Source organism: Mesorhizobium newzealandense, from assembly GCF_042682145.1.
GTDB lineage: Bacteria > Pseudomonadota > Alphaproteobacteria > Rhizobiales > Rhizobiaceae > Mesorhizobium > Mesorhizobium newzealandense.
The window spans coordinates 53904-109319 of record NZ_JBHUGZ010000006.1 but is presented as its reverse complement, the minus strand read 5'-3'; the positions used below and the strand labels follow the sequence as shown (position 1 = coordinate 109319).

At 62.7% G+C, this 55416-nt stretch carries 53 protein-coding genes (2 of these 53 running past the window's edge); 30 read left to right on the top strand and 23 right to left on the bottom strand.

Annotated features, from left to right (window positions below):
* A protein-coding gene (locus tag ACFSOZ_RS08530) for a lysylphosphatidylglycerol synthase domain-containing protein (RefSeq protein WP_379095947.1) crosses the window boundary here: on the bottom strand, positions 1-636 show its 5' portion. It extends 297 nt beyond the left edge of the window; 636 of the gene's 933 nt are visible here — the first part of the coding sequence; it begins with the start codon at positions 634-636; its stop codon lies off the left edge, out of view.
* A gap of 378 nt (positions 637-1014) precedes the next feature.
* Here ACFSOZ_RS08530 and ACFSOZ_RS08525 point away from each other — a divergent pair, with 378 nt between their 5' ends.
* Both ACFSOZ_RS08525 and ACFSOZ_RS08520 read left to right on the top strand, forming a co-directional pair.
* Positions 1015-2361: a Ppx/GppA phosphatase family protein gene (locus tag ACFSOZ_RS08525; RefSeq protein WP_379095944.1), complete on the top strand. Its 1347-nt coding sequence runs from the start codon at positions 1015-1017 to the stop codon at positions 2359-2361.
* A gap of 22 nt (positions 2362-2383) precedes the next feature.
* On the top strand, positions 2384-3181 hold the full coding sequence (locus ACFSOZ_RS08520; protein WP_379095942.1) for an RlmE family RNA methyltransferase: 798 nt from the start codon (positions 2384-2386) through the stop codon (positions 3179-3181).
* Between the two features lie 16 nt (positions 3182-3197).
* Here the strand turns inward: ACFSOZ_RS08520 and ACFSOZ_RS08515 are convergent, their stop codons facing one another.
* Positions 3198-4619, bottom strand: a complete 1422-nt coding sequence (locus ACFSOZ_RS08515) for an MFS transporter (protein ID WP_379095940.1) — start codon at positions 4617-4619, stop codon at positions 3198-3200.
* A 292-nt stretch (positions 4620-4911) separates the two neighbouring features.
* Between ACFSOZ_RS08515 and guaB the strand changes: the two genes are divergently transcribed.
* From guaB to ACFSOZ_RS08500, 3 genes are read left to right on the top strand one after another with little or no spacing between them, the layout of a single operon-like run.
* Positions 4912-6414, top strand: coding sequence for an IMP dehydrogenase (guaB, locus tag ACFSOZ_RS08510; protein WP_379095938.1), 1503 nt, complete (start codon positions 4912-4914; stop codon positions 6412-6414).
* Positions 6365-6988: a hypothetical protein gene (locus tag ACFSOZ_RS08505; RefSeq protein ID WP_379095936.1), complete on the top strand. Its 624-nt coding sequence runs from the start codon at positions 6365-6367 to the stop codon at positions 6986-6988. Before guaB ends, ACFSOZ_RS08505 begins: the two co-directional genes overlap by 50 nt.
* 24 nt (positions 6989-7012) lie before the next feature.
* Complete coding sequence (locus ACFSOZ_RS08500) at positions 7013-7432, top strand: MAPEG family protein (RefSeq protein WP_379095934.1); 420 nt, start codon at positions 7013-7015, stop codon at positions 7430-7432.
* 65 nt (positions 7433-7497) lie between these two features.
* On the opposite strand, the gene rnd is transcribed toward ACFSOZ_RS08500, so the two are convergent.
* The 6 genes from rnd to ACFSOZ_RS08470 all read right to left on the bottom strand — a co-directional run bounded on the left by rnd (position 7498) and on the right by ACFSOZ_RS08470 (position 14670).
* On the bottom strand, positions 7498-8649 hold the full coding sequence (gene rnd / locus ACFSOZ_RS08495) for a ribonuclease D (protein WP_379095932.1): 1152 nt from the start codon (positions 8647-8649) through the stop codon (positions 7498-7500).
* A gap of 75 nt (positions 8650-8724) precedes the next feature.
* A complete protein-coding gene (locus tag ACFSOZ_RS08490; RefSeq protein WP_379095931.1) occupies positions 8725-9969 on the bottom strand; it encodes an MFS transporter in 1245 nt (414 codons plus the stop codon).
* Between the two features lie 157 nt (positions 9970-10126).
* The gene (locus ACFSOZ_RS08485) at positions 10127-11134 is read right to left on the bottom strand and encodes a LacI family DNA-binding transcriptional regulator (protein WP_379096081.1); all 1008 of its coding nucleotides are present in this window, start codon (positions 11132-11134) and stop codon (positions 10127-10129) included.
* Positions 11135-11288: 154 nt separating this feature from the next.
* Positions 11289-12302, bottom strand: coding sequence for a zinc-dependent alcohol dehydrogenase family protein (locus ACFSOZ_RS08480; protein ID WP_379095929.1), 1014 nt, complete (start codon positions 12300-12302; stop codon positions 11289-11291).
* A gap of 39 nt (positions 12303-12341) precedes the next feature.
* Positions 12342-13112, bottom strand: coding sequence for an L-iditol 2-dehydrogenase (locus ACFSOZ_RS08475; protein WP_379095927.1), 771 nt, complete (start codon positions 13110-13112; stop codon positions 12342-12344).
* A gap of 238 nt (positions 13113-13350) precedes the next feature.
* Complete coding sequence (locus ACFSOZ_RS08470) at positions 13351-14670, bottom strand: ABC transporter substrate-binding protein (protein ID WP_379095925.1); 1320 nt, start codon at positions 14668-14670, stop codon at positions 13351-13353.
* Between the two features lie 124 nt (positions 14671-14794).
* Between ACFSOZ_RS08470 and ACFSOZ_RS08465 the strand changes: the two genes are divergently transcribed.
* The 4 genes from ACFSOZ_RS08465 (at position 14795) to aspS (ending at position 19203) form a co-directional block, all read left to right on the top strand.
* On the top strand, positions 14795-14983 hold the full coding sequence (locus ACFSOZ_RS08465) for a hypothetical protein (RefSeq protein ID WP_111545777.1): 189 nt from the start codon (positions 14795-14797) through the stop codon (positions 14981-14983).
* Complete coding sequence (locus ACFSOZ_RS08460; RefSeq protein WP_379095922.1) at positions 14980-15966, top strand: tagatose kinase; 987 nt, start codon at positions 14980-14982, stop codon at positions 15964-15966. Before ACFSOZ_RS08465 ends, ACFSOZ_RS08460 begins: the two co-directional genes overlap by 4 nt.
* On the top strand, positions 15966-17246 hold the full coding sequence (locus ACFSOZ_RS08455; RefSeq protein WP_379096078.1) for a D-tagatose-bisphosphate aldolase, class II, non-catalytic subunit: 1281 nt from the start codon (positions 15966-15968) through the stop codon (positions 17244-17246). The genes ACFSOZ_RS08460 and ACFSOZ_RS08455 overlap by 1 nt, the downstream gene beginning before the upstream one ends.
* A 166-nt stretch (positions 17247-17412) precedes the next feature.
* Positions 17413-19203, top strand: a complete 1791-nt coding sequence (aspS, locus tag ACFSOZ_RS08450; RefSeq protein ID WP_379096075.1) for an aspartate--tRNA ligase — start codon at positions 17413-17415, stop codon at positions 19201-19203.
* A 116-nt stretch (positions 19204-19319) separates the two neighbouring features.
* On the opposite strand, the gene ACFSOZ_RS08445 is transcribed toward aspS, so the two are convergent.
* The gene (locus ACFSOZ_RS08445; protein WP_379095920.1) at positions 19320-20510 is read right to left on the bottom strand and encodes a hypothetical protein; all 1191 of its coding nucleotides are present in this window, start codon (positions 20508-20510) and stop codon (positions 19320-19322) included.
* Between the two features lie 327 nt (positions 20511-20837).
* Between ACFSOZ_RS08445 and parC the strand changes: the two genes are divergently transcribed.
* Complete coding sequence (gene parC / locus ACFSOZ_RS08440) at positions 20838-23090, top strand: DNA topoisomerase IV subunit A (protein ID WP_379095918.1); 2253 nt, start codon at positions 20838-20840, stop codon at positions 23088-23090.
* Between the two features lie 275 nt (positions 23091-23365).
* Positions 23366-24580 carry an AI-2E family transporter gene (locus ACFSOZ_RS08435; RefSeq protein WP_379095916.1) on the top strand — a complete coding sequence of 405 codons (1215 nt, stop codon included), beginning with the start codon at positions 23366-23368 and terminating at the stop codon, positions 24578-24580.
* Positions 24581-24598: 18 nt separating this feature from the next.
* Here the strand turns inward: ACFSOZ_RS08435 and ACFSOZ_RS08430 are convergent, their stop codons facing one another.
* From ACFSOZ_RS08430 to ACFSOZ_RS08420, 3 genes are all read right to left on the bottom strand, one after another.
* The gene (locus ACFSOZ_RS08430) at positions 24599-25495 is read right to left on the bottom strand and encodes a DMT family transporter (RefSeq protein WP_379095913.1); all 897 of its coding nucleotides are present in this window, start codon (positions 25493-25495) and stop codon (positions 24599-24601) included.
* A 121-nt stretch (positions 25496-25616) separates the two neighbouring features.
* Positions 25617-26381: an arginyltransferase gene (locus ACFSOZ_RS08425; RefSeq protein WP_379095910.1), complete on the bottom strand. Its 765-nt coding sequence runs from the start codon at positions 26379-26381 to the stop codon at positions 25617-25619.
* A 140-nt stretch (positions 26382-26521) separates the two neighbouring features.
* Positions 26522-26992: an RDD family protein gene (locus ACFSOZ_RS08420; protein WP_379095907.1), complete on the bottom strand. Its 471-nt coding sequence runs from the start codon at positions 26990-26992 to the stop codon at positions 26522-26524.
* Positions 26993-27203: 211 nt separating this feature from the next.
* Here ACFSOZ_RS08420 and sthA point away from each other — a divergent pair, with 211 nt between their 5' ends.
* Positions 27204-28592, top strand: a complete 1389-nt coding sequence (gene sthA / locus ACFSOZ_RS08415; RefSeq protein ID WP_379095904.1) for a Si-specific NAD(P)(+) transhydrogenase — start codon at positions 27204-27206, stop codon at positions 28590-28592.
* A gap of 300 nt (positions 28593-28892) precedes the next feature.
* Here sthA and ACFSOZ_RS08410 read toward each other — a convergent pair whose 3' ends face one another.
* A complete protein-coding gene (locus tag ACFSOZ_RS08410; protein WP_379095902.1) occupies positions 28893-29555 on the bottom strand; it encodes an alpha/beta hydrolase in 663 nt (220 codons plus the stop codon).
* Between the two features lie 202 nt (positions 29556-29757).
* Between ACFSOZ_RS08410 and ACFSOZ_RS08405 the strand changes: the two genes are divergently transcribed.
* Positions 29758-31023 (top strand): OpgC family protein, encoded by a 1266-nt coding sequence (locus ACFSOZ_RS08405; RefSeq protein WP_379095899.1) that lies wholly within the window; start codon positions 29758-29760, stop codon positions 31021-31023.
* 15 nt (positions 31024-31038) lie between these two features.
* Here ACFSOZ_RS08405 and ACFSOZ_RS08400 read toward each other — a convergent pair whose 3' ends face one another.
* The 3 genes from ACFSOZ_RS08400 to ACFSOZ_RS08390 all read right to left on the bottom strand — a co-directional run bounded on the left by ACFSOZ_RS08400 (position 31039) and on the right by ACFSOZ_RS08390 (position 34422).
* Positions 31039-32118: a LacI family DNA-binding transcriptional regulator gene (locus ACFSOZ_RS08400; RefSeq protein WP_379095896.1), complete on the bottom strand. Its 1080-nt coding sequence runs from the start codon at positions 32116-32118 to the stop codon at positions 31039-31041.
* 627 nt (positions 32119-32745) lie between these two features.
* Entirely contained in the window at positions 32746-33120 is a 375-nt protein-coding gene (locus ACFSOZ_RS08395) for a DUF423 domain-containing protein (protein WP_379095893.1), read from the bottom strand.
* 42 nt (positions 33121-33162) lie between these two features.
* Positions 33163-34422, bottom strand: a complete 1260-nt coding sequence (locus ACFSOZ_RS08390; protein WP_379095890.1) for a multidrug efflux MFS transporter — start codon at positions 34420-34422, stop codon at positions 33163-33165.
* A gap of 180 nt (positions 34423-34602) precedes the next feature.
* Here ACFSOZ_RS08390 and ACFSOZ_RS08385 point away from each other — a divergent pair, with 180 nt between their 5' ends.
* On the top strand, positions 34603-35268 hold the full coding sequence (locus tag ACFSOZ_RS08385; protein WP_379095887.1) for a GntR family transcriptional regulator: 666 nt from the start codon (positions 34603-34605) through the stop codon (positions 35266-35268).
* A 130-nt stretch (positions 35269-35398) separates the two neighbouring features.
* Positions 35399-35632 carry a DUF982 domain-containing protein gene (locus ACFSOZ_RS08380; RefSeq protein ID WP_245462826.1) on the top strand — a complete coding sequence of 78 codons (234 nt, stop codon included), beginning with the start codon at positions 35399-35401 and terminating at the stop codon, positions 35630-35632.
* Positions 35633-35681: 49 nt separating this feature from the next.
* Here the strand turns inward: ACFSOZ_RS08380 and ACFSOZ_RS08375 are convergent, their stop codons facing one another.
* A complete protein-coding gene (locus tag ACFSOZ_RS08375; RefSeq protein ID WP_111545757.1) occupies positions 35682-35834 on the bottom strand; it encodes a hypothetical protein in 153 nt (50 codons plus the stop codon).
* Positions 35835-36032: 198 nt separating this feature from the next.
* Between ACFSOZ_RS08375 and ACFSOZ_RS08370 the strand changes: the two genes are divergently transcribed.
* A complete protein-coding gene (locus ACFSOZ_RS08370) occupies positions 36033-37004 on the top strand; it encodes a glycosyl transferase family 90 (RefSeq protein ID WP_379095884.1) in 972 nt (323 codons plus the stop codon).
* A 45-nt stretch (positions 37005-37049) separates the two neighbouring features.
* On the opposite strand, the gene ACFSOZ_RS08365 is transcribed toward ACFSOZ_RS08370, so the two are convergent.
* Positions 37050-38093 (bottom strand): aldo/keto reductase, encoded by a 1044-nt coding sequence (locus ACFSOZ_RS08365; protein WP_379095881.1) that lies wholly within the window; start codon positions 38091-38093, stop codon positions 37050-37052.
* 270 nt (positions 38094-38363) lie between these two features.
* Between ACFSOZ_RS08365 and ppk2 the strand changes: the two genes are divergently transcribed.
* Positions 38364-39284, top strand: coding sequence for a polyphosphate kinase 2 (ppk2, locus tag ACFSOZ_RS08360; protein ID WP_379095878.1), 921 nt, complete (start codon positions 38364-38366; stop codon positions 39282-39284).
* 29 nt (positions 39285-39313) lie between these two features.
* On the opposite strand, the gene ACFSOZ_RS08355 is transcribed toward ppk2, so the two are convergent.
* From ACFSOZ_RS08355 to ACFSOZ_RS08340, 4 genes are all read right to left on the bottom strand, one after another.
* Positions 39314-39958 (bottom strand): dihydrofolate reductase family protein, encoded by a 645-nt coding sequence (locus tag ACFSOZ_RS08355; protein ID WP_379095875.1) that lies wholly within the window; start codon positions 39956-39958, stop codon positions 39314-39316.
* Between the two features lie 202 nt (positions 39959-40160).
* Positions 40161-41192, bottom strand: coding sequence for a porphobilinogen synthase (gene hemB / locus ACFSOZ_RS08350; protein ID WP_379095872.1), 1032 nt, complete (start codon positions 41190-41192; stop codon positions 40161-40163).
* Positions 41193-41270: 78 nt separating this feature from the next.
* Complete coding sequence (locus ACFSOZ_RS08345) at positions 41271-42098, bottom strand: DUF2066 domain-containing protein (protein WP_379095869.1); 828 nt, start codon at positions 42096-42098, stop codon at positions 41271-41273.
* 79 nt (positions 42099-42177) lie between these two features.
* The gene (locus tag ACFSOZ_RS08340; RefSeq protein ID WP_379095866.1) at positions 42178-43059 is read right to left on the bottom strand and encodes an NAD(P)H-binding protein; all 882 of its coding nucleotides are present in this window, start codon (positions 43057-43059) and stop codon (positions 42178-42180) included.
* Positions 43060-43239: 180 nt separating this feature from the next.
* On the opposite strand from ACFSOZ_RS08340, the gene ACFSOZ_RS08335 reads away from it, so the two are divergent.
* The 4 genes from ACFSOZ_RS08335 to ACFSOZ_RS08320 all read left to right on the top strand — a co-directional run bounded on the left by ACFSOZ_RS08335 (position 43240) and on the right by ACFSOZ_RS08320 (position 46042).
* Positions 43240-44283 carry an enoyl-CoA hydratase/isomerase family protein gene (locus ACFSOZ_RS08335; RefSeq protein ID WP_379095862.1) on the top strand — a complete coding sequence of 348 codons (1044 nt, stop codon included), beginning with the start codon at positions 43240-43242 and terminating at the stop codon, positions 44281-44283.
* The gene (locus ACFSOZ_RS08330) at positions 44280-44702 is read left to right on the top strand and encodes a DUF6163 family protein (RefSeq protein WP_379095859.1); all 423 of its coding nucleotides are present in this window, start codon (positions 44280-44282) and stop codon (positions 44700-44702) included. Before ACFSOZ_RS08335 ends, ACFSOZ_RS08330 begins: the two co-directional genes overlap by 4 nt.
* A gap of 238 nt (positions 44703-44940) precedes the next feature.
* Positions 44941-45456, top strand: coding sequence for a transcriptional regulator LdtR (gene ldtR, locus ACFSOZ_RS08325; RefSeq protein ID WP_379027411.1), 516 nt, complete (start codon positions 44941-44943; stop codon positions 45454-45456).
* A 184-nt stretch (positions 45457-45640) separates the two neighbouring features.
* Positions 45641-46042, top strand: coding sequence for a hypothetical protein (locus tag ACFSOZ_RS08320; protein ID WP_379095856.1), 402 nt, complete (start codon positions 45641-45643; stop codon positions 46040-46042).
* A gap of 23 nt (positions 46043-46065) precedes the next feature.
* Here ACFSOZ_RS08320 and ACFSOZ_RS08315 read toward each other — a convergent pair whose 3' ends face one another.
* Positions 46066-46599, bottom strand: coding sequence for a hypothetical protein (locus ACFSOZ_RS08315; RefSeq protein ID WP_379095853.1), 534 nt, complete (start codon positions 46597-46599; stop codon positions 46066-46068).
* A 370-nt stretch (positions 46600-46969) separates the two neighbouring features.
* Between ACFSOZ_RS08315 and ACFSOZ_RS08310 the strand changes: the two genes are divergently transcribed.
* The 9 genes from ACFSOZ_RS08310 to ribH all read left to right on the top strand — a co-directional run.
* On the top strand, positions 46970-48223 hold the full coding sequence (locus ACFSOZ_RS08310; protein WP_379095850.1) for a L,D-transpeptidase family protein: 1254 nt from the start codon (positions 46970-46972) through the stop codon (positions 48221-48223).
* Between the two features lie 144 nt (positions 48224-48367).
* Positions 48368-50014, top strand: coding sequence for a Na+/H+ antiporter (locus ACFSOZ_RS08305; RefSeq protein WP_379095847.1), 1647 nt, complete (start codon positions 48368-48370; stop codon positions 50012-50014).
* Positions 50015-50040: 26 nt separating this feature from the next.
* A complete protein-coding gene (locus tag ACFSOZ_RS08300; RefSeq protein ID WP_379095843.1) occupies positions 50041-50619 on the top strand; it encodes a GNAT family N-acetyltransferase in 579 nt (192 codons plus the stop codon).
* A 163-nt stretch (positions 50620-50782) separates the two neighbouring features.
* Positions 50783-52096, top strand: coding sequence for a serine hydroxymethyltransferase (gene glyA / locus ACFSOZ_RS08295; RefSeq protein ID WP_013532252.1), 1314 nt, complete (start codon positions 50783-50785; stop codon positions 52094-52096).
* 73 nt (positions 52097-52169) lie between these two features.
* Positions 52170-52793, top strand: coding sequence for a hypothetical protein (locus tag ACFSOZ_RS08290; RefSeq protein WP_379096072.1), 624 nt, complete (start codon positions 52170-52172; stop codon positions 52791-52793).
* 157 nt (positions 52794-52950) lie between these two features.
* Complete coding sequence (nrdR, locus tag ACFSOZ_RS08285; RefSeq protein WP_056594062.1) at positions 52951-53430, top strand: transcriptional regulator NrdR; 480 nt, start codon at positions 52951-52953, stop codon at positions 53428-53430.
* Between the two features lie 2 nt (positions 53431-53432).
* Positions 53433-54551 carry a bifunctional diaminohydroxyphosphoribosylaminopyrimidine deaminase/5-amino-6-(5-phosphoribosylamino)uracil reductase RibD gene (gene ribD, locus ACFSOZ_RS08280; protein WP_379095839.1) on the top strand — a complete coding sequence of 373 codons (1119 nt, stop codon included), beginning with the start codon at positions 53433-53435 and terminating at the stop codon, positions 54549-54551.
* 11 nt (positions 54552-54562) lie between these two features.
* The gene (locus ACFSOZ_RS08275; protein ID WP_379095836.1) at positions 54563-55180 is read left to right on the top strand and encodes a riboflavin synthase; all 618 of its coding nucleotides are present in this window, start codon (positions 54563-54565) and stop codon (positions 55178-55180) included.
* 100 nt (positions 55181-55280) lie between these two features.
* A protein-coding gene (gene ribH / locus ACFSOZ_RS08270) for a 6,7-dimethyl-8-ribityllumazine synthase (RefSeq protein WP_379095833.1) crosses the window boundary here: on the top strand, positions 55281-55416 show its 5' portion. 320 nt of this gene lie beyond the right edge of the window; only the first 136 of its 456 coding nucleotides appear in the window; it begins with the start codon at positions 55281-55283; its stop codon lies beyond the right edge, outside the window.

Genomic DNA, 55416 nt, shown 5'->3' with positions numbered 1-55416 from the left:
TTCGATCGGGCCGATCAACAGCTGCCGGGCGACGATCGGTAGCGCCGGATAGTGCAACTGGAAGCTGGCGATCTTCAGCGGGCGCAGATGCAGCCAGCTGCCGAAGATATAGGCGGTGACGAGCAGCAGCATCAAGATCCCCGCCGCCTCCGACAGGCCGTGATGGGCAATACCGGAAAACCGGTCGAGAATCTCAGGCTCGAAGACCAGCACAAGGCCGGAGGCGAGGATCGTCGACAGCACGAAGGTGATCCAGCAGATCGCCACCAGGATGCCGACATCCTGGCCGGTCAGGCCCCTGGTGCCGTAGGCACGGTAGCGGATGACGGCGCCCGAGAACACCGAGCCGCCAATGTTGTGCGACAGCGCATAGGTGGTGAAGGAGCACAAAGTGACGAACAGCCACGACACCTTCTTGCCGATATGCAAGAGCGCGATGTGGTCGTAGCCGGCGAGCGAGGCATAGGCGATGACCGAACTCAGCGCGGCAAGGATCCAGCCACGGGCTGGAATCGCGGTAATGCCGTCCCAGACATCGTCGAGCGAGATGCCGCGCAGTTCGTGCCAGAGCAGCAGCAGCGAGAAAATCACCGCCGCTATGCCGACGACCGGCCAGAAATAGCGCCTCCAGTTCATTGCCTGACTGCCATGCGTTACCGATCCGTTTCCTTTTCTGTCGAGAGGCCGGTTGCGCCGGATTCTTCCGCTCATTTCAGAAATGCCTCATTGAAGCCGGCTATTCAACCGCCAACGCTTTTCGCGCCGGCGGCTGGCGGATTTGTCCGCGTCGAGGGAGGCTGGAAGGGGCGCCAGCCGGGATTGCGCCTACCAATCCAGGCTTGCGGGTATATTGCGCGGCGCGGCCGCAATGGCGGTTCGCGCGCCCAGCCGGCAAAATTCGGCCAGCGGCTCTTGGTGATCGGGCGCGGCACTGTTAGTCTGGCGGCAACTTAAAACACGTCAAAGCGCCTGCTGCGTCCGTTGTCGGTTCGCGCGGCGCCGGAAGGAACGACAGTGGAAGACCGCGACACCGGCGCCGGGGCGCCGGAGGTGGGTGCGTCCAACGCTTCCCCAGGGCCAGCTGGCTCGTGGCGGCAAGGCCGCCCGACGGAGTCCCGCTCCGCCGGCGGGCAGGCGGGCGACGCTACCAATCCCCAGAAGGGCAAGCCGAAGAAGCGGCGCAAGCGAAGGCGCGGGCGCAAGGTTTTTGCGCGCGATGAAGCGCATCGCACAGAGAATCGATCGCCTGTGCCCGGCACCCCTGCGGCGGCGGAAACGGCCAAACTGCCCGATTTGGTGGTCCTGCCCGCCGCTGTGCCGGCACGGCACGAACAGGGCACCCGTCGGCCGCCGCTGCAGGAGCTTCCCGTATTTGCGGCGCTCGACCTCGGCACCAACAATTGCCGGCTGCTGGTTGCCGTGCCGACGCGGCAGGGCCAGTTCCGCGTCATCGATGCCTTTTCGCGCATCGTCCGGCTGGGCGAGGGGCTCACCGCCAATGGCCGGCTTGGCCAGCCGGCGATGGACCGCGCGGTCGAGGCGCTGAAGATCTGCGGCGACAAATTGCGCAACCGCAAGATCCGGAAGGCCCGGCTGATCGCCACCGAAGCCTGCCGCTCGGCCGAAAACGGCGTCGAATTCCTCGATCGCGTCGAGCGCGAGGCCGGCCTGAAGCTCGAGATCATCGACCGCCAGACCGAGGCACGGCTGGCGGTTTCCGGCTGTGGCTCGCTGGTCGAGCGCGACACGCAGGGCGTCGTGCTGTTCGATATTGGCGGCGGCTCGTCCGAAATCGCGCTGATCGACCTCGCCGGCCGCCGTTCGCCGCGTCTCGCCAACCATATCGTCTCGTGGACGTCGCTGCCGGTCGGCGTCGTCTCGCTGGCCGAGCGTTTCGGCGGCCGTACGGTGACACGCGAAATCTTTGCCGCCATGGTCGACGATGTCGCCGGCCGGTTGGCCAGCTTCGACGGCCGTGATCGGTTGAGCCATCTCAAGACTAGCCCGAATTTCCATCTGCTCGGCACGTCGGGCACGGTGACGACGCTGGCCGGCGTCCACCTTGACCTCGAACGCTATGATCGCCGGCGTGTCGACGGGCTGTGGATGGACCGCGACAGCGTCGACCGCATGGTCGAGAAACTGGTCGGCTGGGATTTCCAGCAGCGCTGCGCCAACCCTTGCATCGGTGCCGATCGCGCCGACCTGGTGCTGGCGGGTTGCGCCATACTGGAAGCGATCCGTGCGGTGTGGCCGTCGGAGCGACTGCGCGTCGCCGACCGTGGCCTGCGCGAGGGCATATTGAGCGAGCTGATGGCCGATGACGGCGTCTGGCGCAACGATGGGCGCAGCAGAGCATGAGCCCGAACCGAAGAAATAAGCGATGACCAAGAAACCGGAAAAACCAGGCTCTGCCAGCATTCGCGTGCTGAAGACGCGGATCAAGAAGAAGAGCGGCCTGAAGGAATCGTCGCGCCGCTGGCTGCAGCGCCACATCAACGATCCCTATGTCCAGCGTTCCAAGGCGGATGGCTATCGCTCGCGCGCGGCCTACAAGCTGATCGAGATCGACGACAAGCACCATCTCCTGAAGCCCGGCATGAAAGTGATCGACCTCGGCGCCGCTCCCGGCGGCTGGTGCCAGGTTGCCGCGGCGCGCACGAAATCGACGGCCGACAAGCCGCATGTCGTCGGCATCGATTATCTGGAAATGGATGCGGTGCCCGGCGCGCCGGTGCTGTTGATGGATTTCCTCGATCCGCTGGCGCCGCAAAAACTGGCCGAGGCGCTGGGTGGGGATCCGGATGTGGTGCTGTCCGACATGGCGGCACCCACCACCGGCCACAAGAGAACCGACCATATCCGCACCATGCATCTGTGCGAGGTGGCCGCCGATTTCGCGCTTTCGGTCCTGAAGCCGGGCGGGCATTTCCTCGCCAAGACCTTCCAGGGCGGCGCCGAAAACGAACTGCTCTCCATGCTCAAGCGCAACTTCCGCTCGGTCCATCACGTCAAGCCGCCGGCGTCGCGTGATGAATCGGTCGAGCTTTATCTGCTGGCGAAGGACTTCAAAGGGCGAGAGGCCGGTCCGCCGTCAGGCGGATCGGAACGTCCAGTGGACGTTCCGAAGGCCTCGAGCGCCCGCCGCGATAGCGAAGGGCAGGGGGACGCCGAAACTTGAGCCTGAGCCAGCCGCTTCAATTGCCGGGTGGGCTCGCCGTTTCCAGCGTCTTCGGTGTGGTCAGCCGGCCATGGCCTGAGACGGCGTTGCCGGCATCGGGCGCCAGCCGTATGAACGACAGCGACGCGGCGGCGGAAATCGCGGCGACGACGAAAAACGCGGTGTGAAAATCCGCCAGCGTCAGCGACCTGTCATTGAGGGTCGTCGACACTTCCAGGATGCCGCCCGCCACCGCCACGCCAAGCGCGATCGAAAGCTGCTGGGAGACAGCCGCAATCGGCGTCGCCTTGCTGGTGTCCTCAGCCGAAACCTCGGCGTAGGCAAGTGCATTGACGCCGGTGAAGAACATCGAGCGGATGAAGCCGCCGACGAGCAGCATGGCAAGCATCAGCAGATAGGGGGTCTCGGGGGTGAAAAAGCCGTTGATGGCGATCGACGCCGCGGCGACCAGCGAGCCGGCCACCAGCACGCGGCGGAAGCCTGCGACGCGGAAGATCAGCGCGGTGACGAATTTCATGCCGATGGCACCGATCGCCGAGACGAAGGTGATCATGCCCGACTGAAAGGGCGTCAGTCCGAAGCCGATCTGGAACATCAACGGCAACAGGAACGGTACGGCGCCGATGCCGATGCGGAACAGTGAGCCGCCGAGAACCGAAGAGCGGAACACCTGGTTGCGGAACAATTCGAGCGCGAGCAGCGGATTTTTGGCGCGGCGCGCGTGCAGCAGATAGAGCGCGCCCGAAGACATGCCGACCGCCACTGTGACGATGCCGACGATCGGCGGCAGATAGGGCAGGCTGACCACCGACAGGCCGAACACCACGCCGGACGCCGCCAGCCCGCTCAGCACGAAACCGATGAAATCAAGTGGCGGGTTCGCCGTCGGTTCGGTCTCCGGCAGGAAACGGGTCGCCAGCCAGATGCCGATCAGGCCGATCGGCACATTGATCAGGAAGATCCAGTGCCAGGTGAAATAGGTGGTGATGAAGCCGCCGACGGGCGGCCCGACCAGCGGCCCGACCAGCGCCGGAACGGTCAGCCAGGACATCGCCGCGACGAGTTCGCTTTTCGGCGTCGCGCGCACCAGCACCAGTCGTCCGACCGGCGTCATCATGGCGCCGCCAATGCCCTGCAGGAAGCGCGACACCACGAAGGCCGGCAGCGAACCGGAAAGCGCACAGGCGATCGAGCCGACGATGAAGACCGCGATAGCGGCGCGAAAGACATTCTTGGCGCCGAAGCGGTCGGCCATCCAGCCACTGATCGGAATGAAGATCGCCAGCGACACCAGATAGGCCGTCAACGCCAGCTTGAGCGCGATCGGGCTGGTGTGGATGTCGACGGCAATCGCCGGCAGCGATGTGGCGATAACCGTCGAATCCATGTTTTCCATGAACAGGGCGACCGCCAGGATGAGCGGGATGGTGCGATTCAAGGAACGCGTCCAGACTTTCATGTTGCGTTGCCGATTGCATGTCGGCCTTGAGGCGGGCGGTTACCATGCCTTCGCCGGGATGTCGCATTAATTTGCTGTCACTTTTGTGCGACCGGCAACCGTAGGTGGCGTTCCTTTCGGCAAAGACGTCACCTTTCCGGGAGCGTGAAATCATCGGCTTTTCATCGGCCGCGGGACGTGTTACGAGCCAGCGCCAATCCTGAAAGGGAAGAAGACGAGTCGGCGCTGTCCATTCTGGTCAAGCGCTTTTTCTGTATTCCGAGGACTGGCCATGGCAAAAATCATCGAAACGTCCACCGGCGCGCTGGCGCTTACCTTTGACGACGTGCTGCTGCAGCCCGGTCATTCCGAGGTCATGCCTGGCGAGACCGATGTCCGCACCCGCATCGCCGGCGACATCGACCTCAATGTGCCGATCCTGTCGGCGGCTATGGACACCGTCACTGAAGCGCGGCTTGCCATCGCCATGGCCCAGGCCGGCGGCATTGGCGTCATCCACCGCAATTTCTCGCCGGCCGAGCAGGCCGAGCAGGTGCGGCAGGTCAAGAAGTTCGAATCCGGCATGGTGATCAATCCCGTCACCATCGGTCCGGACGCCACCCTTGCAGACGCGCTTTCGCTGATGCGCACCTATTCGATTTCGGGCATTCCGGTGGTCGAGAATGGCGGCACCGGCGGCCAGAAGATCGGTCGGCTGGTCGGCATCCTGACCAACCGCGACGTGCGCTTTGCGTCCGATCCGTCGCAGAAGGTCTATGAACTGATGACCCGTGAGAATCTGATCACGGTCAAGGAGAATGTCGACCAGGACGAGGCCAAGCGTCTCCTGCATCAGCACCGCATCGAAAAACTGGTCGTCGTCGACAAGCAGGGCAATTGCGTCGGGCTGATCACCGTCAAGGACATCGAGAAGTCGCAACTCAACCCGCACGCCACCAAGGACGCTCAGGGCCGCTTGCGCGCCGCCGCCGCCACCAGCGTCGGCGATGACGGTTTCGAACGTGCCGAACGCCTCATCGATGCCGGCGTCGACCTTCTGGTGATCGACACCGCGCATGGCCACTCGCAGCGCGTGCTGGACGCCGTGACGCGCGCCAAGAAGCTTTCCAACTCGGTTCGCATCCTGGCCGGCAACGTCGCTACCGCCGAAGGCACGCAGGCATTGATCGATGCCGGGGCGGACGCCGTCAAGGTCGGCATCGGCCCGGGCTCCATCTGCACCACCCGCATCGTTGCCGGCGTCGGTGTGCCACAGCTTTCGGCCATCATGTCGGCGGTCGAGACGGCGAGCAAATCAGGCGTCTCGGTGATCGCCGATGGCGGCATCAAATATTCCGGCGATCTTGCCAAGGCGCTCGCCGCCGGCGCCAGTGCAGCGATGATCGGTTCGCTGCTGGCCGGCACCGATGAAAGCCCGGGCGAGGTCTATCTGCACCAGGGCCGCTCCTTCAAGGCCTATCGCGGCATGGGTTCGGTCGGTGCCATGGCGCGCGGCTCCGCCGATCGCTACTTCCAGGCCGAGGTGCGCGACACGCTGAAACTGGTCCCGGAAGGCATCGAGGGGCAGGTTCCCTACAAAGGACCTGTGTCTGGCGTGCTGCACCAGCTTGCAGGCGGGCTGAAAGCCGCTATGGGTTATGTGGGCGGTCGCGACCTTGCCGATTTCCGCGAACGCGCCACTTTTGTACGCATATCCAACGCCGGACTTCGTGAAAGCCACGCCCATGACGTCACGATTACCCGCGAAAGCCCGAACTATCCCGGCGGAGCCTGATCCGTACGGGCTCGGGCGGAGCCTGACCGCAACGATCCTGCGGCTGTCACGCCACGCGGCCGCGCTTTGTTTCCTGTCGGCGGCGGTTTTCATCGCCATGACGGTGCTGGAATTCTTCTATTTCCGCCAGTTGAGCGGCGGCCTGGCGTCACTCGACATGCGCTTTCTCGGCTTCACGCCGGACGAAGGCATGGCCTGGCTGACGGCGCTCGGCCGGCGCGGTGGCGAGATCATTCTCGTCTGGCACTATCTGACCTTCGATTTGCTGTTCCCAGCGCTGTTGTCGGTGACACTGGTCAGCCTGATCCTGGCCACCGGCCGGCGATTGAAGAACTTCCGTGTGCTGCCGGGGCAGCTGCAGTCGATCTTCGCGCTGATTCTGGTGCTGCCCTACACGCTGGCCGACTATGCCCAGAACATCGCGGTGGCGCGCCTGCTGTCCGATTTCCTGTCGGCCAATCCGGATTCGCTGTCTCTCGCCTCGGCGCTGATCGTCACCAAATTCGCCCTTCTCGCCCTCCCGTTGATCGTCATTGCCGCTTTCTGGCTGGCGGGCCAGAGACAGCAGGCTTGACGCCAAACGGGGCAGGGGCACTTCATGAATCAGACCACGATCTTTTGGCCGATGCTCGCGCATGTGTTGCTGATCTACATTGTTTACGTCGTGCTGGGTCGTCGCAGATACGGCGCGATCAGGTCAGGTGAAGCCAAGCCTGGTCAGTACAAGGTGCGCTCGACCGAGCCGGCCTCCAGCATCACCGTTGCCAGCAACCTCATCAACCAGTTCGAATTGCCGGTGCTGTTTTACGTGCTGTGCCTGACGCTGCACGTGACCAATGGCGTCAACTATCTGACCCTGGCGCTGATGTGGATTTTTGTCGCGTCGCGCTATTTCCACGCCTGGGTTCATCTCACGAGCAACAATCTGCGGCTGCGCAGCCGCTCTTTCTTCTTCGGCGCGGTTGTGCTGGCGCTGGCCTGGATCTGGTTCGCGCTGCATCTGCTCGGAGCCGTCTGAGCATATGCGCACCCCTTCCTTGTGGGGAGGGGTGCCGCTCCGCAAAGCGGGCGGGGGTAAACCGCCTACAGGTCGAAGACCGCAATCTTGCGCTTGTCGAACTTGATGCCGATCTCGCCGCGCACCAGCTTCAGCGCTGCCTCGCCGAACACGGCGCGCCGCCAGCCCTGCAGGGCGGGGACGTCGGCCTCCTCGCCCTCGGCCGCGATGCGGTCGATGTCGTCGCTGGAGGCCAGCACTTTCGAGGCGACGCCTTCCTTTTCCGCGACGATCCTGAGCAGCACTTTCAACAGTTCCGCCGCCGCGCTCGAGCCCTCGGGCGGCTGGAAATTCTTGGGCAGCTTCGGCATCTGCTCCTTGGGCAAGGCCAGTGCTGTGTTGACCGCGCCAAGCAGCGCCGTCGCCGTCGAGGAGCGCTCCCAGCCTTTCGGCGTCGTGCGCAGCTTGCCAAGGGCCGCCGAGTCGCGCGGCGCCTGCTGCGCCACCTCGTAGATCGCATCGTCCTTGAGCACGCGGCCGCGCGGCACGTCGCGTTCGCGCGCCTCACGTTCGCGCCATGCCGCCACGCCTTGGACGATCGCCAGTTCCTGTGGCTTGCGCAGCCGCATCTTCAGTCGCTTCCAGGCGTCCTCGGGATGCGGATCATAGGTCTCGCGCGAGGTCAGGACCTCCATTTCCTCGTTCAGCCAGTGAGCGCGGTTTTCCCGCTCCAACTCGGCGCTGAGGTGCTGATAAACCTCGATCAAATGGGTGACATCGGCCAGCGCATAGTCGAGCTGCTTGTCGGAAAGCGGCCGGTGGCGCCAGTCGGTGAAGCGCGATGACTTGTCGAGCCGCGCGCCGGTGATCCGCTGCACGAGCTGATCGTAGGAAACACTGTCGCCGAAGCCGCAGACCATCGCCGCCACTTGCGTGTCGAACACCGGATGCGGAACGAGATCGCCGAGATGGACGATGATTTCGATGTCCTGCCTTGCGGCGTGGAAGACTTTGACGACGGCTTCATTGGCCATCAGCTTGAAGAACGGCTTCAGGTCGATGTCGGGCGACAGCGGATCGATCAGCGCCGTCACGCCGGGTGCGGCCATCTGGATCAGGCACAGGATCGGCCAGAAGGTCGTTTCTCGAATGAATTCGGTGTCGACGGTGACGAAATCCGACTTTTCGAAAGCGGCGAGAACGGTCTCGAGTTCTTTCTGGGTGGTGATGACGTGCATCAAATCGCTTTTGGCAGGAGTAAGGTCTTCCTAGATTTCAGCCGGAAGCGCTTTCGTCAAGCTGTGGCGCCAACGTCATGAGGATCCCGGCTCATCGGAATCATTGTTTCTTCTTGCCAGCCGCGCGAAAACCGTCGAGGTGCGCAACAGCGCGGTGAAGCGACTGCGCTTGCCTGCCGGCACGCCGGAGCGGGCCTGCATCCGGTAGAGAATGACGGCGATGAAGATCGCGTAGACGACGGCGCTGAACACGAACAGCGCGCTCGGCCCGAAATACTGCATCGCGGTGGAGGCGGCGAACGGCCCGCCAATGGCGCCGAAGGAATAGAACAGCATCAAAGCTGCGTTGATCAGCACGAACTCGCCGGTGTCGGCGCGGTCGTTGGAATGCGCCGCCGACAGCGAATAGAGCGGCATGGCGAAACAGCCGAAGATGAAGATGATGACGAAGTTGAGCAGCGGATTGCTGCCGGCGATGAACACCAGCGCCAGTGCTGAAAACATCGCGCAGCAGGTGGTTATCAACAGCACCCGGCGCCGGTCCCAGCGGTCGGAGAGGTAACCGAGCGGATACTGGATGATGGCGCCGCCGAAGATGCCGACGCTGACGAAGGTCACGACATCGGCGACCGACATGCCGATCTGCTCGGCATAGACCGGCGACAATGTGCGAAAGGCGCTGTTGGTGACGCCGACGGCCATGCAGCCGAAGCAGCCCAGCGGCGAAATCCGCCAGACGCGTGCCAGGTCGAGCTTGACGTCCTCGGGCGGCGTCGGGTTGGAGCGGTCGCCGAGCGAGACCGGCACCAGCGAGAGCGTGATCATGATCGACATGATGGCGAAGATGGTGAAGCCGCCGGCGCCGAAGATCGGGATCAGGAACTGGGCGCCGGTCACGGAACCGGTGTCGACCATCCGGTAGATCGCCAACACGCGCGCACGGTCGTGGTTGCTGACGCCGGAATTCAGCCAGCTTTCGACGATCGTGAACAGCCCGGCAAAGCAGAAGCCGCCGGCAAAGCGCACCGCGCACCACATCACCGGATCGAGAACCAGCACCAGCAAAAGGGTGCCGACCGAGGCGATCGCCGCCAGCGCCGAAAATGCCCGGATATGACCGACCGCCTTCATGATGCGGGTGATTGCCAGGCAGCCGAGCAGGAAGCCAGCGAAGTAGAAGGTGCCCATCAGGCCGATGTCGGAGGCGGAAAACCCTTCCTGCGCGCCGCGCAGCGCGATCAGCGTGCTCTGCAGCCCATTGCCGCCGAGCAGGATGCCAGCAGCGAGCAGGAGCGGGATCAGCGGGCGGATGGAGGACATGAAGGAAAACAACCGCTTGTCGTTGATCCTTCTTGAACCATCGGCTCCACCAACACCAGCGGCAATTCCAACGGAGGCTCGGCCACGCTGACAACCACGCTGCGAAATAAGGGAGATCGTCGGCCCTTTGCTTTTGCGTTCAGCCCGCTTGCCTCTGCTAGGCCGAGCTTCGCAGCATCAGTTCGGCGTTGAGCAGGATGCGTCCATTGTCTGGTTTGGCCGAGGATTTTTCATCCAGCCGCTCCAGCAGAAGTTCGATCGCCAGGCGGCCGATCTCGTTGTAGTTCTGCGCAACGGTCGTGATCGGCGGGCAGGCGTAGCGCGACAGGGGATGATCGTCGTGTCCCGCGACCCGCACGTCGCAGTCCGCCCCATGGCCCACCTTCAGGCCCAGCTGATACGCGGCCGCGATCACGCCGAAGGCGACACGGTCGTTGGCGCAAAGCACGGTCCTGGTCGGAAATCCTTGCCCCTTCAGGATACGAAGCGCTTCGTCAAAGCCGAATTTCTCGAAATCCCACGATCGCACGTCGACGACGGGGACGATGCTCGGCGTCATCTTGAACTGCTGCATGGCCTCGACATAGGCGTCCTGTCGGGCCGAGGCATTGTTGTTGACCAGCGGCATGGCAAAATAGCAGGGCGGCTCGCCGGACCTGCAGAGATAGTCGACGATGAGCCTGAAACTCTGCCTGTTGTCGGTACCGACGAAGGACGAGGTCTCGTCAAGCGGCGAGTCGACATAGATCAGCGGGATGCTCGATCCAAGTTCGGCCAGGATCCGGTGATGGGACTGCACGCCGAGCGGCGCGATGATGGCACCGGCAATGTTCATCGACTTGAACGTCTGGATCGCCTGGTCTTCCATTTCGGCACGTCCATCGGAAGACAGTACAAACGCCAGGAAACCGGCTTCGTTGGCGATCGTTTCGATGCGACGCGTCAGCGCCATGTAAAACGGATCCGTCGAATTCGGAATGATGACGCCGAGAATGTTGCTGCGGCGGCGATTGAGATTGACGGCGAACATGCTCGGCCGGAAGCCGGACTTCCTTTGCGCGGCCTCGATCACGTTTCGAGTGTTTTTCCTGACCGAACTGGGATCGTTGAAATATTTGGAAACCGTCGTGCGAGACAAGCCGACAAAGGCCGAGAAGTCCTCCATCGTCCTGATCGTCTTTGCCATTCATGGGCTCCCTGCTCGAACTGCCGTTGCCACTGTCTACTTGAGTCACCTTTTCGCGGAAAGGAGGTGGAATGTTTCTTTCCGAGCGCAGGAGACCGTCTGTGCCCCATGGGCGCGGCTGTACTGCTTGAAATTACGTGTCGGAGGAAAACTGTACTTTCATGGTCGTTGGGTCGCCACTGCCTTTGGCGAAGAACGGCAACAGTTCGGATAGCGGCAGCTGGTGGCTGACAAGCCGCGCCATCGTGCCGTCGTCTTGGCTGAGAATGTCGAGCGCCTGCGGGATGTTGCGGTTCAATGAGTGCGATCCCGCCAATTTGATCTGCCGGCGGAAAATCTCGAACGGGGCGACGGAAATCCTGGCATCGGGCGCGCAGACGCCGAAAACCAGCGCTGTGCCGCCATCGGCGGTGAAACCGATCATGCCTTCGACCACCTTGGCGACACCGGTGGCGTCGGCGACGAAATCGAACCCGCGTGCCCGCGCCGACAGCGCCTGCGATCCGGACACCAACGGCTCCAGCCCGAGCGCTTCGGCGAAGGCGAGGCGTTGTTCGCTGATGTCGGCGACCGCCACGCTCTTGACCCCCTTGGCCCTGAGCGAGAGAGCAAGCAGCAGGCCGATCGGTCCGGCGCCGAAGACCAGCGCGGTGCCGGGCGTGCTGTTGCCGGCCCCGATCCCGGCGGCGCCGAGACCATTGAGGACACAGGCGAGCGGCTCGGCGAGTGCCGCCGTGGCGAAGTTGAGATCGCCGATCCCGTGCAGATGGTCGACGGCAACCATGCTCAACTCGGCGAAGCCGCCATTCTCGGTCACGCCATAGGCTTTCAGGCTGGCGCACAGATTGGTCAGGCCCTTCCTGCAGGCCGGACAATGCCCGCACGGGATGTTGGGATCGACAGCGACCCGGTCGCCGGGCTTGACGGTGGTGACATCGCTGGCGACCGCCTCGACGGTGCCCGCGTATTCGTGACCGGGGACCAGCGGAAACGCGCCGTCGCCGTAGCGGCCATGCAGGACCTCGATGTCGGTATGGCAAAGCCCGGCGGCGCGGACCCGCACCAAAGCGTGGCCCGGTTTGATTGCGGGCATCTCAAGCTCCGCCATGCCGGCAACGCCCGCGGCGGTAAATCGGATGGCCTTCATGTCAGTCTCCCTTGTCCCTGACGACGCGGCTCGGGCGCATCAGCTCATCCAGTTGCCGCCGTCGACATTGTAGGTCTGCGCCAGGATATAGTCGCTGTCGGTCGACGCCAGGAACACGGCGAGCCCCGCAATATCCTCGGGCTGCGCGAAGCGGCCGATCGGCACCGAACTGGCCACGGCAGCCTTCTTCTCGCCCGGCTTCAGACCTTCCCAACGGGCGAAGTGCGCGTCGACAACATCCCAGTGCTCGCCGTCGACGACGCCGGGCGCGATCGCGTTGACATTGATGCCGTGTTTGACCAGCGCCAGCGCCGCCGATTGCGTGGCCGAAATGATCGCTGCCTTGGAGGCACAGTAAAGCGTCACCAGCGCCTCGCCGCGGCGACCGGCCTGGCTCGCCATGTTGATGATCTTGCCGCCGCGGCCGCGCGCGATCATCACATTGGCCACCGCCTTCATCATGAACAGTGGCGCCTTGAGATTGATGGCGAACACCCGGTCATAACTCGCTTCGGTGATGTCGGTTATCGGCGCCATGTCGAAGATGGCTGCATTGTTGACCAGGATATCGATGCCGCCGAAATCGCGGTCGACCTCCGCCACGACCCTGTCGATCGCATCGAGGTCGGTGACGTCAAGCTGGATTGCGCTGGCCGCCGGACCGATCGCGGCGGCGGCCCGCGTGGCACGCTCGATGTCGATATCGGCAATTATCACCTTGGCGCCTTCGCGCGCAAAGGCTTGCGCGAAACCCAGGCCGATGCCGCGCGCCCCGCCTGTTATCAGGGCAATCTTGCTGTTCAGTTTCATTTCCAATTCCAATTCCGTGAGTTTTTGAAAACGCTATCAGAGGGCCAGATGGCGACCGGCGCAACGTCATGGGAAATGGCCCATCGAATCCTTGACGCTGCCTGAGAAACGCACGGACCCGCTGTGGCGGATCCGTGCATCCTCCAGGCCTGTTGCAATGGGAGGCTCTTCAGGCCCAGATCGCCAGGAGGCTGTGCTCATTCCGCCTCCTGGCTCACCTGTCTGGGCTTGAACCCGCCTATTTGATGTAGCCTGCCTCCGTCATCGTCTTCTCCACGGCGGTCTGGGCGCCGTTGAGCACATCGTCGACCGACTGCTGACCGGTGACCGCGGCGGCAATCGCCTGGCCGACCTCGGTGCCTATGCCCTGGAATTCGGGGATGGCGACGAACTGGATGCCGGTATAGGGAACCGGATCCTTGGTCTGCTTGGTCGGGTCGGCGGATTCGATCGCCGAAAGCACCGTTGCGGCGAAGGGGGCTGCTTTCTGGTAGTCCGGGCTGGCATAGGTGGATTTGCGTGTTCCCGGAGGTGCGGCGAACCAGCCCTCGGTCTCACCGACGCGCTGGACATAGGCTTTCGAGGTCGCCCACTTCACGAACGACTTGGCGGCATCCGCCTTGGTGGAGCTCGCCGGGATGGCCAGGCTCCATGCCCAGCCCCAGGCCGAGCCGTTGGGTGTGACTGCCACCGGTGCCTTGGCGAAGGCAACCTTGTCGGCAACCTTGCTCTGCTTGGGATCATAGACGCGGCCCGCCGCCGACGTTGCGTCGATCCACATGGCGCAATGGCCCGAGGCAAACAGCGTCTGGTTTTCATTGAATCCGTTGGAGCTGATGCCGGGAGGTCCATCCTTTTTCATCGTATCGACGTACCAGCCGATCGCCTTCTTCCACTCCGGCGAATTGAGCTGCGGCTTCCAGTCCATGTCGAACCAGCGGCCGCCGAACGTGTTCACCAGCGTGCCGAGGAAGGCCATGTTCTCGCCCCAGCCCGGCTTGCCGCGCAGGCACAGGCCATACTGTTCCTTCGACTTGTCGGTGAGCTTGTCGGCGAATTCGGTGATCTGGTCATAGGTCGGCTGCTCCGGCATCTTTAGGCCGGCGGCGTCGAACAGATCCTTGCGGTAGAGCGTGAACGAGCTTTCGGCGTAGAACGGCACGGCGTAGAGCTTGCCGTCGACGGTCAGGCCGCTGCGCACCGGCGCGATCAGGTCGTCATAATCATAGTCGTCGCCGAGATCGTCGAGCGGCGTCAGCCAGCCGCTCTTGCCCCAGATCGGCGTCTCATAGCCGCCGATCGTCAGCACGTCGAACTGGCCGCCCTTGGTGGCGATGTCGGTGGTGACCCGCTCGCGCAGCACGTTTTCCTCGAGCACCACCCAGTTGACCTTGTTTCCCGTCGCCTTCTCCCATTCCGGCGACAGCTTCTGCATGATGATCATGTCGCCATTGTTGACCGTCGCAACCGTGATGTCCGCGGACAGGGCGGTACTCGCCGTCAGTGCCGAAGCTGCGAGCGACGCGGCGAGAGTTCCAATACGCTTACCAATTGGCATTTCGTCTCCTCCTTTACGAATGCGCATGTGTAAGTGAACATGCGTATATATTTTATTGCGCTTGAAAACATCCAAGTCAAGCTGCATAGGGCTTGATCTTTGGCGTCCGGCCCAGGTTCGACGGATGGCAGCTCGTATTTTCTGCGGCAGGAAAGCCACGTGCGTAGCAAATAAAGTGAACGTGCGTGCAGTTTGTATTGACTTCGCTCGCGACGCCAATTACCTCGGCTACAGTCAGGAGCTGTCGCACAACCCTCACGCCGACACGATCCGCGTCCGCTCCGGCTGGGGAGAGAAGGAATTGCAGGAATGAGCCTTTCCCGCCGAAGGGAGATCGCGTTCGAATCCGTGGGTCCGACGATTGCCGCCGGCGAAATCCTGGTTGAGATAATGGCGACGGACCGGGGTTTGGGTTTCCTCGAACCGCTGGCGCTGGTCGGCCCTTACCCGAGCGGCGCTCCTGCCATCTTCATCGACCAGGTCGCAAGGCTGGGCGGTGGCGCCGGGCTCATCGGCTGCGTCGGCCGCGACGATTTTGGCACGATCAATCTGGAAAGGCTCAGGCGCGACGGCGTCGACGTGTCCGCCGTCGCCGTCAGCGACCGCTACCCGACAGGAAGCGCCTTCGTTCGCTACAGGCCCGATGGCGGCCGCGACTTCGTCTACAACATCGCCGAATCCGCCGCCGGGCAAATCCGTCTCACCGCGGAAGTGCGCCAACTGGCGGACAGGGCCGGCCACCTGCATGTCATGGGGTCCACCCTGTCCGTAGCCGGGCTGAAGGAGATCGTCGCCTATGCCACGAAGGCGGTGCGCGCCCGCGGCGGCTCGACCTCCTTCGATCCGAATGTGCGCAAGGAATTGATCGACGGCGCCGACGGAGGGCAATTTTCGGCACTGGTCGACGATGCCGATCTGCTGCTTCCCTCCGGCGAAGAGTTGCTTACCGCGGCTGGGGTCGACGACGAATGCCAGGCGGTGAGGGCGCTCCTCGCCAGGGGCGTCGGCGAGATCGTGCTGAAGCGAGGGGCCGCCGGCTCGTCCCGGTTCGCCGCCGATGGCAGCAGGATCGACTGCGCCGGATTCCTGGTGGAAGAAGTGGACCCGACCGGAGCCGGTGACTGTTTCGGCGCGACCTACCTGACCTGCCGGCGCAAGGGGATGGAGCCCGGCAAGGCGCTGTTCTATGCCAATGCCGCCGGAGCCCGCAACGTCACGCGGCGCGGACCCATGGAAGGCGTCGCCGGTTTCGATGTGCTTGACGGCTTCATCGCCGGGACCGCGAGGGCGACATGATGGCCAACCCGCTTGCAGGCCTCGCCACCGCGCGCAGAAACGGATCACCCTACGGCATCACCTCGATCTGCTCGGCCCATCCGCTGGTGATCCAGACGGCCATAAGGCGCGCCGTCAGGGACAAGGAAACCACGCTCCTGATCGAGGCAACCTGCAATCAGGTCAACCAGTTCGGCGGCTACACCGGGATGACCCCGGACCTGTTCATAGCCTTCGTGCTGGAGATCGCCAGCAGGGAAGGGCTCGCGGCCTCGCGCATCATCTTCGGCGGCGACCATCTTGGACCGAACCCGTGGCGCGCGGAGCCGTCCGCACAAGCGATGAGCAAGGCCGAAGCCATGGTCACCGCCTATGTCTGGGCCGGCTTCAGCAAGATCCATCTCGACGCATCGATGGGATGCGCCGGCGAGCCGGCTGCGCTGGACGATGAGACGATCGCCATGCGGGCTGTACGGCTGGCCAAGGCGGCTGAAAAGGCGGCGCGCGCGCGCGGTGGTGCGTTGCCGGTCTACATCATCGGCACCGAGGTTCCCGCCCCGGGCGGCGTCGATCACACGATCAGCGACCTGAAGCCTACCGAAGCGTCAGCGGCGCGCCGCACGATCGACGTGCATCGCGAGATATTTGCCCGGGAAGGCCTGACCGAAGCGTTTGGCCGCGTCATCGCCGTCGTCGTGCAGCCCGGCGTCGAATTCGGCAGCCAGAATGTCGTCGCCTACAGGCCGCAGGCGTCGAAGGCGCTGACTGGACTGCTCGATGACGAACCGTCGCTCGTCTACGAGGCGCATTCCACCGACTATCAGAGCCGCGCGGCGCTGACAGCACTTGTCGGCAACGGCTTTCCCATCCTCAAGGTCGGCCCGGGCCTGACATTCGCCTTGCGCGAGGCGCTTTTCGGGCTGGACCTGATCGCGTCCGAAATGGTCGCGGACTATGGCGACAGGTCGCTTGCCCGCACGATGGAGCGTGTCATGCTGGCAGCACCTGGCCATTGGGACAGTCACTATCACGGCAGTGAAGCGAGCCTCTATTTGCAGCGGCATTACAGCTACAGCGACCGCATCCGCTATTACTGGAGCAACCCCACTGCCGGCGTTGCCGTCGGCCGCCTGCGCGAGGTGCTCAACGGCGTCGGCATTCCCGAAACGCTGATGCGACAATTCCTGCCGATGGTGCCGGCCGAGCTCGGGCCTGCCGGGAATCCCGAGGCTATTCTTCATGCCGCAATCGGCCAGGTGCTGGCCGACTACGACGCGGCTTGCCGTGGGGACGCCGCCTGAATCTGTTGCGCCGTCGCTAGCCACCGGGCTTGCCGCGCCTGTCGGTCGGCGCCCGACGCCGCTCGCCTTGACAAATCCGGCCTCCCATGCGCTTTTCGCGCAAATTTTCAGGCCGGGCTGTGATGCTTCGGCCCGCAACCCAGCACCCCGGACCTTACCAATGACAATGCACCGTTACCGCAGCCATACCTGTGCCCAGTTGAGGAAGAGCGACGTCGGCTCGACCGTCCGCCTGTCTGGCTGGGTGCATCGCGTGCGCGATCATGGCGGCCTGCTCTTCATCGACCTGCGCGACAATTATGGCCTGACCCAGATCGTCGCCGATCCGGATTCGCCTGCCTTCAAGGTTGCCGAGACCGTGCGGGGCGAGTGGGTTATCCGCGTTGACGGCGAGGTCAAGGCGCGCTTGCCCGAGACCACGAACGCCAACCTGCCGACCGGTGAGATCGAGATTTTCGCCCGCGAGATCGAGGTGCTGTCGGCGGCCAAGGAATTGCCGCTGCCGGTGTTCGGCGAGCCTGACTATCCCGAGGATATAAGGTTGAAATACCGCTTCCTCGACCTGCGCCGTGAGACGCTGCACAGGAACATCATCGCGCGGACCAAAATCATCGCCGAAATGCGCAGGCGCATGGGCGAGGTCGGCTTCACCGAATTCTCCACGCCGATCCTGACTGCCTCGTCGCCCGAAGGCGCGCGCGACTTCCTGGTGCCGTCGCGCATCCATCCCGGCACCTTCTACGCGCTGCCGCAGGCGCCGCAGCAGTACAAGCAGCTGATCATGGTGTCGGGCTTCGACCGCTATTTCCAGATCGCGCCCTGCTTCCGCGACGAGGATCCGCGCGCTGATCGTCTGCCCGGCGAATTCTACCAGCTCGACCTCGAAATGAGCTTCGTCGAGCAGGACGACGTGCTGTCGACAATGGAACCGGTCATGCGCGGGGTCTTCGAGGCCTTCGCCAACGGCAAGCCGGTGACACAGAATTTCCAGCGCATCCCCTATGACGTCGCCATGCGCAAATACGGTTCCGACAAGCCGGACCTGCGCAACCCTATCGAGATGCAGGCGGTATCGGACCATTTCCGTGATTCCGGCTTCAAGGTGTTCGCCAACATCCTGGCCAACGACCCGAAGGCCGAGGTGTGGGGCATTCCGGCCAAGACCGGCGGCAGCCGCGCCTTCTGCGACCGCATGAATTCCTGGGCGCAAGGCGAAGGCCAGCCGGGGCTGGGCTACATCTTCTGGCGCAAGGAAGGCGACAAGATCGAGGGCGCCGGCCCGCTGGCCAAGAACATCGGCGAGGAGCGCACCGAGGCGATCCGCCTTCAACTCGGCCTTGCCGATGGCGATGCTGCGTTCTTCGTTGCAGGTGATCCGAAGAAGTTCGTCTCGTTTGCAGGTGCTGCGCGCACCCGCGCCGGCGAGGAGTTGAACCTTGTCGACCGCGAGCGTTTCGAACTGTGCTGGATCGTCGACTTCCCGTTCTTCGAATGGAATGAGGAAGAGAAGAAGATCGACTTCGCCCACAACCCGTTCTCGATGCCGCAAGGCGGCATCGATGCGCTGAATGGCGAGGATCTGCTCGGCATCAAGGCGTTCCAGTACGACATGGTCTGCAACGGTTTCGAGATCGCCTCGGGCGGTATCCGCAATCATCTGCCCGAGACCATGGTCAAGGCGTTCGAGACGGTCGGCCTGGATCGAGCCACGGTCGAGGAGCGCTTTGGCGGCCTCTACCGCGCCTTCCAGTATGGCGCACCGCCGCATGGCGGCATGGCCGCCGGCGTCGACCGCGTCGTCATGCTGCTGGTCGGGGCGAAGAACCTGCGTGAGATCACCATGTTTCCGATGAACCAGCAGGCCTACGACCTGTTGATGAACGCGCCATCGGAAGCAAGCCCGCAGCAGCTTCGCGAACTGGCACTGCGCGTTGCGGTGCCCAAGAAGGACGCCTGATCGCGCTTCGGGCGATGCATTAAAGAACCGCCCGAACCGATTCTTTCAATTTGCTAATCCCACAAAAAAGCCCGGCATCGATGCCGGGCTTTTTCGCGTATTGGGCTTCGCTTCGATCAGTCTTCGTTGGCCTTGACCGCGACGCCGAGCGTCTTCGGCAGGTCGAGCGGGTTGGACATGGCGCCTGCCATGATCAACGCGAACGGCACCGATGCCGGCGGTTCGGCCGAGATTTCGATGCTCTTCGGATCGTCCAGATATTTGCTGACCGCGGCCGTGACTTGCGCCGTCAGTTCCGGATTGTTGAGCTGCGCCATGCCGAACGGCACGATCGCCTTGGCCTGGTTGGCGATGTCCTTGCCCGACATGCCTTGCTGCTTGCCGACATAATCCAGCACCTTGTTGGTCAGCGAGTCGTCGTCGAAACGGATCGAGGCGCTGTTGAACGACAGCTGCTGCAACAGGCCGAGCATGGCCATACCTTGCGCCGAATTGTCGGCCCCTTGGGGCTGTGCCGCCATCTTCTTCTGCATTTCCTGCAGCGACTTGATGAAGTCCATCGTGTAGCCGCCAAGATCGAAGGTCATGCCAAGCGTGCCGGCATTCGCGACGGAAATGTCGTATTTCGACAGTTCCATCTTGCCGTCCGTGGGCTGCCAGGTGCCGGCCATCTCGAGATTGCCGGAGATGTTCTGGTAGCCGAGCGCGTTGATGACTTCCTTGGACTTGGGATCGTCGACCAGCGTCAGGTCGGCGTTGAACTTTTCCGTGTTGGCAGTGAATTCCATGGCCTTGCCGTCCGCCGGCGGCGTGATCTCGACGGCAAGCCCGTCCATCGAGAAGGCGGTCTTGTCGGCAACCTTGACCGTCATGTTCGAGAGTTCGGCCGACTTGTACATCATCAGCGAGCCCAGCGGGCCGGTGGAGCCGTCGGCCGGAACCGTCATGTCATGGATGACGAAGGGGCTGAGATTGAGGGTGACGCCGTCCTTTGAGTGTTCGAATGCCGACGTCGACACGGTGGCGATATCATAGCCGCCGTTTGCCTCGGTGACGCCTTCGAGTTTGACGTCGCCGATGGCGAGCGCTTCCTTTTCCGCCGCCGGCTTGATGGCAACGCCCTGCAGCACCATGCTGGTGTTGTCGCCGGTCACGCCAGTCCAGGAAATGTCGACGCCCTGGGCGTTAAGTGCCGCCTTCAGCCGGTCAGCAACCGCTGCGTCCTGGGCGAGAGCCGCGTTCAGCGGCAGTGTGAGCAAAAAGGTCGAAAGGGCGAATTTCCTGAGAGTTGAGCGTTTGATTGTCATCGCAAGGTCCCTGAGAGTGTGCTGAAATTGTTTTTCAATTCTTTGCGCCATCACCATTCCGTGACGAACTGGACGGGAAAAAGGCGTATCCCGGCACAATGGTCGAAAATCGCAGTGAAAGGCAAACTCGATCCCACCGTCTTTGCGCAAACCGGTGAATTTGTCATGAAGAGCCGGTCGCTTGATATCATCGCAGTTTGGCCTAGAGGCCGCGTGTAACAGGCTGATGTTGGCCGACATCCCTTGGCCCGCGGTTTCATGTTGCAGAAGGGCCGGTATATCTGTCGGCCTCTTGCCGCGAATCACCCGCTCGGTTAGTCCCAGCCCATGGGAAAAAGGCTTTTGCCGCCTGAAAATGGCGGTGGCGATCATATCGAGCCGGTCGATCTGAAGAAGGCGCTGGAAGAGCGCTATCTGGCCTATGCGCTGTCGACCATCATGCACCGGGCGCTGCCCGACGTGCGCGACGGACTGAAGCCGGTCCATCGCCGCATCATGCACGCCATGCGCCTGCTGCGGCTCAACCCCGACCAGGGCTTTGCCAAATGCGCCCGCATCGTCGGCGAGGTGATGGGCAAGTTCCACCCGCATGGCGACCAGTCGATCTATGACGCGCTGGTGCGGTTGGCGCAGGATTTTTCGATGCGCTACCCCTTGGTCGACGGGCAAGGCAATTTCGGCAACATCGACGGCGATAACGCCGCTGCCATGCGCTACACCGAAGCGCGCATGACCGATGTGGCGACCGAGCTGTTGTCCGGCATCACCGAGGATGCTGTCGACTACCGGCCTACCTACAATGAAGAGGACGAGGAGCCGGTGGTTTTGCCCGGCGCTTTTCCGAACCTGCTGGCCAACGGCTCGTCCGGTATCGCGGTGGGCATGGCGACCTCGATCCCGCCCCACAACGCGGCCGAGCTTTGCGACGCGGCGCTTCACCTGATCGAGCATCGGGATGCGCCGGTGGCCAAGCTGATGGACTTTGTCCAGGGTCCGGATTTCCCGACCGGCGGCATCATCGTCGACAGCCGCGCCTCGATCCTCGAAGCCTATGAAACCGGGCGTGGCGGCTTCCGCGTCCGGTCGAAGTGGATCCAGGAGGATCAGGGCAGGGGCACCTGGAGCATCGTTGTCACGGAAATCCCTTACGGCGTGCAGAAGGCGCGGCTGATCGAGAAGATCGCCGAGCTGCTGATGGCGCGCAAGCTGCCGCTGCTCGAAGATATTCGGGACGAAAGTGCGGAAGACATCCGTGTCGTGCTGGTGCCGAAGAGCCGCTCCGTCGACCCGGGCATCCTGATGGAATCGCTGTTCAAGCTCACCGAGCTCGAAAGCCGCTTCCCGCTCAACATGAACGTTCTGTCGCGCGGCAAGGTGCCGAACGTGCTGTCGCTGAAGGGCGTGCTGCAGGAATGGCTCGAACATCGCCGCGACGTGCTTGTCCGCCGCTCGAAATATCGCCTCGGCGAGATCGAAAGACGGCTGGAGATCCTCGCAGGCTATCTGATCGCCTATCTCAACATCGACGAGGTGATCAGGATCATCCGCGAGGAGGATGAGCCAAAGCAGGTGATGATGGCCCGCTGGTCGCTCACCGACACCCAGGCCGAAGCTATCCTCAACATGCGGCTGCGCGCTTTGCGCAAGCTGGAAGAATTCGAAATCCGCAAGGAATTCGACGGCCTGAGCGCCGAGAAGAAGCAGATCGAGGCGCTGCTTGCTTCAAACGAGAAGCAATGGGCGACGATCAAGTGGGAAGTCACCAACATCCGCGACAAGTTCGGCCCGGAGACCGAGCTCGGCAAGCGCCGCACGCAGTTCGCCGATGCGCCCGAGCATGACCTGACCGACATCGCCCATGCCATGATCGAGCGCGAGCCGGTCACCGTAGTCGTCTCGGAAAAGGGCTGGCTGCGGGCGATGAAGGGGCATCTGGCCGATCTCTCGACGCTGACCTTCAAGGAAGGCGATAGCCTCAAGCTCGCCTTCCATGCCCAGACCACCGACAAGGTGCTGGTCTTCACCACTGGCGGCAAGTTCTACACCATCGGCGCCGACCGGCTGCCCGGCGGGCGCGGCCATGGCGAACCGATCCGCATCATCGTCGACATGGACAATGATCAGGACATCGTCACTGCCTTCGTTCACGATCCGAAGCGCAAGCTTTTGCTGGCCTCGCATGACGCCAACGGCTTCATCGTGCCGGAGGAGGAAGTCGTCGCCAACACCCGAAAGGGCAAGCAGGTGATGAACGTCAAGGCGCCGGACGAAGCCAAGCGCTGCATCCCGGTCACCGGCGACCATCTCGCCATCGTCGGCGAGAACCGCAAGATGCTGGTGTTCGCGCTCTCCGAGATTCCGGAAATGGGACGCGGCAAGGGCGTACGGCTGCAGAAATACAAGGACGGCGGCCTTCTCGATCTCAAGCCGTTCACGCTGGAGAGCGGCCTCTCCTGGCAGGATTCAGCCGACCGCACCTTCACCCGGTCGCGCGAGGAACTGGCCGAATGGATCGGCGCCCGTGCCTCGGCCGGACGGATGGTGCCGAAGGGGTTCCCGAGGACTGGGAAGTTTGGGTAGTTGAACGGCTCTCCCTTCTCCCCCTGTGGGAGACGGTGGCCGAGCGAAGCTCGGTCGGATGAGGGGGTGTTCCAGTTGGCGCATCGTTATCCGGACCGGCGACATGACAGCCGACGCTTCGTTTCTTCCGGCACCCCCATCCGTCCCGGCGTTTGCGCCGATCCACCTCTCCCACAGGGGAGAAGGGAGGAACTTCATCACGATTTGGAATGTCGTCACGATTGCTGCACTATATCAGTGCATAAGCCGGAAGGGTGTTTGGGAGAGGCAGGCGTTTGAAGGAAGCAAAAATCCAGAAACCGGAAGGCCATCAGCGCCTGTTCGGCCTGTCGACGCCGTTGCGGTCCGCTGTCATTCCGCCGCTGTCGGCGGCGCGCTGGCTGCTGGTGCTGATCGTCGCCGCCGGCGTCTATTTCTTCCATGGCTTCCTGTTTCCGGTGCTTGCGGCGCTCGTCATCGCTTTCGCCAGCTGGCCGCTTTACCGGCGCCTGCTTGTTTCCGTTGGCGGCAACCGCACCATCGCCGCGACCTTTGCCATCCTGTTCATCCTCGCCTTCCTGGTGGTGCCGATCGCGCTCGCCGGCACCTACGCCATCAATGAGGTGCGCGAGTGGGTCGGCTGGGCGATAGAGACCAACCGGCACGGTGCCGTCACGCCGCACTGGATCGCCACGATGCCTATCGTGGGCGAGTGGCTGAACGAGCAATGGACGACCAATTTTGGCCATCCAGGCGGCATTGGCGAACTGATCCAGCTGGTCAGCGGCGCCAACATCGGCAGCATCTATCGCGGCGTCCTGGCCGCCGGTGGCAGCGCTTTCGGCCTGCTCCTGACGCTGCTGTTCATGATGATCGCGCTGTTCTTCGCCTATCGCGACGGCGAGCATTTTGCCGGCCAGGTCGACCGTCTTGGCGAACGCATCCTGCCGACGCGGTGGGAGCGGATCTCGCGCGTCGTGCCGGCGACGATCTCTTCGACGGTGACCGGCATGACCGTCATCGCCATCGGCGAAGGCCTGGTGCTCGGCATTGCCTACTGGCTCGCCGGCGTGCCGTCGCCGGTGACACTGGGCGCCCTGACCGGTGTGATGGCGTTGATCCCCGGCGGCGCCCCATTGTCCTTCACCCTGGTCTCGGTCTACCTCGCTGCCAGCGGTTCGCCGATGGCCGGGCTGGCGCTGTTCCTCTGGGGTGCGGTCGAACTGTTCATCGTCGACAAGACATTGCGCCCGAAGCTCGTCGGTGGACCGATAAAACTGCCCTTCCTGCCGACTTTTTTCGGCCTGATCGGCGGCGTCAAGACCATGGGTTTCCTCGGCCTGTTCATCGGCCCGGTGCTGATGGCCCTGCTGGTTGCGATCTGGCGCGAGTGGCTGCGCGAGGTGGAACTGACGGACGAAATCATCCCTGCTTCGCCGGCCGAAATCGAAGCCGGCCCGCAGATCGAGGTTCTGCCGGAACCCGGTATGGTGAAGAAAGCCAGCGCCTGATTCTGCAATCCAGCCCGTTTAGGTCGGATGATGCACCGCAAGGTCGGGACGGCGCTTGCGGCCTTCCTGCAACTGCCAGAGCGAATGGGCGATCAGCGAGACGATGAGAATCGCGCCGCCGATCAGGCTGTTGCGGGTCGGTGTCTCGGCAAAGATCATCCACACCCATACCGGCGCCAGCACGGTTTCCAGCAGGTAGAACATCGCCACTTCGGGCCCTGTAATGTATTTCGGGCCGTTGGCGAGGCAGAAGAACGAGATCGGCAAGATCACGCCGCCATTGAAGATGATCCACCACGGCGCGTTGACGTGGAAACCTTCACCGGTGACCATGAACGCCGCCAGCACGAGCGGCAGAAGGACGCCGACCAGGGCCGTGAAGCCCATATCCTTGCCGCTGGCGCGCGAGATGGTGATGGCCACGGCGACGAAGAAGGCCGAGCACAGCGCCATGAAGTCGCCAAACAGATGCCCGGTGCCGATCGACCCTCCGACGATGACCAGCACGCCGAAAATCATGATCAGCATCGCGATGATCGTCACCAGCCGCGGTCTTTCCCCAAGGAATATCCAGGACAGCAACGCCGCGAACACGGTGTTGAAGGCTAGGATGAACACGAGGTTCGCAGTTGACGTGTGATAGACGGCCGTGACGAAGGTCACTCCCGTCAGCCCGTAGCATATCGCCACGACAAGGCCAGGCCAGCCGGGGATGAGCTGCGGGGCGTTCCGGCTCAGCGCGCGCCAGACCGACCAGACGATCATGGCCGAGACGAAGGTGGTGCCGGTGCGCAGCAACATGATGGTCCATGCGCCACCGTCGGCAAGCCGGATCAGCGGAATGTCGACGGTCAGTGTCAGCCCGCCGATGGCGGTTATCAGAAGGCCCTTCTGGTGGTCGTGGTGGGAGGACATGCGGCAACTTTCGCAATCAAGTGCAAGACGGGACCGGCGCAATGGCGCACTCTCCAGCCGAGCGGCCGAAAGACCAGCATCCCCTGCCTTGAAACAGTTTAAGTCTGGAACGTAGAAAAACTCAGCGTGAAACCGCTTCGTTGGTGTAGCGCTCCCAGCCTTTCGGGCCGAGATGCTCCTGCGGCATGAAGCGCATCTTATAATTCATCTTGCGCGAGCCGTTGACCCAGTACCCCAGGTAGACATGGGGCAGGCCCATCGCCCTGGCGCGAGCGATGTGATCGAGGATCATGAACGTGCCGAGCGACCGCTCCTCGAAATCAGGATTAAAGTAGGAATAGACCATCGACAGGCCGTCGGCCATCTTGTCGGTGAGCGCCACCGCGATCAGTTCGCCCTGTCCTTTGCCGGTGATGAAGGTGTCGGGCCCGCGCCGCCGGTATTCGATCACCTTGGTATCGACATGGGTATCCTCCACCATCATGGCATAGTCGAGCACCGTCATGTCGGACATGCCGCCACGGCGGTGGCGGGCGTCAAGGTAGCTGCGGAACAGTGAATATTGTTCGGTCGAAGGTTCGGCAGTGTGCATGTGGCCGACGAGGTCGGAATTGTGCTGCAGCACCCGTTTCATATTGCGGCTGGCAACGAATTCCTGGGCGAGGATGCGTACCGAAACACAGGCGCGGCAGGTTTCGCATGCCGGCCTGTAGGCGATGTTCTGCGAGCGCCGGAAGCCGCCTTGCGTCAAGAGGTCGTTCATCTCCGCCGCCTTGTCGCCGACAAGGTGCGTGAACACCTTGCGCTCGAACTGGCCGTCGAGATAGGGGCACGGCGACGGCGCGGTCAGGAAGAACTGCGGCGACTGGGTCGGGTGCTGCGTCATCGAGCCTTGGAAACACTCCTTCGAATCGCTCTACCTTTGGCGCGGATGGCGAAAAATTCAACAGGATTGTGAAGGCGTGGTTGACTCGACGCCTTCACATTTACACTCAATCGGCTGTGAATGCTATTCAGAGCGCCGTTTCAGCGGTCCGTCCGGCTGACAACGGTGCCGAGCAAAAGGTCGTGCAGCGTTCGCTTGCGATCGGCAAACAAGGTCACCAGCAGGACCAGCGGCGACAGGATGACGTTGCCGGCCCAGAACAGCACAGAGTGGACGACGGCGGTGAGACCGTCGATCGGCCTGCCGTCGAGCCGGTCGAGCCGGATGCCCATCATCTTCATACCTGACGTGGCCTGGTCGGCACTGCCCAGCGTGTTCCAGATGTAGAGGATGGCGACGGCCGGCACCAGGACGCCAAACAGCATCCAGCCAAGACCGAGTGTCAAAAGCCCGAGGAAGAACACCAGTATGGCGAATGGAATGGTGAGCAGCGCGACGATGATATAGTCGATCACGAAGGCCAGGATGCGCTTTGTGCGCACGCCGTCATAGGCCCTGACATCGTCGAGCCTGGTGGTGATGATTTCGCCGTCGAGAACGCGCGCGTTCATGTCATTTCCTCGTAACAGGGCCCAACATACGGTGCGGGCCGCTCAGCAATGAAATGGTGAAGGCCCGCGGCGGAATCAAGATCGAGCTTTTTTGCGGCGCGCAAGGCGCGAGCGGATGAGATGCAATCTGAATCGGTTGAATTCGCGGCGTGGATGGCATTAGCTTGCTGCGGCGCAACAAAGCGCTCAGGGGCAGAGGGACGGGGGCACTATGGACTACGACATGCTGGTCATCGGCAGCGGCCCCTCTGGGCGGCGCGCCGCGGTGCAGTCGGCCAAGCTCGGCAAATCGGTGCTGGTGGTCGATCGCGGCCGGCGTCTCGGCGGTGTCTCGGTGCATACCGGCACCATTCCGTCGAAAACGCTGCGCGAAACCGTGCTCAACCTCTCCGGCTGGCGCGAGCGCGGCTTTTACGGACGCGGTTACCGGGTCAAGCAGGATATTTCGGTCCACGATCTGGTCGAGCGCCTGCACAAGACGCTCGACCACGAGGTCGAGGTGCTGCAGCACCAGTTCATGCGCAACACGGTCAAGAGCGCCCGCGCCAATGTGAAGTTTCTTGGCCCCAACAAGGTCAGCCTGACCTCCGACACCGGCGACTATAGCGAAGTCGGTTTTGCCAATGCGCTGATCGCGGTCGGCACAAGGCCACATCGGCCGCGCGACGTGCCTTTCGACAAGACCCGCGTCTTCGACAGCGACGAGATGCTGGAGCTTGACCGTTTGCCCCGCACGCTGACCGTGATCGGCGCCGGCGTCATCGGGGTCGAATATGCGACGATCTTTTCCGCGCTCGATGTGCCGGTGACGCTGGTCGAGCCGCGCAACTCCATCCTCGATTTCGTCGACCGCGAGATCGTCGACGATTTCATCCACCAGATGCGCGATCGCGGCATGACGATCCGCCTGGGCAGCGCGGTGAAGGAGATCCGCTCCAAGCCGGACGCCGCCGAGGTCGAACTGACCGATGGCCGCACCATTCGCTCCGAGGTGGTGCTCTACGCCGCCGGTCGCACCGGCAATGTCGGCAGCCTGGGCCTGGATATCGTCGGCATCGACGCCGACTCCAGAGGGCGTATCAAGGTCGATCCGCAAACTTTCCAGACCAGCGTGCCCAACATCTATGCCGCCGGCGACGTCATCGGCTTTCCGAGCCTGGCCTCGACCTCGATGGAGCAGGGCAGGGTGGCTGCCTGTCATGCTTTCGGCGTGCCGCTGCCGCCATCGCCGGAAACCTTTCCCTATGGCATCTATGCGGTGCCGGAAATCTCGACGGTCGGCCAGTCCGAGGAACAGGTGCGTGAAAGTGGGGCCGCCTATGAAGTCGGCGTGGCGCGTTTCCGCGAGACCTCGCGCGGTCACATCATGGGCGTCAACGCCGGCTTCCTGAAGCTGTTGTTCTCGATCGAGACGCGTCGGCTGCTCGGCGCGCATATCATCGGCGAGGGCGCCACCGAGCTCATCCACATCGGCCAGGCGGTGATCAATCTCGGCGGCACCGTCGACTTCTTCGTCAACAACACCTTCAACTATCCGACGCTCGCCGAAGCCTACAAGATCGCCGGGCTGGATGCCTGGAACCGGATGGGGCGAGGGTAGGCAAACAGTTCATTCGGCGGCAGGCGCCGGTTCTCGCCGTGGCAGGCATCAGGTAGAGCGCGGTATCGACGATCCACCAGCCCGGAAAAACGGTGCGCGTGTGGAAATAAGTCATGCTCATAATCAGCGATCCGAACAACCGGCGAGGCGCCAGACGCCGTCGCTCAACCTTGTCCGCTGCTGCGCTCGGCTCTGTCGCACTATCGGGCCGGCGGTCATCCGGCCCAGTTCGGAAGCGGACTTGCCTTGTTGATTGCGGCAGCGGAAGTGCGCATGGCTGCGAGATGATGGCTTCCGCCGTCAATCAGCTTTGGCGATAGGCGCCTTCAGCCATTGCCTGACGATTGCCGCGTCGGCGCTGCCGAATTCATGACCCGATGCAACGATCCGGGCATCGAGGTCGGCGCCATGCTGGCTGAGCAATGTCACCAGAGCTGGCGCGAAGGGCGCATAGGTAAGGTCGGCAGCGCCGGCGACGATCAGCACCCGCACGCTTGACAGATCCGTCGCCGGCACGTCGTCGAGCACCGGCATCGGCCGCAGCAGCGCGGCGCGTTTGACAAGGCCCGGATGCAGCAGCATCAGGCTCGAAAGCAGATTGGCGCCGTTCGAATAGCCAAGGAACGTCGTGCGCGAGAAGTCGAGATTGTGGCGTCTTGCCGCGTCGCTGACGAAGCCCGCAAAAGCGTTGGTTTCGGTGCGGATGCTCTGCTGTTCGAAGCGCGTCGGCGTGATGCGCGCGAACCAGCGGAAACCATCCTCCTGGACGATGCGGCCGCGCACGGCGATCAGCGTGGCGTGCGGCGCGATCTCTCGTGCCAACGGCACCAATGTCATCTCGTCGACACCCGACCCATGCAGCAGGAAGAAGCATTCGCCAGTTGAATCCGCCGGGTCGAAAAGACTGTAGTCGAAGGCGAGATCACGCCGTAGCACACCATCTTGTGAGGTCTCTTCGGTCACGGCCTCATCCTTTTGATTTCATGACGGTTCCGGTCAGTTTGCCGGCTTCAAAACGCAATATTTTCAAGCTCCGCGAAAGTTGATTGAACCGGGCGCATTAGTGTCCGTTTCTTCGCCGATACCATTCCTTCGGGAGGAATCGAAGCGGTGCGCCGGGGGTCGCATTGCCGGCATGAACAACCAGCTTTGAGGCCTTTTGTCGATGACCACCCAATTTTCGCCAGACCGCGATACGCGAGTCTCGGATCGCGATTCGCGTATCCCGGATCGCGGCACGCGTACCCCGGATCGCGCTGATCGCGTCTCGGAACGTGACACGCGCATCGATGTGCTCCGCGCTCTCGCTTTGCTGACCATCTTCGTCGACCACGTGCCAGGTACCGCCTTCGAGTATCTGACCTACAAGAATTTCGGCTTTTCGGACGCGGCAGAGGTCTTCGTGCTGATCTCCGGCATCTCGGTCGCGCTCGCCTATGGCAAGAAATTCCAGCAAGGAAACAGGCTGCTGGCAACGTTGAAGATGTGGCGCCGCGCTGGCGTGCTCTATGCCGCCCACATCGTCACCACCATGGTGGTGATGGCGATCTTCTGCGCGGCGGCCGTGTTCGCCAGGCGACCGGAGCTGTTGACGATGATCAACATCGAGCCGTTGATCAAGAATACGCCGCAAGTGCTGGTCGGCATCGTGACGCTTGGCCACCAGCTCGGCTACAACAATATCCTGCCGGTCTATGCAGTGCTGCTCTTGCTGGCGCCGGTCTTCCTGCTCTTCGTCAGCTACCGGCCATTGCCGGCGCTGGTCGCATCCGGTGCGCTGTGGTTGGTCGCGGGGATCTACCAGATCGCCCCACCGAACTATCCCGAGCCCGGCTTCTGGTTTCTCAACCCGCTGTCGTGGCAGTTCCTGTTCAACATCGGCCTGGCTGGCACGCTGCATGTGCGTCGCGGCGGCACCATCCCGGTCAATCGCTGGCTGGTTGGCGCGGCGTTGGGCTACACCGCCACGGCGCTGGTGTGGGTGCATAGCCCGCTCTGGGGGCAGATCTCCTGGTTGGGCCTGCCTCCCGTGCTGACCGGCTTCGACAAGACGTTCCTGGCACTGCCGAGGCTGCTGCATATCCTGGCGGTGAGCTACCTGATCGTGGCATTCCCGGCCATCTCGAACCTGTTCCTCACCGGGCGAGATCATCCGCTTGCCATATTGGGCAAACGATCGCTGCCGGTTTTCATTGCCGGCACGGTGCTCGCCCTGACGGCGCAGGTGCTGAAGCAGATCAACCCGGGCGGGCTTGCCTATGACAGCCTGTTGATTGCCGCTGGCATCGCCATGCAGTTTGCGCTTGCCTACTATCTCGAATGGCTTTCGAGCCTTGGCTGGTCCGGAAAAAGCAGGCCGGCTCACAACGCCGCACCGCCGGTCCAAGCGTCCTTCGGCATGTCGTCGATGGCAACAAGAATGGGCCGGTGAGAGGCGTCAGGCGGCTCAGGCGGGCGAGGGGCCGGATGAGGCCCGCACCACGAGGTCGACCGGCAGCGATTGACGACTGAATGTGCCGTCGTTTTCGAGGATCGCCTTGACGGCAAGGCGGCCCATCTCGGCGATCGGCTGGGCGATTGTGGTCAGCGGCGGCTTGGAAACCGCTCCTTCCGGGACGCCATCGAAGCCGACGATCGAAACGTCGCCGGGTACAGTGATGTCGTGCTGCCGCAGCCAGTCCAGTGCATGCAGGGCGATCCTGTCCGACATTGCCAGGATCGCGGTCGGTGTCTTGGCGCCGGCAAAAATATGGTCGAGGCCGGCCCAGACACTCTCCTCGTCATTGACGGTTTCGTAGATCGGCACCTTCGAGACGTCGATGTCGACGCGGGCGAGTTCCGCGAAGTAGCCACGCAGGCGGTCACGCGTACCGGAGTAGAGCGCCATCTCCACTTGCGCCTGCGTGGTCGGGCCGAAGCCGTCGTCCGCACAGGGCAGGGCAAGCACGGCAAAGCGACGATGCCCAAGTTCGGTCAGATGGCGCGCCGCCAGGCCGGCGCCGGCGATGTTGTCTACACCGATCGCCGCGACCGCCTCGTCGTCGTCTGAATCGAGATCGAGCGCCACAAAGGGCAGCTTGCGTTCACGCGCCAGTTCGACCAGCCTTGAACCGCCGTCGACACAGAAGACGATGAAGCCATCGACCAGCGCGCTCTGGATGTTCCAGGCGAGCTGTTCGTTGTTGGCGGCGGAGACCAGCGAGATTCCCGCACCGGTCGCGTCACAGGCCTGCGAGATGCTGGCCATCATCACCCGGGCGAAAGGATCGTCGAAGAAATAGGACAATGGTTCCGCGGTCGCGACACCGATGGCGTTGACTTTGCCGGCGCGCAGCAGCCGGCCTTTTGGGTCGGGTCCGCCATATCCCATTGCCTCGGCTGCCGCCTTGACCCGTTCGCGAACCTCCTCGCGCACGATCTCCGGGCGGGCGAACACGTTGGACGCAGTGCCGTGCGACACGCCGGCCGCTTTGGCAATGTCTGCCAACCGGACCGGTCTTGTCTTTCCAGAGGTCAATGGCGCCATCTTCGTCTCCTGAATTCATTTCCATCTAACACTTTCGTTGGATCGGTTCAAATTTTGGCTTGATCGAAGGCTCGACAAAGTGTACATTTGAATCGATCCAAAGGGATGAATGGTTCCGGCGATTGGATCGATTCAATCCATAGAAGGGAGATGTGTCATGCATCCCGTCAACTATCTCTTCGAAGACATCTATCGCAACGATTGGAGCATCAGCTCGAATGCCACGACCGCGAAGCGCCGTGGCAGAGCTGGCCCATGGGTTCGCGAGCTACGGTTTTTTGTGCAGCGCAAGCGGAGCTGATCGGGGTCGTCTTTTCGCGACAATCGATTGGATCGATTCAAGTACTGAAAGGAATACATGTCATGCATCCCGTGTGCTATCTATTCGAAGATATCTACCGCAACTACTGGGGCATCGCGCCGGCTTCCGAGCAACCGGAGAGGCGTCGGTTGGCGCGTCTGCGGCGACACAATCGCGAATTGCTGGTCCAGCCCGAGCGCCGGCAGGATTGATCGTTCCACAAACGACGTTTGGCAGGCCGGCATCGGTTTTCGCGAATGGGTCCGATCCCGGGCAAGGCGCCCGGAGACATCGACCGAAGGCTGCTGGTGCAGGATCCCTTTTGATCAGGAACGCACGCGCACCAGGGCCGAGGTTGCGATCACCAGCCAGCCGGCGATGAGCAAGGTGCCGCCGATCGGCGCCGACAGCGGGAACAGCCGTGAGCCGAGGAAATCGCGGGCCAGCAGATCGCCGCAGAACAAGACAAGCCCAACCAGCAGGATCAGGCTGCCGATGCGCAGGATCCGGTTCGCGTCAAGCAAACCGGCTGCGAGGAAAACCGGCGCATGCATGAGCAGGAAGGATGCGGCGGTGCCGACGAAGGCGCCGCCCAGATGCGCCGCCGCGGCCGAGAGCGCCACGCCGGCGGCACCACAGATGCCGCCGGCCAGGACGAGGACACGGCCGCTGTTGCCGGAAGATTGCTCGGCCGTGCTCATATCTGGGGCTCCATGACGTTCAAGGCTTAAGACCCAATTCGGTCAGGTCTTGCCGGCATTGGCGAGCATGTCCTGCTCGCGGCGCGACTGCGCCAGCCAGTTATACACCGCACCGCCGGCCATCAAGATGGATGTGCCCAGAAACACCGAGCGCATGCCGAAATGGCCACCGGCAAAGCCCCCAAGCAAGGGACCGGCGACCTGTCCGACATATTGGGCGGAGATCGAGAGCCCGAGCACATTGCCGCCGACGCCGTCGGGCACATTGTGACGGATGACGCTGGTGATGCAGGGCAGGAGCCCGCCCAGCGCCAGGCCCATCAGGAAGCGCAGCCCGATGAGTTGCCAGCTCTGCGTGACGAAGGCCTGCGGGATCAGCAGCAGCGCCGAGACGGCAAGCGCGCCGATGATGACGTTCCAATGGCCGATGCGGTCGGCGAGCTTGCCGAGGCGCGAGGCCGACAGGATGGCGCCAAGCGCCGCCGCCGACATGACGACGCCTGATGTCAGCGTGACGCGGCTCTGGTCTTCGATGAGCTGCTGCACATAGACTGTGATGATCGGCTCGATCGACATGGTGGCGAAACTCAACAGCATGCCGGTCGCCAGCATGGCGACAACAGGCCGTTTGTCGGGAATTTGTGCCCAGCCGCCTTTCGGCTTCTGCTTCGATGCGGCGTCTGTCGTTTTCGGCCGCAGGTTCTCCTTGATCAGAAACGTAGTCGCCAGGAAGGCCAGGAAGATGACGCCGCCGGACAGCAGGAAGGTGGCGCGGATGCCGATCAGCGGTGGCAGGGCGCCGCCAACCAGCGGACCGACCAGTGCCCCGCCTGTGATGCCGGCCGACAGCAGGCCCAGCGCCCAGCCGGAGCGCTCCTTTGGCGTCTGCATGGCGACCAGGATGGTCGAACCCGAGGAATAGCCGCCGGCAAAGCCGATCAGCAGCCGCAGCAGCACCAGCTGCCACACGGTCTGCACCATGCCGGTCAGCGACATGCATATGGCCATGCCGAAGCTGGCGCGAACCAGCATCACCTTGCGGCCGTAGCGGTCGCCCAGACGTCCCCACAGTGGTGCGACCAGTGCCGCCGCGAAGAAGGTCGCGCCATAGGCGATCCCCGACCATTGCACGATTGCCGCGTGGCCTTGGGCGCCGAGCTGCTCGATATAGAGCGGCAGGAACGGCAAGAGCAGCGTCATGGCGATAAGCGTCGAGAACGACCCGGCAAAGCACACGAACAGATTGCGCCGCCAGTGGATGTTGTAGGTGCTGTCGGTGGCCGGGGGCGTGTTCTGCGGCATGTCATTGTCCTGTCCGAGCAACCCATTGTCAGCGGGTTGCTGCGGATACCGTTTTGGGATACCAAGTTGGTATCCGTCATGGACGCAAGCGTGGGCGCTGTCAATGCGACCCTCGAACGTGATCGGAGGATGCCGCCAGCAAGCCGCTCGCCGGCAACGGCCACAGAAACGGAAACGACAATGTCGCAGATGCAGAGCGTCGAAAAACAGCTTCGGCAGATGATCCTCGGCCTCGAGATCGGCCCCGGCGAGAAACTGACCGAACGCTGGATCGAAAGCCGCTTCGGCGCGTCGCGAACCCCTGTCAGGGCCGCGCTGCTGCGGCTCGAGACCGAGGGCCTGGTCGGCAGGGACGGCCGTGGCTGGACGGTGTCACCGATCAACCTGGCCGAGCTCGAGCAGATCGCCGTCTACAGGGAGGCGGTCGAGCTTGCGGCGCTTCGCCTGACATGCATCCTGGCGGACCGAAGCGCCGTCGATGTCATCCAGGCCATGCTCGACTCCTGCGACACCGACACACCCCGCGAGGAATGGCATCGTGTCGGCATGGATTTCCACATCGAGCTGGCACGCCTGTCTGGCAATGAGTTCCTCTTTCGTGCGGTCCGCGATGCCATGACGCGCCTGTCTAGGGCCCGCTGGCTGGAGGTTCGCGACGAGGCGGCGCTTGCTCGTGCCTGGGCCGAACATGGCGCCATTCTGGCAGCGACCCGCCTTGGCGATGCCGATGAAGCCACGCGCCTGCTTTCGGCCCACATCGTCGGCAGCCGCGACCGGCTGGTGACGTCGCTCGCCAACGACCGGCGTGGTCTTCGCGCCAGGGGCTTTGCGGTCGTCGCCGCTTAGTGCGCTTGTAAGGGCAGGGCAATCGCCGGTCAAAAGGCGCCGTCCGGGCGCGGCGTGCACTTTCGGCCTCGCTTCACAGACGCCGATGGCGTAAGGAGCGGCGATGGAAAACAACCGATTTGAAACACCTGTGACTGTGAAGTCAGTCGCGGCGGGAAGCACTCAGCTCTTGCGCACGGCCCGTGAGGCTTCCGACTACCTTCTCAACAACTGGCCCGGCAAGCGCAGTCCCAAGCATCGCGCGGCCCTGCAGGCCTGTCATGATGCATTGGCCGGTGACAAGCCGGCGATGAACGCCAGGCGCGCCTTCATTGCGGCAGCGCGCGAAGTGGACGTCTTTGTCAGCGACAAAGCCCCGGCCTAAGGCGACAACCTGGAATGAGGCACGGCCCGCATGCGCGGGCCTTTTGCCGTCACTTTGCCGTTTCGGTTTCGGTTTCGGTCTCGTCTTCGGGCTTCGAACGCTCGCGCGCGGCAACCTTGGCTGCCAGTTTCTCGGCCTTCTTGGCCGCCTTCTGGCGGTCGCGTTCCTTGCGTTCGTGATCGTAGTTTGGTGGTCGTGCCATATCGGCTCCTTTTCACTGCCTCGCGGCTCTGGTCCTGCCTAGGAGCATTAGCCGTCAAACACAACAGCTGAAGCGATAGTGCCCGGTCGTTCGCGTCGATGACGGTCTGGGGCTTGCAAGATGTTCGGCACAATGGTGTAGGGAGAGCCGGGGCACCAATATATTGCGAGCTACTCGTTGTTTTTGATCAAGTGATCGATGGCCACAATTGCACGAACGACGGCTAAGGTTTTCTATTATGCGCGAAATTTCGCGCGCGACGTCGTCCCACAGGAATTGTTTCGCCGGCAACTGGCGAACAGGCTCAAAAAGGCCAGGCTGCCTGACAGCTCGGTTCGCCATAGGCTGAATTACTACAACAAGCTGCACGATGCCTTTGTGCCCAGCGCGAATGCCGTGCGCATCGGCAAGCTGCCTTTTGACCCGACCATGTACTATTACGACCTGAAGGAATTTGCCCGCTACTTCGATCCGGCATTGCTCGTCGATGTGGAATTCGGCGACATCGTCGAGGTGCCGAAGGTGCCGTCGATCGTCAAGGATCGGCCTATCCGTGCGCAGGACAGCAATGCGGTCATCATGAAGCTCGACAAGTTTCGTCATTTCCACATGCCTGCCGACGCAACCGCATTCGCCGACAAGCGCCCGTCCGTGGTCTGGCGCGGTGATCTCAACAACCCGATACGGACGAGGTTTCTGGACGCAGTGCGCGACTTGCCGTTCTGCGACGCCGGCTCACACAAGCCGAATGCGCCGGTTGCGTATAGCAAACCCTATCTGAGCATCGGCCAGCATCAGCGCTATCGCTACATCGTCTCGCTCGAAGGCATCGACGTGGCGACCAACCTCAAATGGATCATGAATTCGAACTCGCTCTGCTTGATGCCGCCACCGACATACGAGACATGGTTCGCGGAAAACCAGCTCGAGGCAAACGTCCACTATGTGCCACTCGAAGCGGATTTCTCCAACCTTTCGGAGCGCGTCGCATACTTCGAGCGGCATCCGGCGCAGGCCGAACGCATCATCTCTGCTGCGAATGCCTATTGCCGGACATTTGCCAACGAGCAGGCCGAGCAGGCGATCTCCCTGCTCGTGCTCTACAAATACTTCGTGCTCAGCGGCCAGATCGAGCCTGATCCCGAGGTTTGGCGTTATATCACGGGTTAAGTGCCGGCGGGCTTCCTCCGTCGGGTTCCTCGTCGAAACCTGTGGTCACACGCCGCTGCGATCGAGAACCAGATCGGCGGCGCCAAAGCGGTCCCTTGCCGTCAGTTGCTGGTGCCAGTAGGGGTAGAGCACCGGCGGCCGGCTGACCGCGTCGAGGCGTTCACGCTCCTCGCCGGTGAGCACCAGGCTTGCCGCCGCGATGTTGTCCCGGAACTGCGTTTCGCTCCTGCCGCCGATCACCAGCGAACTGACCGCCGGCCGGCCGAGCAGCCAGGCCAGTGCCACCTGCGCTGCCGACACGCCGCGCTGCGTGCCGATCTCGACAAGGACATCGACGATCCGCCAGAGCCGGTCCTCGTCGCGGATCGGCGGTTCGGACCAGCCGGCGAGCTGGCGCGCGGTGGGGCTGTCGCGGCGGTATTTTCCAGACAGCAATCCGCCTGCAAGCGGGCTCCAGACCAGCACGCCGAGCCCCTGGTCGACCGAAATCGGCAGCAATTCATATTCCGCCTCGCGCGCTTCCAGCGTGTAGTGGATCTGCTGGGTGACGAAGCGAGGCTGGTGATGGCTGTCGCTGATGCCGAGCGCCTTCATCACTTGCCAGCCGGAATAATTGGAGCAGCCGACATAGCGGATCTTGCCCTGGGCAACCAGCGTGTCGAGCGCGGCGATGGTTTCCTCGAGCGGTGTCGTGCCGTCCCATTCGTGCAGGAAGTAGATGTCGATGACGTCGGTCTTCAACCGCTTCAGGCTCTTCTCGCATTCGCGGATCAGGTGATAGCGCGACAGGCCTTCATCGTTCGGACCGTTGCCGATCCGCATCCGCGCCTTGGAGGCGATCAGCACGTCGCCCTTGCGCTTGCCGCCGAGCGCTTCGCCGATGATCTCTTCCGAAATGCCGTTCGAATAGACATTGGCGGTGTCGATGACATTGATGCCGGCATCGATGCAGAGATCGATCATCCGGCGTGCTTCTTCGAGGTCGGTCTTGCCGACGGCCGAAAACGCGCCGGCGCCGCCGAAGGTCATCGTGCCCATGGTCAGTGTCGAAACTTTCAAGCCGGAACGGCCGAGGGTGCGGTATTCCATGTCAGTCCTCGCGATTTTGTTGTTGAAAGGCAGCGCCCGGACGGGCCTGCCGCATTTGTAGGACAATTTAGACCGCTCGTCGACATGCCACGGCGACGGATCGATCATGCCTCGCGGGATTTGCAGCGGCGGAAATCGTGCTCAGTCTGCAATAAAACCGTCATTGCCGGTCTATATTGAAGTCGGCTCAGGTGTTGCCACTCCGGGACGCAAGCCAAGGGTTTGGGCGCCGGACGTGGATCGACAAGGCTTGCAAGCGGAGCAGCTGAAATGACCGAGCTAAAACAGAATTCTCCCGCCAAGGACTGGCTTGAAGCCGAACTCGCCGACACGCTCGATGAAGACTATGAGCTCGAAATGTCGGAGCCGGCGCTGTCGATGGAGATCGCGAAGATCTACAAGAACTCGCATCCGCCTTCGATCGATCGGATGCAATATTTTCGTGACCTGATCACCTTGCAATCCGAATTGATCAAGCTGCAGTCCTGGGTCGCCTATCACAAGAAGAAGCTGGTGGTGGTCTTCGAGGGCCGCGACTCTGCCGGCAAGGGCGGTGTCATCAAGCGCATCACCCAGCGGCTCAATCCGCGCATCTGCCGTGTCGTGGCATTGCCGGCGCCGACCGAGCGCGAGAAGTCGCAATGGTATTTCCAGCGTTATGTGCCGCATCTGCCCGCCGGCGGCGAGATCGTGCTGTTCGACCGCTCATGGTACAACCGCTCCGGCGTTGAACGCGTGATGGGTTTTGCCCAGCCCGATCAGGTCGAGGAATTCTTCCGCGACGTGCCGGAGTTCGAGCGCATGCTGGTCCGCTCGGGCATCACCGTGGTCAAATACTGGTTCTCGATCACCGACGAGGAGCAGCAGATGCGCTTCCTGATGCGCATCCACGATCCGATGAAGCAGTGGAAGCTTTCGCCGATGGACCTGCAGTCGCGCGTACGCTGGGAGCAGTACACCAAGGCCAAGGAAGAGACCTTTGCCCGCACCAACATTCCTGAGGCGCCCTGGTTCATCGTCGAGGGCAACGACAAGAAGCGGGCGCGGCTGAACTGCATCGATCATCTGCTCAAGCAACTCCCGTATGAAGAGGTGCCGCACGAGGAGATCACGCTGCCCGAGCGCGTCTTCAATCCCGAATACGAGCGCCAGACGCTGCCGCGCGAACTCTACGTGCCGGAGAAGTACTGAGCGTCTTTCCCCGCAAGGGAGGGGGAGACCTAGGCACGCCTGATGACCACGTGGGTGGCGAGCGGCGTCGCGACCTGCTCGCTGCAGTGGTAACCGAGCCTGGGCATCTCCAGGCCGGCAAAAAGCTTCTCGCCGGCGCCAAGCAGCACCGGCGAGATCGCCAGATGCATCTCGTCGATCAATTTCTCCTGGAGATATTGCTGGATGGTGGCGACGCCACCGCCGACCCGCACGTCCTTGCCATCAGCCGCCGCCTTCGCTTGCTCAAGCGCCGAATGGATGCCGTCGGTGACGAAGTGAAAGGTCGTGCCGCCCTCCATGACGATCGATTCGCGCTTATGATGGGTCAGCACGAAAACCGGCACATGGTAAGGCGGGTTGTCGCCCCACCAGCCTTTCCATCTGTCGTCAGGCCATTCGCCCCGGATCGGCCCAAACATGTTACGGCCGAGGATCCAGGCGCCGACATTCTCGAAACTGCGCGCCGCAAAGTCCTCGTCAGTGCCGGTCGCACCGCCTTCCTCGCCGAACATCTTGCGGAAAGTGCGGGTGCTCCAGGCCCATTTGTGCAGGGCTTCCCCGCCGACACCGAGTGGGTTTTGTAGATCCTGATCCGGACCGGCGCCGTAGCCGTCGAGCGACAGGGTGAAAGCATTGACGCGAAGTTTGGACATACCGTCTTCTCCATAACCAGTTGTACAAGCAGTAGCAAACTGATTGCGAATTGCAAGCGGTTTTTGTGGATGCAGCAAACCCCGGGCGATTGGTCCAACGACCTTCGCTCGGGCACCCGTCCGGAAGCCGGCAATTGTTCATGGAGATCGAGGAGGGCGCCGGCATTGCCCGCTGCGACCGGCCATCGGTGGGAAGAGAAAACTATTCCTTCAGCATCGTCGCCACTTCAGGCGCGAAGTAGGTGAGGATGCCGTCGCAGCCGGCGCGCTTGAAAGCGAGCAGCGATTCCAGCATCGCCTTCTCGCCATCGATCCAGCCATTGGCGGCCGCCGCCTTGATCATCGAATATTCGCCCGACACCTGGTAGGCGAAGGTCGGCATCTGGAATTCGTCCTTCAGCCGCCGGATGATGTCGAGATAGGGCAGGCCGGGCTTGACCATCAGCATGTCGGCGCCTTCGGCGATATCCTGTTCGGCCTCGCGCACCGCTTCGTCGGAATTGGCGTGGTCGATGTAATAGGTCTTCTTGTCGCCCTTGAGCAGCCCGGCGGTGCCGACCGCCTCGCGATACGGGCCGTAGAAGGCCGAGGCGAATTTGGTCGCATAGGACATGATCGCCACGTCCTGGAAGCCGTTGGCGTCGAGTGCGTCGCGGATGGCGCCGATGCGGCCGTCCATCATGTCGGACGGCGCGATGATGTCGGCGCCAGCCGCCGCCTGGATGACGGCTGCAGCGGTTACCTGTTCCACCGTCTCATCATTGACGATGATGCCGTCGCGCAGGATGCCGTCATGACCGTGGCTGGTGAACGGGTCGAGTGCGGCGTCGGTGATGATGCCGATTTCCGGCACGGCGTCCTTTATCGCCCGGGTGGCGCGGTTGATGACGTTGTCGGGGTCGAGGATGTGCGAGCCGGTCTGGTCGCGCAGCGCGATGTCGACATTGGGGAAGGTGGCGAGTGCCGGAATGCCGAGCTTTGCCGCGCGCTCGGCCTCCTTGACGGCGAGATCGATAGACAGGCGGAAAACGCCCGGCATGGCGGCGATCGGCTCGCGGACATTCTTGCCGTCGACGACGAAGATCGGCCAGATCAAATCGTCGACCGTCAGCCGGTTCTCTTGCACGAGACGGCGCGACCAGTCGGCCTTGCGCATACGGCGCAAGCGGCGGCTGCCGGTGATGTCGTCGACGCTGCGCGCGCCGGCGGGCTTTGTCGGGGTGAATTTGTTCATCGCCAAAACTCTCGTTCGGCGGCTTTTTACCACGAGCCCTTGCCGCTGACCAATGCGACACGTTTGTGCCAGGCTGTCCTAGGGTTGCCCATTGCCTGACAGAACCTGCGCCGCGCCTCTAATCGCGACGCGGAAAGCCTCGTCGAAGGAGACACCGCGCACCTGCCAGCTATAGGTCTTGCCGCCCATGGCCAGCCGCCAGTCGGCGATCCAGCCGAACTCCTTGTCACTCCAGACGATGCTTCCGGCAAGCGCCTGATCGGCGCCGGCTTTTGTCGCAACCGTATCCAGCTTCGCCATGTCCGCGTCGCGCAGCGTCTTGTCATCCAGCCCGGCCTGCGACAGCAGCGCTGCCCTGGGGAAGGCTACCTGCATGGCCAGCGGCAAGGCCGCATTGCCAAACGATTCGCGCATCAATTCGCCGCGCTCGTCATCGGCATCGAGCGCGAAATGCCGGATGCCTTGCTCGGTTGCCAAAAACACCGCAAGTCGTGGCCGCTCGGTCAGCCACGGCTTGCTGCCGAGTGAAGAGAGCACCGGGTCGATCGTCGTCGGCGTGTATTGGCAGAAGAGGTCGTGCGGCCGGTCGTGCGTGCCCTGTTCGTCATGCACCGGAATGCCTTCCATGCGGTCGCGATAGCGGAAACCGGTGACAAAGCTGCCGGCCTTGTCGCGCAGCGCCGTCATCTCGGGTCTCGCCAGCAAGCGCTGATCGCCGGAAACCCGGACCAGGACCGCATCGAGGCAGATCTTGAAGCCGGCCTCGCGGTTCGGCTCGCCCTGGCCGGTGACGATGGTCTGTGATTGGTAGAGGTCGTCGATATCAGCCGCTGTGGCCGGACCACTGGCGGCGCAGAGGGCCAGCAGGCCACCCAGAACAAGGGCAAGGCGCAAAAACTGCGGCATGGCTCACCGTCGGGTTCGAGGGTTGGTGGCCAATCTCTATCACCGGGTGTCGCCGGTGGCCAAGACGGCGCTCCGCCGCTCAGTTTTGGCTTCGGCACGGAGATCCGGACGCGGCGGCGTCCTCAACGAACTTTCTGAAGTCGGTTGGAGGGTGCCCGGTCAAATGCTGGTGCGCGTCCGTCACCCTTTGGTAGCGGCCTTCTTCTATCGATCGGCACAAGGTCGAAAAGGCATGCGGCCATGGGTCCTCCATTTCCGCCCAGGCGCACTGGAGATAATCCGCCGGCGAACAGGCAATGAACTCAAGAGGGCGGCCAAAAGCCGAACCGGCGGCCTCGGCGAGGTCGTGAAACGACAGCGGCCGCGGTCCCGTCAATTCATAGGTTTTTCCCGCGTGCTTCATTGGTGACGCGACCACGGCCGCCGCTGCCAACGCGACATCGTTTCTCGATACAGGTGCAACCTGCCCAGCGCCCGTGGGCAGTGAAAGAACCCCTGATGAAAGGGCGGGCAGGATCCAGCTATCAAGAACCAGATCCGAATACAGGCCGCATCTGAGGATCGTCCAGGCAAGCCCGCTTTCACGCAGCCTGCGCTCCGCGTCCCTGTAGACGGGCGTGAAATAGAACGGCGAGTCCGCATCGATATCGATGATGCTGGTGAAGACGATTGACGGTACGTTTCGGGAAACGGCCGCCTCCATGGCATTGGCGTGGTGACGAAGGACGTCCCGGCCGTCTCCGTCGCTCGAGACGAGCAGCAGCGTCGAGACGCCTTCGAATGCCCGCAACAAACTTTTCGGATCGTCGTAGTCCGCGACCCGCAACGGCGTTTCGGCAGGCAGGCTCACCGCATGCTTGCCGGTGTTCCTGACCATGCCGGCCGCCGGCAAGCCCTGGCACTGCAACGCCGCAAGCGCCTTGCCTCCGACATATCCCGACGCTCCGGTAACAAGGATCATGCGTTCGTCCTGAGCCTTACAGACGGACAAGTTGCACCCATTTGGCCGGGGTGCAAAGGATGGCGCCTTACCTCTCCAGAGATCCAAACAGGCGCACGATGGCCGGCTTGGCATTGACGCACCCATGCGCCACGCTTTAGCACTTCAGTCCCGGCGGCGCGGGGGAGGGATTCTTTCACGATGGATTTTGGCGGAGGCGACGAGATCCGCTTCGAACATCTGGGCCGGGCCGGCGTCGTCACGTTGACACGGCCGCAGGCGCTCAATGCCTTGACGCACCGCATGATCAGGGCGCTCGACGCTGCTCTTTCCGCCTGGGAGGCCGACCAGGGTGTCGATGTCGTCGTCGTCAAGGCCGAAGGCAGGGCGTTTTCAGCGGGAGGCGACATCCTGCATGTCTATGAGGCCGGCAGGGCTGGAAAGCCGCCGGTCGAGTTCTTCGCCGATGAATACCGGCTCAATGCCCGCATCAACAGCTTCAAGAAACCTTACGTCGCACTGATCGACGGCATCGTCATGGGGGGTGGCGTCGGCATCTCCTTCCACGGCTCGCATCGGGTGATGACCGAGAATGCCCAGTTCGCCATGCCGGAGGTCGGCATCGGCTTTTTTCCGGATGTCGGCGCCAGCCATCTGCTGCCTGATCTCGGCGGCTCCTTCGGCATGTATCTGGCGCTGACCGGCAATCGCATCCGCTATGGCGACGCGCTGTGGTCGGGCTTGGCCACCCACACCATCAAGGCCGAGGACCAGGGCGGCTTCCTCGACCGGCTGACGCTGACCGGCGATCCGGAGTCGGTGCTGCGCGGTTTCTTCTTTCAGGCAAGGCGGGAGACCGACAGGCCGACACTGGAAGCGATCGTCCGTCATTTTTCACAGCCATCGCTCGATGCCGTCATCGACAGTCTGGAACGGGCAGCAGGCGCCGACGAGTTCGCGGCAAAGGCGCTGGCGACGTTGCGGACACGCTCGCCGACCAGCCTGCGCGTCGCCTGGCGCGAGATCAGCGCCGGGCTGACCCTGTCCATGGACGCATGCATGAAGATGGAGTTCCGCATCCTCAACCGGATGCTCGCCGGCCATGATTTCTACGAAGGTATCCGCGCCGTCATCATCGACAAGGGTTCGAAGCCGCAATGGCGGCCGGAGCGCCTGGATGCGGTCAGCGAGGCGGATGTCGACGCCTATTTCGCCTCGCTGGGCGACCGGGAGCTCGACCTGTGAGCGAGGTGACCTCGAGACGCGTCGTGCTGCAGCCCTCGGGGGTGGAGGTGATCTTCGCCTGGTTCCAGCGCGTCATATCAGGCTATTGCCTGCTGTTCGGCATTCTCTACTGGATCAAGCTGATCGGCTTCTATCCGGGCCCCCTATGGCGTTTCGATCTGATGCCCGTGCACTGGCAGGTGGCGGCGGTGGTGCTCGCCGTGTTCTTCCCCTTCGCCGCCGCCGGCCTGTGGATGCTGGCGTCCTGGGGGCCGGTCATCTGGTTCATTTGCGCGGCGACCGAGATCGTCATGTATGCCGGTTTTCCCGAACTTTTCGGCCACCGCATACTCATCGTCATCTCGCATACGGCGGTGGCGCTGCTCTATATCGTTTTCCGGGTGATCATCTGGCTGCAGAAACGACCGGTACGGCACTAAGCCCTTGAGCGCATTGGCGGCCTGGCGGCTGCCCGGATTCAACCCCGCAATTGTTGGCGAAATCTTTAGGTTAATTGTCCTTGCTCGGGTGACCGTTCGTTAAGCCTCTTTCGAAACCTCTTACCGGTAAGCTCTTGTTAGCCCTAGCGTTTAAGTCGAATTTTATGAGTATTCGATAGTGTCGCGATCAAGGTGAAAAACAAAAAATCACCAGGGCGACAAACGAGAGGCAAAGACAATGATCAATTCGCGTCCGGCGGCGAAGACCGCCAACGTATCCGACGACCGCCGCGAGGCTATCCGCTCGCTGTACATGGAATCGCTGCAGCTTGTAGAGCGGCTGCACCGCCGCCTGCTTGACGTGATCAAGGACGAATTCGACCGCAACGGCCGTTCCGACATCAATGCCATCCAGGCGCTGCTGCTGTTCAACATCGGCAATTCCGAGCTGACCGCCGGCGAGCTGCGTTCGCGTGGCTACTATCTCGGCTCCAACGTCTCCTACAATCTGAAGAAGCTGGTCGATCTCGGCTTCATCAACCACCAGCGCTCGCGCATTGATCGCCGTTCGGTTCGCGTCTCGCTGACCCCGAAGGGCAACGAGGTGGCGGACGTCGTCGCCGGCCTCTATGAGCGCCATGTCGGCTCGATCGAGCAGGTTGGTGGCATCAACACCGAGGAATTCAAGCAGATGAACCGTGCCCTGCAGCGGCTCGACCGCTTCTGGAACGATACCATCGCCTACCGGATGTAACCGGCACATCGGATCCGGCCCGCGCCACAGAAGCGCGGCCGAAATGTCGACCTCTGGTCAAGGCCGGTGCCGAAAGGCATCGGCCCTTTTCTCTTTTCCCGATCCCAAAGCCCAAGTAGGCACTATCCGTGCCAGGTTTGCTTTCGCTGCAGCAGTGCCTAATGTCTCGGCCTGGAGGGGGCGCATGATGGATCTGGGAAAACGCTCGAAGATTTGCTCGGTTGCCGCAGTGCTTTGGTTGGTCTCGCAAACGGCTTTCGCCGAGGAGTGGTGGAAGGATTCTTTCGCCACGGAAGGCAGCTCCCAATGTGACAACAATGACTCAATCGTGACGTTTACCGGCAAGGCAGTGGAGATGTGGGAGGTCCGCTGCACGTTGGACAAAATCCAGAAGATCAACCGCCTGGATGTCGTCATCCTGGACATGACGTGTACCGACGGTGAGAGCACGGACAAGAGACGGGAACTGTTGCTCAAACTGGAGGACAGCAAAGTTCTGCGCTATCCTCAGCATGAGGTGTTGCAACGATGTTCGGAATTGAAGGCGCCGCCAGGTCCGGACCCAAGTGTTGAACCGCCACGCTGAGGATCATGAGATAGTCAGCAGGATCACGGCTTCAGCGGGCAGAATTTTTCATGAAAATACGCAAGCGCCTGTTCGGCCTTGCGCGGCTCGCCGAAGAACGGGCCGGTCGCTTCTGGCTCACTGGTCAGATCGCAGCTGCCGTCGGTGTCGGTCGTGCAGCTCTTGGTCAGCCCCTTGAGCGAGATGGTGGCCGGCGGATTGTCGAAGCCAATGGCCGTGACGGCACTCAAGTCCAGCGTGTAGGTCAGGCGATAATAGGGTTCGCCGTCCTCCTCGAACTGCTGTTCCGCCTTGTAGCTGCACGCGCTGAGCTTCGTCACCGTGAATCTCAGCGTTTCGGTTCTGTCGCCGACCTCGTTGGGGCCAGTGCTGGTGAACACCGCCGGCGATCGGGAAACCTGCTTAAGCGGTTCGTCGGCCTGCTGCCCGTATTTGGGGATCGCGCCCTGTTCCAGGCCATGCACGAAATAGGCGACCGTTTCCTCCGGCGTCGGAGCGCTGCCGTTCGGAGCTGCGGCCAATGCGAAGGCCGCGACGACTGAAAGGACACCAGGCATGGTCTCATTCCCGTGTTGGGCGAGCTTGTAAGTGTATCATCATGGGCTGGTGGTTCATCGGTCGATATTGGGCCGACGATCGCGGATCGGTGCCGAAAAAGCACGGGCCTTTCATTTCGCCGCGTCGGCCGGGCCAAATTCGGACGGAAGCCACGTTGCCGCCATATTCCAATGGAACCGAGGATGCCGGTGATGCTGTGGTGAAGGCCGTGCGTTCACCCGGAACCGTATCGCGGCTCGAGCGTTTGTGGCCGGACTGATACGGACATGGTTGGCTAATTGTTAAGATTGCCAACTTTAGAGTGCGGGCAAGATCGCCCTGATAACCGAATGCAGCAGATCGAACGCTACAAGAATGTCTGGAACGTCCATGAGAACCAGCCGCCGTTTTTTCCTTTCCGGAGCCTCCGCGCTCGCAGCCGCGATGGTCGCCGGCGGCGCCAATGCGCAGGATGTGATCGGTGATATCCTGAAATCCTCGGCGCGCGGCAATTGGGATGACCAGTTCGACGCCCGTGCCAGCGAGGGCGGCAAGGTGGCCTCGACGCTGCCGATCTTTAGCGCACAGACCGTCGCCTTTACCGAGCAGGCGGTGGCGCAATATCAGAACATTGCCGCGCAGGGCGGCTGGGTAGAGGTCCCGGCGACCAAGAAGCTGCAGCTCGGCGTCGATGACCCGGATGTCGTGCCGTTGCGCAAGCGCCTGATGGTCTCCGGCGACCTGTCGCAGAGCGCCGGAATTTCGACGGCCTTCGACTCTTATGTCGACTCGGCGGTCAAGCGCTTCCAGTTGCGTCACGGCCTGCCCGCCGACGGCTCCATGGGCAAATACACCTACTTGGCGATAAACGTTTCGGCGCAGATCCGCCTTGGCCAGTTGCAGACCAATCTGCAGCGGCTGAAGGAGAAGGCCGGCACGCTTGGCAGCCGCTATGTTCTGGTCGACATTCCGGCCGCGCAGGTCGAAGCCGTCGAGAACGACCGCGTCGTGCTTCGCCACACCGCGATCGTCGGCAAGATCGATCGCCAGACGCCGATCGTCAATTCCAAGATCAACGAGATCATCGTCAATCCGTACTGGAATGCGCCGGTCTCGATCGTGCGCAAGGATATCATTCCGCTGATGCGGAAGGACCCCAACTACCTGAAGGACAGCCATATTCGCCTGTTCGCGCCGGACGGCAGCGAAGTCGACCCGCTCAATGTCGACTGGTCGACCGACGACGCCGCCAAGTATCGCTTCCGCCAGGATCCGGGCGCTGGCAACGCCATGGCCTCGGTCAAGATCAATTTCCCGAGCCCGGACGGCGTCTACATGCACGACACGCCGCAGCAGAGCCTGTTCGGCAAGATGATGCGCTTCGATTCCTCGGGCTGCGTGCGCGTGCAGAATGTGCGCGACCTCGTCACCTGGATCCTGCGCGACACGCCCGGCTGGGACCGCCAGCATTTCGAGGCGGCGATCAAGACCGGCGAAAACACGCCGATCCAGATCACCAACCCGGTGCCGGTGCATTTCCTCTATCTCTCGGCTTGGTCGACAGGCCCGGGCGTGGTGCAGTTCCGCGACGACGTCTACGCGCTCGACGGCGCCAACGAGCTGCAGATCACCTCGTCGCTTTAAATATCTGATCATTTTACAGAAAAGGCCGCCGATCAGGGCGGCCTTTTTTCGTTGCTCGGGTCTCGTTGCGCTTTCGCGGGACAGGGCGGCTGGACGGATCGGCCGGCTTTGCGCATGGTCCGCGGACAAGTTTGGAACCGGGCCATGGATGTCGCCGTCTTCATTCTGGTTGTGCTCGTCTTCGTCGCCGTTTCCGGCGCGCTGGTGCGCCTGGTGCGGGTGCCGTTGCCGGTGCTGCAGATTGCCATAGGCGCCGCACTCGCCTGGCCGGTGCGCGGCATCCATGTCGAGATCGATCCGGAACTGTTCCTGCTGGTGTTCATTCCGCCGCTGCTGTTCGGCGATGCCTATGGCGCGCCCAAGCGTGAATTGCTGGCACTGCGCGGACCGATACTCGACCTTGCCATCGGGCTCGTTTTCTTCACCATCGTCGGCTTCGGCTATGCCTTGCACTGGCTGGTGCCGAGTATTCCGCTGGTCGTCGCTTTCGCGCTCGCCGCGGTGCTGTCGCCGACCGATGCGGTGGCGGTGTCCTCGATCGTCGACAAGAACCTGGTTCCGGCGAGGCTGATGCACATTCTGGAAGGCGAGTCCCTGCTCAACGACGCTTCGGGACTGGTCATGTTTCGCTTTGCCGTGGCGGCGGCGCTGACCGGCAGCTTTTCCTTCGCCGCGGCATCCCTGAGTTTCCTCTATGCCGTCGCCGCCGGCATCCTGATCGGCGTGGCGGCGTTGTTCGTCGCCGCCAAGCTGCTGCAATTGCTCAACCGCATCGGCGGCGTGCCGGCCGAGGCGCAGGTGCTGGTGATGATCCTGCTGCCCTTCATCGCTTATCTCGGCGCCGAGCACATCGGCGCTTCCGGCATCCTGGCGGCGGTCACCGCCGGCCTGCTGACCGGTGGTTCCGGCGTGTTTCGTTTCCTCGGCGTCTCGGCTCGCATCCAGACGATGTCGCTGTGGACGACGCTTTCCTTCGTTTTCAACGGCGCTCTCTTCATCGTGCTCGGACTGCAGCTTCCCGACATCATCCGCCATGTGCCGCCGGAACTCATGAGCATGCATCCGATCGTGCAGCCGGTCGCGACCGTCATCGCGCTGACGCTGTGCCTGATCGCGCTGCGCTTTCTGTGGATCTGGGTCGGCGATATCGCGGCTGGGATCGCGGCGCGGCTGGGCAAGCGCAAGGTGGAGCCGTTTGGGCTGCGCGTGCGGCTTGCCGGTTCGGTCGCCGGTGTGCGCGGCGCGATCACCCTGGCCGGCATCCTGTCGCTGCCGCTCGCCATGCCGGACGGTTCGCCCTTTCCGGCGCGCGACCTGGTCATCTTCCTGGCCGCCGGCGTCATCATCTGCTCGCTGGTCGTCGCCAGTCTCGCCTTGCCGAAGATCGCCAGGGGGCTGGTCGAGCCCGGAGAGGATGCCGGTGCCGCCGAGGAGCGGCTTGCGCGCGTCGGCGCGGCCAAGGCGGCCATCGCCCGCATCGAGAGCATCGCCGCAACCGACACCGAAGACCGAGGCGAGGTGCCCGGCGCCCGGCTGGCCGCCGCCGACAACATTGTCGCCGGCTACCGGCGCCGCATTGCTGCTTCCGACGAAGCCGATGAAGCGCGCGCCGCAGCACGCGAAGCCGGTCGGCTGGAACTCGAGCTCAGGCTCGCCGGCATCGAGGCCGAACGCAGGGCCGTGCGCGCCATGCTGCGTAGCGGCGAGATCAACGACCATGCGGCGCGGGCGCTGTTCACCGAGATCACGCTTACCGAGGCCTTGCTGAAGGGACGACAGGCACGGAAATAGTGGCCCATGGGCAATGAGAGACGGTCATGACCGTGCCAATTTTAGAGGCAATGAACATCAGGTTACGTCCACCTTGCGAGGCAGACGCCAGCAGCCGACTTCTGCTTGGAAGAGACATGGACATTGCAAGGATGTTTGGTGCTAGCCTTGAAGATGTGCGCCCGATTACGGAGGAAGATGCGGCAAGATGGCTGAAGGCGCTCGCCGAGCATCACTACGCCTGGGTGATTGAGCACCAGGGCTCTTTCATCGGTGAAATTCGTCTTGATGGCGTGGACATCCGCGACCGACGAGCTTCGATGGCTATCGGAATATTCGATCCTGCCAGTCTTGGTCGCGGCTTGGGCAGCCAGGCGATCATGCTTTTGCTCAAGCACGCCTTCGGACAGATGCAACTTCACAGAATTGGGATCCGCGTGCTCGCCTACAACAAGCGCGCGATCCGGGCTTATGAAAAGTGCGGTTTTGTGGTCGAGGGACGCGAGCGGGAATCCGCGTTGGTGGATGGAGTCTGGTATGACGATTTGATGATGAGCCTGCTTGCCCATGAATTCCATCGCAAGACAGAAAGCTTCGAAATCGACGTTCGCGGTCCAACGGAATAGGTTCTTGGCGCAATCCGGCCAGCAAATTTCGCGCCGCAAACGTGGCGGGGCGAAAACAACTGTGTTAATGGCGCGGCGAATGCATGTCGCCCAAAAGTGTGCATCGGTTTGGACAACGACATGCATAAATCTAAATTGCCCCCGAACCCGAGGATTTCAGGCCATGGCAACAGCAGCGGCAGTGTCGAACAAATTCGAATCCTTCTTCGAAACCACGCTGGCCGACGCCGATCCGGAGATTTTCGGCGCCATCCGCAACGAACTCGGCCGTCAGCGTCACGAGATCGAGCTGATCGCCTCTGAAAACATCGTCTCGCGCGCCGTTCTGGAAGCGCAGGGCTCGATCATGACCAACAAATACGCCGAAGGCTATCCGGGCAAGCGCTACTATGGCGGTTGCCAGTTCGTCGACGTCGCCGAGGAACTGGCGATCGAGCGGGCGAAAAAGCTGTTCGGCTGCAATTTCGCCAACGTCCAGCCGAATTCCGGCAGCCAGATGAACCAGGCCGTGTTCCTGGCGCTGCTGCAGCCCGGTGACACCTTCATGGGCCTAGACCTCAATTCGGGCGGCCATCTGACCCACGGTTCGCCGGTCAACATGAGCGGCAAATGGTTCAAGGTCGTGTCCTATGGCGTGCGCCAGGACGACCACCTGCTTGACATGGATGCGATCGAGAAGACCGCCCACGAGACCAAGCCGAAGCTGATCTTGGCCGGCGGCACCGCCTATTCGCGCGTCTGGGACTGGAAGCGTTTTCGCGAGATCGCCGATGCGGTTGGCGCCTACCTGATGGTCGACATGGCGCACATCGCCGGCCTGGTGGCGGGCGGCGTGCATCCGTCGCCGCTGCCGCATGCCCATGTGGTGACCACGACCACGCACAAGTCGCTGCGCGGCCCGCGCGGCGGGATGATCCTGTGCAATGACGAGGACATCGCCAAGAAGATGAATTCCGCGGTGTTCCCCGGCCTGCAGGGCGGCCCGCTGATGCATGTCATCGCCGCCAAGGCGGTGGCCTTTGGCGAAGCACTGAAGCCAAGCTTCAAGGTCTACGCCGAGAGCGTCGCCGCCAACGCCAAGGCGCTCGCCTCCAGCCTCAAGGAAACCGGTCTCGATATCGTCTCCGGCGGCACCGACAACCATTTGATGCTGGTCGACCTGCGCCCCAAGAACGCCACTGGCAAGCGCGCCGAGGCAGCGCTCGGCCGTGCCAACATCACCTGCAACAAGAATGGCATTCCGTTCGACCCGGAGAAGCCTTTCGTCACGTCAGGCGTGCGTCTCGGCACTCCGGCCGGCACCACGCGCGGCTTCGGCCAGGCCGAGTTCCGCGAGATAGGCAAGCTGATCGCCGAAGTGTTGGATGGTCTGAAAGTCGCCAATTCCGACGAGGGCAATGCCGCTGTCGAAGCGGCGGTCAAGGCCAAGGTGGTGGCGCTGACCGACCGTTTTCCGCTCTATCCCTATCTCGGCTGACGAGATAGAGGTCTCTTCACCTTGTCGCGACGACAAGCGTCGTCGCGGCAAGCCTGCGACAGGAGCCTTGATGATGCGAACTGGCACCTTGGCTGCTTTGATTGCCTTGCCGTTGTCCGGCATCGCCTTGGCACAAACCGCCCCCGCTCAAACCGCGCCAACGCAGCCCGCACCTGCCCAGGCCGCGCCCGCGGCACCCGCCCAGGCAGAACCCAAGCTCGAAACCTTCGGCAGATGGTCGACCTTGGTCGACGAGATCGACACCGGTCAGGATAGCCGCAAGACCTGCGCTGCCTCGACCGCCTTTGTCGGCGCTGGCGGCGAGACCGGTACGCTGACGCTCATCATCTCGAACGGCGATGCATTGCCGCCGGATGCCTACCCGTCCCTGACCATTTCCGTCGGCAACCAGGCTTTGCCGACTGGCAAGTCCGTTGCTGCCACCTTCGGCGATGACAAGGGCCACGTCACCGCCAAGCTCCATTCCGATGCCGCCGTCAATGGCCGGCTCAGCTGGATCATGGACAATCAGGCCAAGACCAGCCTGGCGCTCTTGCGTGTCATGCGTCGCGCATCGGTGCTCGATGTCGCCTTTGGCGACACGTCGGTTGGAAGCATATCCATGGACGGCTTCACCAAGGCCTATCGCAGTCTCGGCACATCGTGCGGGTTTCCGACCACCGACGTTGCCCCCTGACGGCATCGGCACGCTGTCCGGCTGCTTTGGCGACGCTGGCAATCTTGCTTGCGCCTCGCTATCTCTGAGAGGCAAGGGGCTGTTGCCGATACTTTGCCATCGTTGCAAAAACCTCTAAGCCTTTCGCCTCACCAGATTCGCAACCAAAGGCTTCTCCATGCGCTGTCCCTATTGCCAGTCAGAAGATACGCAGGTGAAGGATTCGCGCCCCGCCGAGGATGGCGCGGCGATCCGCAGGCGCCGCGTCTGCCCCGATTGCGGCGGCCGCTTCACCACCTTCGAGCGCGTGCAGCTGCGCGACCTCGTCGTGGTCAAGAAATCGGGTCGCAAAGTGCCGTTCGATCGCGACAAGCTGCTGCGCTCGGTGGAGATTGCCGTTCGCAAGCGCAATGTCGATCCCGAGCGCATCGACCGCGCCGTGACCGGCATCGTGCGCCAGCTCGAAAGCTCCGGCGAGACCGAAGTGGCATCCGGCGAGGTCGGCCGGCTGGTCATGGAAGCGCTGAAGTCGCTCGACGATGTCGCCTATGTCCGCTTCGCCTCGGTCTACCGCAATTTTCGCGAAGCCAAGGATTTCCACGAATTGCTCGGCGAGCTCAAGGGGGACGAAATCAAGGGTGAAGAGGACGCCAGCTGAGCATGACTGCAAGCGACAGACAGGCCGAACTTGATCGTCGTTTCATGGCGGCGGCGCTCCGCCTTTCGCGGAAGAATGCCGGGCGCACCGCGACCAATCCTTCCGTAGGCACGCTGATCGTGCGCGACGACGGTAATGGCCCGATGATTGTCGGCACCGGCGTGACCGCTGTCGGCGGCCGCCCGCATGCCGAGACCGAGGCTCTGGCCGAGGCCGGCGCGCTGGCGCGCGGCGCCACCGCCTATGTCACGCTGGAACCTTGCGCCCATCATGGCCGCACGCCGCCTTGTGCCAATGCGCTGGTCAGCGCCGGTGTCGCGCGCGTCGTCGGCGCCGCCAGCGACCCCGATCCGCGCGTGTCCGGCAAGGGCTACGCGATCCTGCGCGCCGCCGGCGTCGAGGTGGTCGAGAAGGTGTTGGCGGCGGAAGCCGACGAACAGATGGCGGGCTATCTGATTCGATGGTTGAGAAAGCGCCCCGAAGTGATTCTCAAGCTTGCCCTTTCCAGTGATGGCAAGATCGGCAGGCAAGGCGAAGGGCAAGTGTCGATCACCGGCGATATCGCCCGTCGCGAAGTGTATCTGATGCGGGCCGAGGCCGACGGCATACTGGTCGGCATTGGCACGGCACTGGAGGATGATCCGGCTCTGACGGTGCGCTTGCCGGGGCTGGAGAACCGTTCGCCGGCGCGCATCGTGCTCGACCGCCAGATCAGGTTGCCCGAGGCCTCGAAGCTGGTTTCGGGCGTGGACCGGGTGCCGCTTTACGTGGCCGCTTGCCTGGAGGCCGATCCGCATCGGCGGACCATGCTGGAACGCGCCGGGGTGCGCTTCATCGGCACAGAAACGCATGAAGGCGGCGTAGCACTACCGGAACTGCTCGAGGATCTGGCCGCACTCGGCATGGCCAGCGTTCTGGTCGAGGGCGGCGCCAAGGTTGCCAGTGCTTTTCTGGCCGATGGGCTGGTCGACCGCATCGTGCTGTTCCGGGGGCCGGAAGCGATCGGTAGTGACGGCATTGCATCGCCCATCGATGCTGACCATATCCCGGCAGGATTTCGCAAGCTTCGCGACATGCGTTTCGGCGAAGACAGCTATGCCGAGTGGATCAGAGACATTTAGGATCAACACCGATGTTTACCGGAATTGTCACCGATGTCGGCACCGTCGCGACCGTCAAGCCGCTCAGGGAAGGGGTGGGGCTGCGCATCGACACCGCCTATGACCCCGAGACGATTGCCATTGGCGCTTCGATTTCCTGCGGCGGTGTCTGCCTGACGGTCACCGCCTTGCCCGACAGCGGCTCGAACGCGCACTGGTTCGAGGTCGAGGCCTGGGAAGAAGCGCTCAGGCTGACGACGGCGACGGGCTGGAAAGCGGGCACGCGGATCAATCTGGAGCGGGCGCTGAAGATCGGCGACGAACTCGGCGGTCACATCGTTTCGGGCCATGTCGACGGCATGGCCAAGATCGTCGAGCGCAAGGACGAAGGCGATGCGGTGCGTTTTACCCTTGAAGCACCGCGCGATCTGGCGAAGTTCATTGCGCCAAAGGGCTCGGTCGCGCTCGACGGCACCTCGCTCACCGTCAACAAGGTGGAAGGTATGCGCTTCGATGTGCTTTTGATCCACCACTCACTGACCGTGACCACCTGGGGCGAGCGCCAGGTCGGCGACCGCCTCAATCTCGAGATCGACACCATGGCCCGCTATGCGGCGCGCCTGGTGGAAGCGGCGAAAGAAGGGCTCTAAGCGGTTACCCGGGAATTTCGACCCTAGGTCACCTTCGGAAAGCTTGCGAACTCGTCGGCTTCGGCCTAAGTCACCGGCTCCGCCGGAGACGTGACGAAAAATGCCCAGGAACAAGAAACTCAAGCTGCTGATCATCGAAGCCCGCTTCTATGATGATCTGGCGGACGCGCTGCTCGAAGGCGCCAAGGGCGCGCTCGACGAAGCCGGCGCCAAGTACGATGTCGTCACCGTGCCAG

What these genes read in the sequence shown, in the direction of transcription:
- ldtR (WP_379027411.1), top strand. Translation starts at nt 44,941, where the DNA reads ATGATCAATTCGCGTCCGGCGGCGAAGACCGCCAACGTATCCGACGAC.
- glyA (WP_013532252.1), top strand. Translation starts at nt 50,783, where the DNA reads ATGGCAACAGCAGCGGCAGTGTCGAACAAATTCGAATCCTTCTTCGAA.
- ACFSOZ_RS08310 (WP_379095850.1), top strand. Translation starts at nt 46,970, where the DNA reads ATGAGAACCAGCCGCCGTTTTTTCCTTTCCGGAGCCTCCGCGCTCGCA.
- parC (WP_379095918.1), top strand. Translation starts at nt 20,838, where the DNA reads ATGGGAAAAAGGCTTTTGCCGCCTGAAAATGGCGGTGGCGATCATATC.
- ACFSOZ_RS08470 (WP_379095925.1), bottom strand. Translation starts at nt 14,670, where the DNA reads ATGCCAATTGGTAAGCGTATTGGAACTCTCGCCGCGTCGCTCGCAGCT.
- ACFSOZ_RS08480 (WP_379095929.1), bottom strand. Translation starts at nt 12,302, where the DNA reads ATGAAGGCCATCCGATTTACCGCCGCGGGCGTTGCCGGCATGGCGGAG.
- ACFSOZ_RS08505 (WP_379095936.1), top strand. Translation starts at nt 6,365, where the DNA reads ATGACGTCACGATTACCCGCGAAAGCCCGAACTATCCCGGCGGAGCCT.
- ppk2 (WP_379095878.1), top strand. Translation starts at nt 38,364, where the DNA reads ATGACCGAGCTAAAACAGAATTCTCCCGCCAAGGACTGGCTTGAAGCC.
- ACFSOZ_RS08500 (WP_379095934.1), top strand. Translation starts at nt 7,013, where the DNA reads ATGAATCAGACCACGATCTTTTGGCCGATGCTCGCGCATGTGTTGCTG.
- ACFSOZ_RS08370 (WP_379095884.1), top strand. Translation starts at nt 36,033, where the DNA reads ATGGCCACAATTGCACGAACGACGGCTAAGGTTTTCTATTATGCGCGA.
- ACFSOZ_RS08425 (WP_379095910.1), bottom strand. Translation starts at nt 26,381, where the DNA reads ATGACGCAGCACCCGACCCAGTCGCCGCAGTTCTTCCTGACCGCGCCG.
- ACFSOZ_RS08365 (WP_379095881.1), bottom strand. Translation starts at nt 38,093, where the DNA reads ATGGAATACCGCACCCTCGGCCGTTCCGGCTTGAAAGTTTCGACACTG.
- ACFSOZ_RS08305 (WP_379095847.1), top strand. Translation starts at nt 48,368, where the DNA reads ATGGATGTCGCCGTCTTCATTCTGGTTGTGCTCGTCTTCGTCGCCGTT.
- hemB (WP_379095872.1), bottom strand. Translation starts at nt 41,192, where the DNA reads ATGAACAAATTCACCCCGACAAAGCCCGCCGGCGCGCGCAGCGTCGAC.
- ACFSOZ_RS08375 (WP_111545757.1), bottom strand. Translation starts at nt 35,834, where the DNA reads ATGGCACGACCACCAAACTACGATCACGAACGCAAGGAACGCGACCGC.
- ACFSOZ_RS08460 (WP_379095922.1), top strand. Translation starts at nt 14,980, where the DNA reads ATGAGCCTTTCCCGCCGAAGGGAGATCGCGTTCGAATCCGTGGGTCCG.
- rnd (WP_379095932.1), bottom strand. Translation starts at nt 8,649, where the DNA reads ATGCACGTCATCACCACCCAGAAAGAACTCGAGACCGTTCTCGCCGCT.
- ACFSOZ_RS08395 (WP_379095893.1), bottom strand. Translation starts at nt 33,120, where the DNA reads ATGAGCACGGCCGAGCAATCTTCCGGCAACAGCGGCCGTGTCCTCGTC.
- ACFSOZ_RS08400 (WP_379095896.1), bottom strand. Translation starts at nt 32,118, where the DNA reads ATGGCGCCATTGACCTCTGGAAAGACAAGACCGGTCCGGTTGGCAGAC.
- ACFSOZ_RS08490 (WP_379095931.1), bottom strand. Translation starts at nt 9,969, where the DNA reads ATGTCCTCCATCCGCCCGCTGATCCCGCTCCTGCTCGCTGCTGGCATC.
- ACFSOZ_RS08340 (WP_379095866.1), bottom strand. Translation starts at nt 43,059, where the DNA reads ATGATCCTTGTTACCGGAGCGTCGGGATATGTCGGAGGCAAGGCGCTT.
- aspS (WP_379096075.1), top strand. Translation starts at nt 17,413, where the DNA reads ATGCACCGTTACCGCAGCCATACCTGTGCCCAGTTGAGGAAGAGCGAC.
- ACFSOZ_RS08345 (WP_379095869.1), bottom strand. Translation starts at nt 42,098, where the DNA reads ATGCCGCAGTTTTTGCGCCTTGCCCTTGTTCTGGGTGGCCTGCTGGCC.
- ACFSOZ_RS08385 (WP_379095887.1), top strand. Translation starts at nt 34,603, where the DNA reads ATGTCGCAGATGCAGAGCGTCGAAAAACAGCTTCGGCAGATGATCCTC.
- sthA (WP_379095904.1), top strand. Translation starts at nt 27,204, where the DNA reads ATGGACTACGACATGCTGGTCATCGGCAGCGGCCCCTCTGGGCGGCGC.
- ACFSOZ_RS08465 (WP_111545777.1), top strand. Translation starts at nt 14,795, where the DNA reads ATGGCAGCTCGTATTTTCTGCGGCAGGAAAGCCACGTGCGTAGCAAAT.
- ribD (WP_379095839.1), top strand. Translation starts at nt 53,433, where the DNA reads ATGACTGCAAGCGACAGACAGGCCGAACTTGATCGTCGTTTCATGGCG.
- ACFSOZ_RS08300 (WP_379095843.1), top strand. Translation starts at nt 50,041, where the DNA reads ATGACCGTGCCAATTTTAGAGGCAATGAACATCAGGTTACGTCCACCT.
- ACFSOZ_RS08475 (WP_379095927.1), bottom strand. Translation starts at nt 13,112, where the DNA reads ATGAAACTGAACAGCAAGATTGCCCTGATAACAGGCGGGGCGCGCGGC.
- ACFSOZ_RS08445 (WP_379095920.1), bottom strand. Translation starts at nt 20,510, where the DNA reads ATGACAATCAAACGCTCAACTCTCAGGAAATTCGCCCTTTCGACCTTT.
- nrdR (WP_056594062.1), top strand. Translation starts at nt 52,951, where the DNA reads ATGCGCTGTCCCTATTGCCAGTCAGAAGATACGCAGGTGAAGGATTCG.
- ACFSOZ_RS08290 (WP_379096072.1), top strand. Translation starts at nt 52,170, where the DNA reads ATGCGAACTGGCACCTTGGCTGCTTTGATTGCCTTGCCGTTGTCCGGC.
- ACFSOZ_RS08390 (WP_379095890.1), bottom strand. Translation starts at nt 34,422, where the DNA reads ATGCCGCAGAACACGCCCCCGGCCACCGACAGCACCTACAACATCCAC.
- ACFSOZ_RS08335 (WP_379095862.1), top strand. Translation starts at nt 43,240, where the DNA reads ATGGATTTTGGCGGAGGCGACGAGATCCGCTTCGAACATCTGGGCCGG.
- ACFSOZ_RS08520 (WP_379095942.1), top strand. Translation starts at nt 2,384, where the DNA reads ATGACCAAGAAACCGGAAAAACCAGGCTCTGCCAGCATTCGCGTGCTG.
- ACFSOZ_RS08355 (WP_379095875.1), bottom strand. Translation starts at nt 39,958, where the DNA reads ATGTCCAAACTTCGCGTCAATGCTTTCACCCTGTCGCTCGACGGCTAC.
- ACFSOZ_RS08320 (WP_379095856.1), top strand. Translation starts at nt 45,641, where the DNA reads ATGATGGATCTGGGAAAACGCTCGAAGATTTGCTCGGTTGCCGCAGTG.
- ACFSOZ_RS08275 (WP_379095836.1), top strand. Translation starts at nt 54,563, where the DNA reads ATGTTTACCGGAATTGTCACCGATGTCGGCACCGTCGCGACCGTCAAG.
- ACFSOZ_RS08420 (WP_379095907.1), bottom strand. Translation starts at nt 26,992, where the DNA reads ATGAACGCGCGCGTTCTCGACGGCGAAATCATCACCACCAGGCTCGAC.
- ACFSOZ_RS08430 (WP_379095913.1), bottom strand. Translation starts at nt 25,495, where the DNA reads ATGTCCTCCCACCACGACCACCAGAAGGGCCTTCTGATAACCGCCATC.
- ACFSOZ_RS08405 (WP_379095899.1), top strand. Translation starts at nt 29,758, where the DNA reads ATGACCACCCAATTTTCGCCAGACCGCGATACGCGAGTCTCGGATCGC.
- ACFSOZ_RS08485 (WP_379096081.1), bottom strand. Translation starts at nt 11,134, where the DNA reads ATGGAGGACTTCTCGGCCTTTGTCGGCTTGTCTCGCACGACGGTTTCC.
- guaB (WP_379095938.1), top strand. Translation starts at nt 4,912, where the DNA reads ATGGCAAAAATCATCGAAACGTCCACCGGCGCGCTGGCGCTTACCTTT.
- ACFSOZ_RS08455 (WP_379096078.1), top strand. Translation starts at nt 15,966, where the DNA reads ATGGCCAACCCGCTTGCAGGCCTCGCCACCGCGCGCAGAAACGGATCA.
- ACFSOZ_RS08315 (WP_379095853.1), bottom strand. Translation starts at nt 46,599, where the DNA reads ATGCCTGGTGTCCTTTCAGTCGTCGCGGCCTTCGCATTGGCCGCAGCT.